This window comes from Vibrio sp. 1CM24A, from assembly GCF_023161725.1.
Taxonomy (GTDB): Bacteria; Pseudomonadota; Gammaproteobacteria; order Enterobacterales; family Vibrionaceae; genus Vibrio; species Vibrio coralliirubri.
Map to the genome: position 1 here is coordinate 57,672 of NZ_JALNTS010000011.1, position 57,671 is coordinate 115,342.

Annotated in this window: 52 protein-coding genes (2 of these 52 cut by a window edge); 27 read left to right on the top strand and 25 right to left on the bottom strand. The window is 46.4% G+C overall.

Annotated features, from left to right (window positions below):
- From MSG38_RS21165 to glnA, 5 genes are all read right to left on the bottom strand, one after another.
- Positions 1-963, bottom strand: the start of a protein-coding gene (locus MSG38_RS21165) for a GGDEF and EAL domain-containing protein (protein ID WP_248402531.1). 1,620 nt of this gene lie to the left of the window's left edge; the window shows 963 of its 2,583 coding nt (coding positions 1-963); it begins with the start codon at positions 961-963; the stop codon falls past the left edge of the window.
- A 108-nt stretch (positions 964-1,071) separates the two neighbouring features.
- Entirely contained in the window at positions 1,072-2,475 is a 1,404-nt protein-coding gene (gene glnG, locus MSG38_RS21170) for a nitrogen regulation protein NR(I) (RefSeq protein ID WP_248402532.1), read from the bottom strand.
- 121 nt (positions 2,476-2,596) lie between these two features.
- Entirely contained in the window at positions 2,597-3,673 is a 1,077-nt protein-coding gene (gene glnL / locus MSG38_RS21175; RefSeq protein WP_019826501.1) for a nitrogen regulation protein NR(II), read from the bottom strand.
- Between the two features lie 168 nt (positions 3,674-3,841).
- Positions 3,842-4,405, bottom strand: coding sequence for a DUF4124 domain-containing protein (locus tag MSG38_RS21180; RefSeq protein WP_248402533.1), 564 nt, complete (start codon positions 4,403-4,405; stop codon positions 3,842-3,844).
- 226 nt (positions 4,406-4,631) lie between these two features.
- Positions 4,632-6,041 (bottom strand): glutamate--ammonia ligase, encoded by a 1,410-nt coding sequence (gene glnA / locus MSG38_RS21185; protein WP_017059221.1) that lies wholly within the window; start codon positions 6,039-6,041, stop codon positions 4,632-4,634.
- A 562-nt stretch (positions 6,042-6,603) separates the two neighbouring features.
- Between glnA and typA the strand changes: the two genes are divergently transcribed.
- Both typA and MSG38_RS21195 read left to right on the top strand, forming a co-directional pair.
- Positions 6,604-8,439, top strand: a complete 1,836-nt coding sequence (gene typA, locus MSG38_RS21190; RefSeq protein WP_017059220.1) for a translational GTPase TypA — start codon at positions 6,604-6,606, stop codon at positions 8,437-8,439.
- A 354-nt stretch (positions 8,440-8,793) separates the two neighbouring features.
- Complete coding sequence (locus MSG38_RS21195; protein WP_248402534.1) at positions 8,794-9,819, top strand: IS110 family transposase; 1,026 nt, start codon at positions 8,794-8,796, stop codon at positions 9,817-9,819.
- Positions 9,820-10,203: 384 nt separating this feature from the next.
- Here MSG38_RS21195 and MSG38_RS21200 read toward each other — a convergent pair whose 3' ends face one another.
- Complete coding sequence (locus MSG38_RS21200; RefSeq protein ID WP_248402535.1) at positions 10,204-10,734, bottom strand: AAA family ATPase; 531 nt, start codon at positions 10,732-10,734, stop codon at positions 10,204-10,206.
- A gap of 20 nt (positions 10,735-10,754) precedes the next feature.
- Positions 10,755-11,396, bottom strand: coding sequence for a DUF2959 domain-containing protein (locus MSG38_RS21205; RefSeq protein WP_248373603.1), 642 nt, complete (start codon positions 11,394-11,396; stop codon positions 10,755-10,757).
- Between the two features lie 42 nt (positions 11,397-11,438).
- Between MSG38_RS21205 and MSG38_RS21210 the strand changes: the two genes are divergently transcribed.
- From MSG38_RS21210 to MSG38_RS21220, 3 genes are read left to right on the top strand one after another with little or no spacing between them, the layout of a single operon-like run.
- On the top strand, positions 11,439-12,380 hold the full coding sequence (locus MSG38_RS21210) for a virulence factor BrkB family protein (protein WP_248402536.1): 942 nt from the start codon (positions 11,439-11,441) through the stop codon (positions 12,378-12,380).
- Positions 12,352-12,786 carry a D-aminoacyl-tRNA deacylase gene (dtd, locus tag MSG38_RS21215; protein WP_004735590.1) on the top strand — a complete coding sequence of 145 codons (435 nt, stop codon included), beginning with the start codon at positions 12,352-12,354 and terminating at the stop codon, positions 12,784-12,786. The genes MSG38_RS21210 and dtd overlap by 29 nt, the downstream gene beginning before the upstream one ends.
- Positions 12,787-12,802: 16 nt before the next feature.
- Positions 12,803-13,738: a bifunctional GNAT family N-acetyltransferase/hotdog fold thioesterase gene (locus MSG38_RS21220; RefSeq protein WP_248402537.1), complete on the top strand. Its 936-nt coding sequence runs from the start codon at positions 12,803-12,805 to the stop codon at positions 13,736-13,738.
- A gap of 44 nt (positions 13,739-13,782) precedes the next feature.
- Here the strand turns inward: MSG38_RS21220 and MSG38_RS21225 are convergent, their stop codons facing one another.
- The 4 genes from MSG38_RS21225 to hslR all read right to left on the bottom strand — a co-directional run bounded on the left by MSG38_RS21225 (position 13,783) and on the right by hslR (position 19,169).
- Positions 13,783-15,753, bottom strand: coding sequence for an AsmA family protein (locus MSG38_RS21225; protein WP_248402538.1), 1,971 nt, complete (start codon positions 15,751-15,753; stop codon positions 13,783-13,785).
- Between the two features lie 154 nt (positions 15,754-15,907).
- Positions 15,908-17,533 (bottom strand): phosphoenolpyruvate carboxykinase (ATP), encoded by a 1,626-nt coding sequence (gene pckA, locus MSG38_RS21230; protein WP_248402539.1) that lies wholly within the window; start codon positions 17,531-17,533, stop codon positions 15,908-15,910.
- Between the two features lie 337 nt (positions 17,534-17,870).
- Entirely contained in the window at positions 17,871-18,764 is an 894-nt protein-coding gene (hslO, locus tag MSG38_RS21235; RefSeq protein ID WP_019826486.1) for an Hsp33 family molecular chaperone HslO, read from the bottom strand.
- A gap of 18 nt (positions 18,765-18,782) precedes the next feature.
- Positions 18,783-19,169: a ribosome-associated heat shock protein Hsp15 gene (gene hslR / locus MSG38_RS21240; RefSeq protein WP_248402540.1), complete on the bottom strand. Its 387-nt coding sequence runs from the start codon at positions 19,167-19,169 to the stop codon at positions 18,783-18,785.
- A gap of 331 nt (positions 19,170-19,500) precedes the next feature.
- On the opposite strand from hslR, the gene gspC reads away from it, so the two are divergent.
- The 12 genes from gspC to MSG38_RS21300 all read left to right on the top strand — a co-directional run bounded on the left by gspC (position 19,501) and on the right by MSG38_RS21300 (position 31,037).
- Positions 19,501-20,382: a type II secretion system protein GspC gene (gspC, locus tag MSG38_RS21245; protein WP_059021855.1), complete on the top strand. Its 882-nt coding sequence runs from the start codon at positions 19,501-19,503 to the stop codon at positions 20,380-20,382.
- Positions 20,383-20,423: 41 nt separating this feature from the next.
- On the top strand, positions 20,424-22,448 hold the full coding sequence (gene gspD, locus MSG38_RS21250; RefSeq protein ID WP_048607616.1) for a type II secretion system secretin GspD: 2,025 nt from the start codon (positions 20,424-20,426) through the stop codon (positions 22,446-22,448).
- Positions 22,448-23,950, top strand: coding sequence for a type II secretion system ATPase GspE (gspE, locus tag MSG38_RS21255; RefSeq protein WP_248368845.1), 1,503 nt, complete (start codon positions 22,448-22,450; stop codon positions 23,948-23,950). The genes gspD and gspE overlap by 1 nt, the downstream gene beginning before the upstream one ends.
- Position 23,951: 1 nt before the next feature.
- Positions 23,952-25,172, top strand: a complete 1,221-nt coding sequence (gene gspF / locus MSG38_RS21260) for a type II secretion system inner membrane protein GspF (protein ID WP_017062486.1) — start codon at positions 23,952-23,954, stop codon at positions 25,170-25,172.
- Between the two features lie 88 nt (positions 25,173-25,260).
- Positions 25,261-25,704, top strand: coding sequence for a type II secretion system major pseudopilin GspG (gspG, locus tag MSG38_RS21265; protein WP_017062485.1), 444 nt, complete (start codon positions 25,261-25,263; stop codon positions 25,702-25,704).
- A 64-nt stretch (positions 25,705-25,768) separates the two neighbouring features.
- A complete protein-coding gene (gene gspH, locus MSG38_RS21270) occupies positions 25,769-26,362 on the top strand; it encodes a type II secretion system minor pseudopilin GspH (protein ID WP_050652108.1) in 594 nt (197 codons plus the stop codon).
- Positions 26,349-26,744, top strand: coding sequence for a type II secretion system minor pseudopilin GspI (gene gspI / locus MSG38_RS21275; protein ID WP_048607624.1), 396 nt, complete (start codon positions 26,349-26,351; stop codon positions 26,742-26,744). Before gspH ends, gspI begins: the two co-directional genes overlap by 14 nt.
- Positions 26,731-27,498 (top strand): type II secretion system minor pseudopilin GspJ, encoded by a 768-nt coding sequence (gene gspJ, locus MSG38_RS21280; protein WP_065675965.1) that lies wholly within the window; start codon positions 26,731-26,733, stop codon positions 27,496-27,498. Before gspI ends, gspJ begins: the two co-directional genes overlap by 14 nt.
- Positions 27,482-28,531: a type II secretion system minor pseudopilin GspK gene (gspK, locus tag MSG38_RS21285; protein WP_248402541.1), complete on the top strand. Its 1,050-nt coding sequence runs from the start codon at positions 27,482-27,484 to the stop codon at positions 28,529-28,531. Before gspJ ends, gspK begins: the two co-directional genes overlap by 17 nt.
- A complete protein-coding gene (gene gspL / locus MSG38_RS21290; protein WP_248402542.1) occupies positions 28,500-29,747 on the top strand; it encodes a type II secretion system protein GspL in 1,248 nt (415 codons plus the stop codon). Before gspK ends, gspL begins: the two co-directional genes overlap by 32 nt.
- Positions 29,748-29,767: 20 nt before the next feature.
- The gene (locus MSG38_RS21295; protein WP_019826466.1) at positions 29,768-30,256 is read left to right on the top strand and encodes a type II secretion system protein M; all 489 of its coding nucleotides are present in this window, start codon (positions 29,768-29,770) and stop codon (positions 30,254-30,256) included.
- Between the two features lies 1 nt (position 30,257).
- The gene (locus MSG38_RS21300; RefSeq protein WP_050619720.1) at positions 30,258-31,037 is read left to right on the top strand and encodes a type II secretion system protein N; all 780 of its coding nucleotides are present in this window, start codon (positions 30,258-30,260) and stop codon (positions 31,035-31,037) included.
- A 103-nt stretch (positions 31,038-31,140) separates the two neighbouring features.
- On the opposite strand, the gene cysQ is transcribed toward MSG38_RS21300, so the two are convergent.
- From cysQ to MSG38_RS24040, 4 genes are all read right to left on the bottom strand, one after another.
- Positions 31,141-31,968 carry a 3'(2'),5'-bisphosphate nucleotidase CysQ gene (cysQ, locus tag MSG38_RS21305; RefSeq protein WP_048612454.1) on the bottom strand — a complete coding sequence of 276 codons (828 nt, stop codon included), beginning with the start codon at positions 31,966-31,968 and terminating at the stop codon, positions 31,141-31,143.
- Between the two features lie 36 nt (positions 31,969-32,004).
- Entirely contained in the window at positions 32,005-32,556 is a 552-nt protein-coding gene (gene nudE / locus MSG38_RS21310) for an ADP compounds hydrolase NudE (protein WP_019826462.1), read from the bottom strand.
- 288 nt (positions 32,557-32,844) lie between these two features.
- Positions 32,845-33,429, bottom strand: coding sequence for a Fe-S biogenesis protein NfuA (nfuA, locus tag MSG38_RS21315; protein ID WP_029405734.1), 585 nt, complete (start codon positions 33,427-33,429; stop codon positions 32,845-32,847).
- Between the two features lie 109 nt (positions 33,430-33,538).
- A complete protein-coding gene (locus MSG38_RS24040) occupies positions 33,539-34,252 on the bottom strand; it encodes a ComF family protein (RefSeq protein ID WP_348983508.1) in 714 nt (237 codons plus the stop codon).
- 93 nt (positions 34,253-34,345) lie between these two features.
- Between MSG38_RS24040 and bioH the strand changes: the two genes are divergently transcribed.
- Together bioH and MSG38_RS21330 are read left to right on the top strand one after the other, a co-directional pair.
- Complete coding sequence (gene bioH, locus MSG38_RS21325) at positions 34,346-35,122, top strand: pimeloyl-ACP methyl ester esterase BioH (RefSeq protein WP_248402544.1); 777 nt, start codon at positions 34,346-34,348, stop codon at positions 35,120-35,122.
- A gap of 337 nt (positions 35,123-35,459) precedes the next feature.
- Positions 35,460-35,933 (top strand): hypothetical protein, encoded by a 474-nt coding sequence (locus MSG38_RS21330; protein WP_048618565.1) that lies wholly within the window; start codon positions 35,460-35,462, stop codon positions 35,931-35,933.
- A 249-nt stretch (positions 35,934-36,182) separates the two neighbouring features.
- Here the strand turns inward: MSG38_RS21330 and MSG38_RS21335 are convergent, their stop codons facing one another.
- Positions 36,183-38,513: a Tex family protein gene (locus tag MSG38_RS21335; RefSeq protein WP_248402545.1), complete on the bottom strand. Its 2,331-nt coding sequence runs from the start codon at positions 38,511-38,513 to the stop codon at positions 36,183-36,185.
- 664 nt (positions 38,514-39,177) lie between these two features.
- On the bottom strand, positions 39,178-39,660 hold the full coding sequence (gene greB, locus MSG38_RS21340; protein WP_248402546.1) for a transcription elongation factor GreB: 483 nt from the start codon (positions 39,658-39,660) through the stop codon (positions 39,178-39,180).
- Positions 39,661-39,838: 178 nt separating this feature from the next.
- Here greB and ompR point away from each other — a divergent pair, with 178 nt between their 5' ends.
- Positions 39,839-40,558: a two-component system response regulator OmpR gene (gene ompR / locus MSG38_RS21345; protein ID WP_008218409.1), complete on the top strand. Its 720-nt coding sequence runs from the start codon at positions 39,839-39,841 to the stop codon at positions 40,556-40,558.
- A gap of 161 nt (positions 40,559-40,719) precedes the next feature.
- Complete coding sequence (gene envZ, locus MSG38_RS21350; RefSeq protein ID WP_048612456.1) at positions 40,720-42,015, top strand: two-component system sensor histidine kinase EnvZ; 1,296 nt, start codon at positions 40,720-40,722, stop codon at positions 42,013-42,015.
- A 260-nt stretch (positions 42,016-42,275) separates the two neighbouring features.
- Here envZ and recG read toward each other — a convergent pair whose 3' ends face one another.
- From recG to gmk, 4 genes are all read right to left on the bottom strand, one after another.
- Positions 42,276-44,354, bottom strand: a complete 2,079-nt coding sequence (recG, locus tag MSG38_RS21355; RefSeq protein WP_248402547.1) for an ATP-dependent DNA helicase RecG — start codon at positions 44,352-44,354, stop codon at positions 42,276-42,278.
- 422 nt (positions 44,355-44,776) lie between these two features.
- Positions 44,777-46,903 (bottom strand): bifunctional GTP diphosphokinase/guanosine-3',5'-bis pyrophosphate 3'-pyrophosphohydrolase, encoded by a 2,127-nt coding sequence (gene spoT, locus MSG38_RS21360; RefSeq protein WP_048612458.1) that lies wholly within the window; start codon positions 46,901-46,903, stop codon positions 44,777-44,779.
- A 39-nt stretch (positions 46,904-46,942) separates the two neighbouring features.
- Entirely contained in the window at positions 46,943-47,215 is a 273-nt protein-coding gene (gene rpoZ, locus MSG38_RS21365) for a DNA-directed RNA polymerase subunit omega (RefSeq protein ID WP_009848003.1), read from the bottom strand.
- 116 nt (positions 47,216-47,331) lie between these two features.
- A complete protein-coding gene (gmk, locus tag MSG38_RS21370; protein WP_017062466.1) occupies positions 47,332-47,955 on the bottom strand; it encodes a guanylate kinase in 624 nt (207 codons plus the stop codon).
- Positions 47,956-48,697: 742 nt separating this feature from the next.
- On the opposite strand from gmk, the gene MSG38_RS21375 reads away from it, so the two are divergent.
- From MSG38_RS21375 to MSG38_RS21385, 3 genes are all read left to right on the top strand, one after another.
- Positions 48,698-50,068 (top strand): NCS2 family permease, encoded by a 1,371-nt coding sequence (locus MSG38_RS21375; protein ID WP_017062465.1) that lies wholly within the window; start codon positions 48,698-48,700, stop codon positions 50,066-50,068.
- Between the two features lie 211 nt (positions 50,069-50,279).
- The gene (locus MSG38_RS21380; RefSeq protein ID WP_050652097.1) at positions 50,280-50,705 is read left to right on the top strand and encodes a phosphate-starvation-inducible PsiE family protein; all 426 of its coding nucleotides are present in this window, start codon (positions 50,280-50,282) and stop codon (positions 50,703-50,705) included.
- Between the two features lie 311 nt (positions 50,706-51,016).
- Positions 51,017-51,229: a cold-shock protein gene (locus MSG38_RS21385; RefSeq protein WP_017071067.1), complete on the top strand. Its 213-nt coding sequence runs from the start codon at positions 51,017-51,019 to the stop codon at positions 51,227-51,229.
- Positions 51,230-51,579: 350 nt separating this feature from the next.
- Here MSG38_RS21385 and MSG38_RS21390 read toward each other — a convergent pair whose 3' ends face one another.
- Entirely contained in the window at positions 51,580-52,446 is an 867-nt protein-coding gene (locus tag MSG38_RS21390) for a YicC/YloC family endoribonuclease (RefSeq protein WP_050644489.1), read from the bottom strand.
- 248 nt (positions 52,447-52,694) lie between these two features.
- On the opposite strand from MSG38_RS21390, the gene rph reads away from it, so the two are divergent.
- Together rph and pyrE are read left to right on the top strand one after the other, a co-directional pair.
- Positions 52,695-53,411: a ribonuclease PH gene (gene rph, locus MSG38_RS21395; RefSeq protein ID WP_019826449.1), complete on the top strand. Its 717-nt coding sequence runs from the start codon at positions 52,695-52,697 to the stop codon at positions 53,409-53,411.
- A 106-nt stretch (positions 53,412-53,517) separates the two neighbouring features.
- Positions 53,518-54,159, top strand: coding sequence for an orotate phosphoribosyltransferase (gene pyrE, locus MSG38_RS21400; RefSeq protein WP_017059267.1), 642 nt, complete (start codon positions 53,518-53,520; stop codon positions 54,157-54,159).
- A gap of 77 nt (positions 54,160-54,236) precedes the next feature.
- On the opposite strand, the gene lpxL is transcribed toward pyrE, so the two are convergent.
- From lpxL to coaBC, 3 genes are all read right to left on the bottom strand, one after another.
- Complete coding sequence (gene lpxL, locus MSG38_RS21405) at positions 54,237-55,217, bottom strand: LpxL/LpxP family Kdo(2)-lipid IV(A) lauroyl/palmitoleoyl acyltransferase (protein ID WP_050652095.1); 981 nt, start codon at positions 55,215-55,217, stop codon at positions 54,237-54,239.
- A 39-nt stretch (positions 55,218-55,256) separates the two neighbouring features.
- The gene (gene slmA / locus MSG38_RS21410; RefSeq protein WP_004741428.1) at positions 55,257-55,847 is read right to left on the bottom strand and encodes a nucleoid occlusion factor SlmA; all 591 of its coding nucleotides are present in this window, start codon (positions 55,845-55,847) and stop codon (positions 55,257-55,259) included.
- 139 nt (positions 55,848-55,986) lie between these two features.
- Positions 55,987-57,228 carry a bifunctional phosphopantothenoylcysteine decarboxylase/phosphopantothenate--cysteine ligase CoaBC gene (gene coaBC / locus MSG38_RS21415; RefSeq protein WP_050652094.1) on the bottom strand — a complete coding sequence of 414 codons (1,242 nt, stop codon included), beginning with the start codon at positions 57,226-57,228 and terminating at the stop codon, positions 55,987-55,989.
- Positions 57,229-57,452: 224 nt separating this feature from the next.
- Between coaBC and radC the strand changes: the two genes are divergently transcribed.
- A protein-coding gene (gene radC / locus MSG38_RS21420; protein WP_050619728.1) for a DNA repair protein RadC crosses the window boundary here: on the top strand, positions 57,453-57,671 show its 5' end (the start). 456 nt of this gene lie beyond the right edge of the window; 219 of the gene's 675 nt are visible here — the first part of the coding sequence; its start codon is at positions 57,453-57,455; its stop codon lies off the right edge, out of view.

The window sequence follows — 57,671 nt, forward strand, 5'->3', positions numbered from 1 at the left end:
GTGTTCATCTTCGTAAGGGGTGATTTGGTTAAAGTAGCGTTCGTTGTCTAGGCTAAAGCTAAAGCGCTGCTCTCCCAAATTATCGATTAGGTGGAATTGGTCTACGTAACTGGCGCTTTCACGTATTACGGGGTTAGCACTCTCTGTTGCAAGTAAGCGTTGGCCTTTGTTAGTTTTTCCTGTTCCCCACGAAACGACACTGCCTCCGCCTGAGTGCGCGACCAAGCGTTGCTGTTTATCGATGATGTAAACAGAGGCATCCGTTCTATCTTTGAGTTTTCTGAGAAACGCATTGAAGGTATTGATCTTGATGTCGCTGACGACGACGGCTTTGAATTCGTTATCATCATAGATAGGTGCGAGAGCCGATAAGGTGATTTCTTGGCGTTCGTCAGCATTGGCATAAATTGGTGACCACAACGGTTTTTTCTGTGTAGCAACGGGTGTGTACCAAGGACGGATTCTTGGGTCGTAACCTGAAATTACCGATCGAATGTCTTCACTAATCTTGCTGCCACGGTAAATGACCAACTGATCATTGGTGCGTTCGTCTTGCACCATCAAGGTGTAGCCTTTGTTGGCTTCTTTGCGGAAACCGACGTAGTTACCATCTTCAGAGCCAAAGCCGATCACATCGAGTTGAGGTACAGCCGTGTAATGGTCTGAAAACGTATAAAAAATATAGTCTTGAACCTTGCTGAGATTACCCGCTTGATAAAGGTGGTGGTAGCCGATGTTATGGCTGAGCGAGAGGTTCGCGTGAAATGGCTTTTCTAAAAAATTAGACAGGCTTTGATGAACATTGTCAGTCAGTGATGTTAGTTGGCGTGCACTAACATCACTCACCATCTCTTTGTAGCTTAGCTTTTGAGTGAAAACCATTACGCCCATAGTGAACAGAAAAATCATCACGAATGGCAGAACCACTGCGGTTCTCAAAGTAATTTGTGTTTTCAAAGACATCTTTAGCTACAACTTTGGTGAATAGTGTACTGTAATTGTACCGACACTATTCAAACCAAGCGACACTTTTTTGGTTAAAAAGTAGCTGCATCGAGAGTCATATAAGGTCTAGTACAGTTCTTTGAGTTTACGAGTTAGGGTGTTTCTTCCCCATCCCAAAACCTTAGCTGCATCCTGTTTATGACCATTAGTATGGTGGAGTGCAGCCTCTAGCAGTATACGTTCAAACTCTGGCAGAGCATAAGTCAGCAGCTCTTTTTCTCCTGAATCAAGCGCACACTTTGCCCAATTAGCGAGCAGTTGTTGCCAGTTATCTCCAGTTCCTGAGGTTGTCACCACTTTTTCTTCCAACAGCTCTGGTGGCAGGTCCGAAGGAAGAATTTCGCTGCCGCTCGCCATCACGGTGAGCCAACGACAAATGTTTTCAAGCTGACGCACGTTACCCGGCCAATTGAGCTGGTTGAGCTTCAAAATGGTCTCAGGGTGCAGTGTCTTGACTTCAACACCAAGCTCTTCGGCGGCGGATGCTAGGAAGTGATGAGTCAGTTTTTCAATGTCTTGTTTACGTTCGCGCAGTGCCGGGATATGGATTCGGATAACGTTGAGTCGGTGGAAAAGGTCTTCACGGAAGTCGCCTTCATGCACTAAGCGCTCAAGGTCTTGGTGGGTTGCGGCAACGATACGAACGTCAACCTTAACCGCAGAGTGTCCACCCACACGATAAAATTGGCCATCAGAAAGTACACGTAGCAAGCGAGTCTGAATATCGAGTGGCATGTCGCCGATCTCATCAAGAAACAGGGTGCCACCGTTGGCTTGTTCGAAGCGTCCTTGGCGAACGCTGTTAGCACCGGTAAAGGCACCTTTTTCGTGGCCAAACAGTTCAGACTCGATTAGATCTTTGGGGATAGCAGCCATGTTCAAGGCAATGAAGGGTTTCTTGGCTCTTGGGCTGTGACGATGCAGAGCGTGAGCGACCAATTCTTTACCGGTACCCGATTCACCATTGATCAGCACGGATATGGATGAACGAGACAAACGGCCAATCGCTCGGAAAACCTCTTGCATTGCCGGTGCTTCACCGATGATTTCAGGCGCGTTGGTGTCTTCAGCGACTTCACTGGCTTGTTCGCGTTTCTGTTCTTGGCTGTGCGCGATTGCTCGCTCGACTAGAGTCAGTGTTTCATCAATATCGAACGGCTTTGGAAGATATTCAAAGGCGCCTTTTTGATAAGCATTCACCGCTGCATCAAGGTCTGAGTGCGCGGTCATAATGATCACGGGCAGGTTGGGAGAGCGCTGGTGAACTTGGTTTAACAGCTCAATTCCGTCAATGCCAGGCATGCGAATATCAGACACCAAAACGTCTGGCGTTTCTCGTTCAAGCGCAAGTAACACGCTCTCAGCATCAGCAAATGTTTCACACTTAATATCCGCAGATGAAAGTGTTTTCTCTACTACCCAGCGGATAGAGCTGTCGTCATCGACGACCCAAACGTATCCCTTACTCATAATTCAATTCCTTTGCAGCCAAATCTATTGTGATAATCATTGTTGTTTTTATGATGTCTTAATTTTTGTGTTACCGAGTTAAGCCTTTCATCTCGCTGTCCAATCACGAGGTTCTTGTGACCTAAATCGGTAGGTAAATCGTGAATGTGGTGTTGCCCGGCCAGCTTTCAACATCAATTTTCCCATTGTGTTGATCGATCAGGTTTTGAGAAATCGATAGCCCCAGACCTGTTCCACCTTCTCGTCCACTGACCATTGGGTAAAACAAGGTGTCTTTTAAATCATCGGGGATACCCGGACCGTTATCGCTGATCTCAATACGAGCCGCGAGTTTGTGTCGCTGCCCGTGAATATTTGCTTGATGCACCGTTCTGGTGCGAATGGTGATTTTTCCAGAATCCTGAGTCTTTAGAATCTGTGCCGCATTGCTCACGATATTGAGCATCGCTTGTTCAACCTGTGCCGAATCCATCAAGATGTCCGGCAAGCTAGGGTCGTAATCCCTTTCGATGGCGAGCGTTGAACCCGATTCGAGCTCTACGAGCTGCCTAACTTTCTCAAGTATCTGGTGAAGGTTCTCTTCTGATTTAGTCCCCGGCTTCTGAGGGCCAAGCAGGCGATCGACCAATGCTCTTAGGCGGTCGGCTTGCTCAATAATGATCTGCGTATATTCATTAAGAGACTGATCAGGAAGCATTTTACCAAGTAACTGCGCTGCACCTCTTAAGCCACCTAGTGGGTTTTTGATTTCATGTGCTAACCCGCGTACCAGCAACTTAGCCGCTTGTTGTTGTGCGTGTTGGTTGAGCTCTTGGCTAAGGCGTCTTTGCTGGTCTATTTTGCGCATCTCAACCAATAACAGCGTCTCTCGCTGCCAAGATATTGGGCTAACCGTGACTTCAAGCATCAGTGGGCGGTTATCAACAACGAAGGTAACGTCACTGTCGGTAATGCTCTGGCCACTTTGTAGTGGTTGCGTCAGAAGCGCCAAATCAAGTGAGGCGTGTTGGATAAGTTGGCTCAGTGGATGATCAACGATGCGTCGTGCGCTCTGTGAAAAGAGCTGCTCAGCCGCTGGATTGGCGTATCGGACATACAACTGCTCATCGAGCATCAATGTCGAAGTCACCATATTGTCGAGAATGGCGCTGGAAAGATGATGTGTATCTATGCTGTCGCTTTTGGCTGATCGATTCACTATTTCGTCCTTGAACTGGTGTTTTTCTCACTGCACCAAATTGGTGCGTAGCTAAGTTCAAGTATGGCGCATATCAACCAGAAGCTAAAGATAATTCATTAGAGTCGCTGAAAGCTGCTTCGATTAGGTGAAAAGTAGAGGTTATTTGACCTCTTTTAACACATTGGCCTACTTGAGCGTCGCTCGATGTAAATACACGGTGACTGGACTAGTAGATGCAATAAGCTTGCCGCTTCTATGTGCTTGAATTGCAATGGTGTGAGTACCTCGGTCGATACCTTTTAATTCCCAAATAGGTTGGGTCTGCGGGGCGCCATAACGACGGCCATCAAGCATCAATTGTAATTGCTCCCCAATACCAAGTTTTCGGTTGAGCTCTATCTGAATCGGGATTAAGCCGCGGTTGTTGCGAATGGTTTGATCATGAACTGGAGTCAGCATGGTGAGGGCTAATTGAGTGGGAACCTCGCGCTCTGTGGTTTCGGTTTCTGCCTGGGTTTTAGCTGGCGTTTTAGTTGTAGAGGAAGCAGCGGCGTCAACCGGAGTCGAGGCCTCAAATTTAGGGGCGGGTGCTGAAGCTTGCACATCTGGCAGGCGAAGAGCCTCGGCATCTTGAGCGCTAGGATTATCACTAAAGTGGAGCACGCCATCTTCATCTACCCAGGTATACACCGTTTGAGCAGAGCACGAGAGCGCGACTGTTAACCCGATCAGGAACAGTATGTTTTTCATATCTTTAGCCTCTTTTCACCGCTAGGTGATTTCACGTTTGGCGTTAGTTTTGTTATTGATTTTATTGTATTTATAGCAGCAGCCTCTGAGGGCTTTTGTCTAAGGTATGGTACGAGGAAGCAGGGGGAGGGAGAATATAAAAAAGGCCCGCCTGCGAGGCGAGCCTAATATTTAGTCAGCGATTCTTACAAGGTTGCAGTAAGAAGTAGCTTATCTCTACAGGAGATTAAACTGAGTAGTACAGTTCAAACTCAAGTGGGTGTGTAGCCATGTTCACACGTTGTACGTCGTCAGACTTCAGAGTGATGTAAGAATCGATGAAATCGTCAGAGAATACGCCGCCAGCTGTTAGGAACTCACGGTCTTCGCTAAGCGCTGCTAGAGCTTCTTGTAGAGATTCTGCAACTGTTGGGATTTCAGCTGCTTCTTCTGCAGGAAGGTCGTATAGATCTTTATCCATAGCTTCGCCTGGGTGAATCTTGTTCTTGATACCGTCAAGGCCAGCCATAAGCATTGCTGAGTAGCATAGGTATGGGTTAGCTGCTGGGTCACCAAAACGTAGCTCGATACGACGTGCTTTAGGGCTTGGTACTACTGGGATACGGATAGAAGCAGAACGGTTACGTGCTGAGTAAGCAAGCATTACAGGTGCTTCGAAACCAGGTACAAGACGCTTGTACGAGTTAGTAGATGGGTTAGCAAACGCGTTGATTGCACGAGCGTGCTTGATTACACCACCGATGTAGTAAAGAGCCATTTCAGATAGGCCGCCGTACTTATCACCAGCAAACAGGTTAACGCCGTCTTTTGCTAGAGATTGGTGAACGTGCATACCAGAACCGTTGTCACCAACTAGTGGCTTAGGCATGAATGTCGCTGTTTTACCAAATGCGTGAGCAACGTTGTGTACAACGTACTTGTAGATTTGAGTTTCATCAGCTTTCGCTGTTAGCGTGTTGAAGCGAGTTGCGATTTCGTTTTGACCTGCAGTTGCTACTTCGTGGTGGTGAGCTTCAACTACTAGGCCCATCTCTTCCATTACTAGACACATTGCTGAACGGATGTCTTGAGATGAATCTACTGGAGCTACTGGGAAGTAACCGCCTTTAACGCCAGGACGGTGACCTTTGTTACCGCCTTCGAAGTCAGAACCTGTGTTCCAAGCTGCTTCTACGTCATCGATCTTGAAGAAAGAACCAGACATGTCGTTTGAGAACTTAACGTCATCAAATAGGAAGAACTCTGGCTCTGGACCAACTAGAACTGTGTCTGCGATACCTGTAGAACGTAGGTACTCTTCAGAACGTTTAGCGATAGAGCGTGGGTCACGGTCGTAGCCTTGCATTGTTGCAGGCTCTAGGATGTCACAACGGATGTTTAGCGTTGCGTCTTCTGTGAATGGGTCCAGTACAGCAGATGCTGCGTCTGGCATCATTACCATGTCAGATTCGTTAATGCCTTTCCAACCAGCTACTGAAGAGCCGTCAAACATTTTGCCTTCTTCGAAGAAGTCTGCATCAACTTGGTGAGAAGGAATAGAGATATGCTGCTCTTTACCTTTTGTATCAGTAAAACGTAAGTCGATAAATTTAACTTCGTTCTCTTGGATCAGGGATAGTACATTTTCTACTGACATCTTGGATAACCTCCAGTGTTATTAATTCGGTATTAGCTCGATTCGGTTGAAACTAGCATTGATTAATGTCTATAAGTGCATTAATCGATGCTGATTTATCTGTTGCCAAAAACGTGCCAAAAAAATTATTCCATTAATTTCAATGATTTACTTGTTTTGTAATTTTGCTCAATCTGGTTTTTGCACCAAAATGATCTCCGCTTGCACCTTGTTGGTGCAATCGTTTGTCTGTGCACCAATATGAGACATAAGCGAGCACCATTCAGCAATGAATTGCCTAAGTTGTCAATCCACTTTTGTTATTTTGCGGGAGATTTGGCTCGCCACTCGCAGGTGATACTTTTTTAGAGTCCTACGAATTTGGCTGCTCAACACTGTACTGAATCAAAGTTAAGCGGATATGAATCGCTAATAAAGAAAAAAGCCTTGGTTCAGATCACATATTTCTGGGTTTTTGTCTAGAATCTGGTATATTATTGACCGTTTTTTAAATCAAGCTAGCGGTTATTATCCAAACTTTTGAGATAAGTGACGGCTACTTTTATGAGTGAATCGAGAATCCATGTCTACTCCACAGATTGATAAGTTAAGAAATATCGCGATCATCGCGCACGTTGACCACGGTAAAACGACTTTGGTTGATAAACTGCTACAACAGTCAGGCACTCTTGAGTCTCGTGGTGAAGCTGAAGAGCGTGTCATGGATTCGAATGACATCGAAAAAGAGCGTGGCATTACCATTCTTGCTAAGAACACAGCAATCAACTGGAATGATTACCGCATCAACATCGTAGATACTCCGGGACACGCGGACTTCGGTGGTGAAGTTGAGCGTATCATGTCTATGGTTGACTCTGTTCTGCTTATCGTTGACGCAGTTGATGGCCCAATGCCTCAAACTCGTTTCGTAACGCAAAAAGCATTCGCACACGGTCTTAAGCCAATCGTTGTAATCAACAAGATTGACCGCCCAGGCGCTCGTCCTGATTGGGTTATGGATCAAGTATTCGACCTTTTCGACAACCTAGGTGCTACTGATGAGCAACTAGACTTCACAGTTGTTTACGCTTCAGCTCTAAACGGTTGGGCAACAATGACTGAAGGCGAAACTGGCGAGAACATGGAACCATTGTTCCAAGCTGTTGTTGATACAGTAGACGCGCCTGCAGTTGACCTTGACGGTCCACTACAAATGCAAATTTCGCAACTTGATTACAGCTCTTACGTAGGTGTTATCGGTGTTGCTCGTGTTACTCGTGGTTCTGTTAAACCAAACCAACAAGTAACTATCGTAAATGCAGAAGGCAAAAAACGTAACGGTAAAGTAGGTACAGTTCTTGGTTACCTAGGTCTTGACCGTCACGAAGTTGAGCAAGCTAACGCTGGCGACATCATTGCAATCACTGGTCTTGGTGAGCTGAAAATTTCAGACACTATCTGTGACGTAAACAATGTTGAAGCAATGACTCCGCTTTCTGTTGATGAACCAACAGTAACAATGACGTTCCAAGTAAACACTTCTCCGTTCGCGGGTAAAGAAGGTAAGTTCGTTACTTCTCGTAACATCCTTGAGCGTCTAGAGAAAGAACTAGTACACAACGTTGCACTACGTGTTGAAGAAACTGATAACCCAGATCGTTTCCGTGTTTCAGGTCGTGGTGAGCTTCACCTATCTATCCTGATCGAAAACATGCGTCGTGAAGGCTTCGAGCTAGCTGTATCTCGTCCAGAAGTTATCATCAAGAAAGACGAAGATGGCAACCTAACTGAACCGTTTGAAACTGTGACTATCGACGTGCTTGAAGAGCACCAAGGTGGCATCATGGAAAACATCGGTCTACGTAAAGGTGAGCTAACTGATATGTCTCCAGATGGCAAAGGCCGTGTTCGCATGGACTTCATGATGCCTTCTCGTGGTCTTATCGGTTTCCAAACTGAGTTCCTAACTCTAACGTCTGGTTCTGGTCTTCTTTACCACTCATTTGATCACTACGGTCCTCACAAAGGCGGCGTAATCGGTCAACGTAACAACGGTGTTCTAATCTCGAACGCAACTGGTAAAGCTCTGACTTACGCACTATTCAACCTACAAGAACGTGGTCGTCTATTTGCTGAGCACGCAGACGAAGTATACGAAGGTCAAATCATTGGTATTCATAACCGTTCAAACGACCTAACAGTAAACTGTCTGAAAGGTAAGCAGCTAACGAACGTTCGTGCATCTGGTACTGATGAAGCACAGGTTCTTTCGCCACCTATCCGTCACACTCTAGAGCAAGCTCTTGAGTTCATCGACGAAGACGAACTAGTAGAAGTAACGCCAGTAAGCATTCGTATCCGTAAGAAGCTTCTTACTGAAAACGAACGTAAGCGTGCAGCACGTCCAGCTAAGGCTTAATTGCCAGCTGACTAGCTTCTAGCTAAGTAGATAAGAAAGCCCCGAGTAGCCTAGCTGCTCGGGGTTTTTGTTTTTTAGTTTGTTTAGATTCGAGTAAACGAGATGCGGGATACGAATAGCGTGTTTAGATTGGATATAGCCAGATACTAAGAGGGTGAGATCTTCGATACCTGTTCTCTTTCATCCATTTCTACTCATCGAATCGTCATTCCAGAATCGAGGGATGAGATATCTGGAACCTTTCTTTTACGGCATCCAAGAGATTCCCTATCACGCTCAATGGTATGGACTCCCCACCTCAACTGACAGCGTCAGCTAAAGTTACAGGTGCGAACCAAAACAGGAGCCCATACCATGAATAAATCTAACACAATCTCAATTGATTTAGCCAAATCCGTCTTTCAAGTCGCGGTATTTAACCGCCATGGCAAGCGTAAGTTGAACCAAGCTATGTCTAAAAAGAAAATGCTAACGGTCATCAGCCAACACCCTGGCGTGACCATTTGCATAGAGGCCTGTTCGGCATCTCATTATTGGGGACGAACGTTTCAAAGCCGTGGTCATACCGTCAAAATGATACCTCCCCAAAAAGTGAAGCCATATCGCTGTGGTAATAAGAACGATGCTAATGATGCTATCGCGATTTACGAAGCTTCCTTACGCTCCGATATTCATTCTGTACCAGTAAAAACACCGGAGCAACAAGATATCGCTATGCTGCTGAGTCTAAGACAAAGCTATATAAAGCAACGTACGGCAGTGAGTCTACGGATCCGTGGCTATGCAGCGGAATGTGGCATTTCCTTCCCACAAGGAGCCAATAAACTGCGAGAACTGCTCCCTTTCGTTATCGAAGATGCAGAGAATGAATTAACACCGACAACTCGATTCGTTCTCCGAGAATTACATGCTCAGCTACTAAATCTTGATGAGCCTATCGAGAGAGTTGAATCGCAACTTATAGACTTTGCAAAGCAAATACCCGCTTGCCAGTTATTAATCACTTTACGAGGTGTACGTTGGGTGATTGCAAGTGCCATTTTTTCCCGTCTAGGTGACGCTTCGGCCTATAGAAATGGTCGAGGGGCTAGTGCGAGCTTAGGTTTAGTTCCGGCTCATACTGGCAGTGGTGGTAAGAACAAAAACCACGGAATAAGTAAATCAGGTGATAAAACCTTACGCTCTCTTGTCGTTCATGGAGCAAGAGCGGTGGTAGCGAATATCCGAGATAAAGAAGATCGCTTAAGTTGCTGGATACGAAACCTGTTAGAAAGAAAGTCGTTTAACCAAGTGGTTGTCGCCCTTGCTAACAAAACGATCAGAATGGCTTGTGCCATGCTGAAGAGCAATCAATCTTATAATGAGACGTTAATCGCTTAACAGTTGATTTATAAGGTTAAGGGAGACATCAATCCCCACATGTAAGCAAGTAAATTATGGTAAAGAGTAAGCATAGCAAGCAAGAGAAACTCTGAGAGGTACGAAGGTGATAATACACCACACGCTCGATAAGAACTTTTGCTGAGTGGATTAAGCCATAGAGGTTCGGGGTAGCTCCCCATAAAGAAACCGAATATACGTGCACTTGCGTACCTTTACTCGTTTCCTTGCAATACTAGGGGAGTCCATATACGTTCCTCACTGTAGGGAATGACGGTAGTTTGTTTAGAGGCGGGTAAACGAGATACGAGATTCGAAGAGCGTGTTTCATCTCTATTCATCGAGTCGTCATCCTCAAGAGGGAGGAGCGATTGAGTTGGGGATCTAGCTTTTGATACCAAGGTGGCTTTTAACAAATAGAGCCCGTTCTTCGACTGACATAAATGGCACCTCGATAATCTCATACCCAAGCTCTTGATAGATTCTAACTAACGCGTGGTGAATCTCTAATGCCTCTTCAAGCGGATAAGGCCTCACATCATCTTGTACGTAAATAGATGCCTCAGGGCGACAGAACAAGGCTTGTGAGTGATAGCCTTGGCTAGCTTCTCGGTAGATTTCGTCAATCTCAAGGTTCGCCTGAGTCAAGTAACCGCAGATATCTGGAATGGCGCGATCGAGAAACGCAACCGGATGCTTGTTGGCCTGTTCCTTTTGTTCATTCATGACAGTGAGACACAGGCGAGCAAAGCCCGGTAGGTCTAACCAAGGTAAGATACCGTTCTCAAGTTGGCTCTGCTGTTCTATCAACTGGCGAGAGGACTCAGCGAAGGTTGGGTAACCCATGTCACCCAAGGCATTAATCAGTGTTGTCTTCCCGGCTCCGGGGCCGCCAGTAATAATGATCGGTTGCATCGTGTTCTTTATCTGTAGGGCTACTTCTGGTTCAGTTGAGCTAGGAACTTATCCGATTCTGCTATTGCAGCATTCATCTGTTCTATCGCGTAGGCGATGTCTTTTTCTAAGCTCATAAATTCGCCCTGCAACGAACCGACAGCGCTCGCATTGAGGTTATGTTTTAAGTAAAGCGTGTTGTCGCGAAGGGTATTGAGTACCGGATCCATTTTCTTCTCGGCACGCTTCATTGCTGACAGCATCGTTTGGTAAGACGATTTAGTTTCACGAAGCTTTTGCTCGCTCGAGCGGCGCAGTGAATCACTGGTGTAGAGGTCTAACTCACCTTGCCACTCTTCAAATAGCGCATCCGACACATCTTCAATCGCAGCAATGCGGTCACTGACATTTTGCGCGGCTTTCTCGCTGTCTTGGTATTTATCGTTGATTTGGTTGTACATGTCTTCAAGGTCGCCGCCACTGAAATTAGTCAGGCTACTTAAGGCTTCAAGTGCGCTAGTAAACTCTTCCTGAGCATCCTGCTGCGACTCTTTAGCGTCTTCCACTCTATCGACCATAATGTCACGCTTGTGGTAACCCACTTGCTCCATTGCGGAGTAATAAGCTGATTGGCATCCAGTAAGAGTAAAAATAGAGAGGACTATAACTATTAAATAAGGCATCCTAGTTTCCTATAGTTAAATAAAGGAATATTAATTAGGACTATGAACGAGTTACAAGGGAGTTACAAGTTGAAGATAAAAAAGGTCGCCACACTCAGTATTCAGTTTTCTCGCTATCTTTTGGCGCGGATGACGCACGATAGAGTCAATGTGAATGCGGGCTACTTGGCATACATTACCTTGCTCTCGATCGTTCCGATGCTGACAGTTTTGCTCTCTATCTTGTCGTCATTTTCCATCTTTGCTGATGTTGGTATCGTGATTCAAAACTTCGTTATTACCAACTTTGTTCCTGCGTCTGGGGATGCTGTACACGGTGCCTTGTTAGAGTTCGTTGCCAATACCGGAAAAATGACGGCGGTGGGTAGTGTGTTCTTATTCATTGCAGCATTGATGCTGATCTCCAACATCGATAAGAACCTTAACTACATCTGGCGAGTAACAGAAAAGCGTCGGGCTGTGTTGTCCTTTTCAATGTACTGGATGGTGCTCACGCTTGGACCTATTTTGATTGGGGCGAGCATTGCTGCAACGTCGTATGTGACATCATTGAACTTGTTACAAAACGAAGTCGTATCGAGTGCCTTTAATACCGTGATTCGCAAGCTCCCTTTGATTACCTCATTCTTTGCGTTTTTCGGTCTGTATCTGTTGGTTCCCAACAAAAAGATACACTTTTCTCATGCGGCAGCGGGCTCTCTGGTTGCGGCTCTGTTGTTCGAACTCAGTAAGAAAGGCTTCGCGGCTTACATTACTCAATTCCCTTCTTACCAATTGATTTATGGCGCATTAGCGGCGATTCCCATTCTTTTTGTCTGGGTGTATTTGTGCTGGTTGATTGTGTTGGTGGGTGCTGAGGTGACGGCTGCATTGGGTGAGCAGGAACAGTGGAGTGACTCGAAAGAAATGGTACACTCGTCGGATAAATACAAAATCACAGAGCAAGGAAACAACAGTGATAGCACTGATCCAGAGAGTAAGTGAAGCTGCCGTCCGTGTTGATGGCGAAGTAGTTGGCGAGATAGAGCAAGGCTTATTGGTTCTGTTAGGTGTTGAAAAAGGTGATGACGAAGCCAAAGCCAAACGTTTAATGGAACGAGTGACCACTTATCGTGTCTTTGGAGATGAAGACGATAAAATGAACCTCAACGTGAAGCAGGTAGAAGGTAAGGTATTAGTGGTGTCTCAATTCACTCTGCCAGCCGATACCAAGAAAGGAACACGAGCAGGGTTCTCTCGTGGTGCTCACCCAGAAGATGCTGAGCGTCTTTACAACTATTTCTCTGACCAGTGTGAATCAGTGTTGCCAACGGAACGTGGCCGATTCGCTGCCGACATGAAAGTGTCTTTGGTTAATGATGGCCCAGTGACATTCTGGCTGCAGGTTTAGGCTTAAAGGAATAAGCATGTTTAAACTCATAACACCAACCACCGAAAATCAGCTAAACAAGTATTACCATTTTCGTTGGCAGATGCTCCGTGAACCTTGGCGAATGCCGGTAGGTTCTGAGCGCGATGAATATGACCCAATGAGTCACCATCGTATGATTGTTGATGGCCGTGGTCGCCCGATGGCGATTGGTCGTCTGTATATCACCCCAGATCTAGAAGGTCAGATCCGCTACATGGCGGTGAAGAACTCTCGCCGAAGCAAAGGCATGGGCTCACTGATCTTGGTTGCGCTAGAGTCATTAGCGCGTCAAGAGGGCGCTAAGCGCTTGGTGTGTAATGCACGTGAAGATGCGATCTCATTCTATGAGAAGAATGAATTTGAACGTCGCGGTGAGATTAACGACCAACGTGGCCCAGTGCGTCACCAACAAATGGTTAAGCACCTTGACCCAATGGCGGATGTACTGCGCAAACCTGAATGGTGTAATGAGCTGCAGCAGCGCTGGGAGCATCAGATCCCGATCAGTGACAAGATGGGCATCAAGATTAACCAATATACAGGTTACCAATTTGAGTGTAGTGCTCAACTGAATCCTAATTTGAACCCGCATAACACCATGTTTGCAGGCTCCGCCTTTACGCTTGCGACTTTAACGGGTTGGGGTATGACGTGGTTACTGATGAAAGAGCGTGGCCTGACCGGTGATATCGTATTGGCAGACAGTAATATTCGTTATCGTCATCCGGTTGAGCAAAACCCTGTTGCCTCTACTTCGTTAGACGGTATCAGTGGTGATTTAGACCGCCTCGCGTCAGGCAGAAAGGCACGTATCATCATTCACGTGACCATTCACAGCGGCGATGTGGAAGCGGTAGAGTTTACCGGTACCTATATGCTGATCCCTGATTATAAGAAAATACTATCGACGGATAGTAAGACGAGTGAATAACTTCACGCTCGCTTGATGATAGATAGAATTATTGATTGAAAGCGCTACTCCTGAGGAGTGGCGCTTTTTTGTTGGCAGTCGTTAATCTCCGAATACTCCGCTTGGGTGAGCTTGCCTGAGATTTGATGGCATGTGTCCGATAGGGTAATCGATAGGGTGTGTTGCTCGGCTTTAAGCAAGTCGAGCTCTCCAGAAACCTCACCATTGAGCGTTTGAATCCTTTGTTCGCCTTGCTCTGCTGCCGATGCACCAATAATGTGCATCGGTTCGAGAGTGAAGCGTCCACGGTCAAAATTGGCATTGAGCTCTGGGATCTCGAATACGTTATCGGTTGAAGTTTCAGAAAGCCTGTCGTTAAAGGTCATCACGCCTTGGCGAACGCTACCAGTGAGTTGACCTGTGGTCGAATAGCCCAGCATCAGTGAGTCGCCATATAAACCTGAAGCTTGAAGTTCGAATTCGCCATAACCGGTTGCATCGAGTGGCAATTCGAGTCGCTGCAGCATAGGCGCAATAGGTAACCCATCGGCAGAAATATCTAAGCTCCATGGCTTGCTGATTTGGTTAAAGCCGAGTGTCGCATTGGCTTCAATGTAGCCATTTCTGAGAGGTGCAAACAGACGTGTCAGCGTCCATTTCCCTTGTTCGCTATTCATTTCCATCACTGGCTGAGCGCTTACAATGTTTTGGTAGCTGGCATCATTGGCGCTCGCCATTAGCTTTCCTTGCCACAAACCTAGTTTTCTATCTTGCAGCAATTGAACTTGATGCCCCTCAACATGTAACCCTGAGACCTGCCAGTAAGGTTGTTGTGCGAGTTGGATGAGTTGACTGCGTTCTATGTTAAGTCGGCTAACCTCGATGCTCTGGAGTTGTGTGAGCCAAGGGATTAGGCGAGTAGCAGGGAGGTTTTTATATTGGCTTTCAGTAATCCATTTTATGCCTTGCAGGTCGAGTTGCGCTAATTCAATGCTGCTAGGTGTTATTTCGCCATTGAGTTGCACAGTGCCCTGCAGGAATTGAGTATAGAAATCCTCAATCAGAATCTGGTTTGCTTCTAGGTTGAGCTTGAGGCTTGGCCCGATGAACATGTCATCATCAATGGTCACTCCTTCAGCTTGCAGAGAGAAAATGGCTTTCTGCTGCTTCCAGATTTCAAAAGGTAGTTGGATATTTTCTAGTGAGGCATCAAAGGCTGCGAGGTGGCCATCTTGCCACTCTACGTCGCTACGTAGAATATCTAAGCTATTGATGTGATTGATCTGAATACCTGCCACATCCCATTCTTTGCCTAGTAGGCTTTGGGTCTGTTTCTGATTGAGTCGTAAGCCATCGACGGTCACGTTCACCAACGACCAATCTTGTTGATACTGCTCTGCTTGTCCGGAAATCTTGGCGCCACGCCAGTCAAACGAAGCACCATAAAGGGTGCTGTCACTCGGCTTGAGGTCTAGATCAATCAACAGATTATCGAATGCTTCACCTTGCCAATACAGTTGTGAGGCAGAGAGTTGGGTTTTTCCATAAGGTAACAGTGAGCTGTCGTTGTTCCATTTTGGGTCGGAGATCTGCAGGTCGATGCCTCGCGCATTAAACTCTGGCGTTGAAAAGTCGAGATTGTTGATGGCCAGTTGGTGGAGCTTGATGTTTGGTTGGCTAAAGAAAGATGTCAATGTTCTTAGATCGTCTGCTTCTAATTGCAGGCCACTGATCAAAACAGAGTCAAAGACCAGTTTGGCTTCTGTCATCGAGCTGGGGCTGAACCAAAGATCGATCTTGTCGATATACAGAGGTGTCTGCTTTTCGGGTTGGCTTTGGGTAATGCCCATTAAGGTGATGTGATAAGGCGCCTGATACTCAACATCTTCAATGAGTACAGGTTGTTCAATCGTGTGTTTGATAAAAAAGTTAGCAACATCCGCACGGTATTGGGTCTGCAGGCTTAATAGCAGCGCTGCGATAGTTGCAACGGCGATAGCCAACACAATGCCGAACACCATGAATACCTTTTTCATTCCCTGAAAGCCTTAAATTTCAATAGTCTCAAAACAGAGTGGAACAAAAAGGGGCAAGCAGCAACAAAAAAGCCCCTCAAAAGAGGGGCTTGCTACAAAAATATCACTTTAAATTGGGCGTTCGCTTTTGGCTAAGCCCGAGCAGATGATTGGGTTAGTCCAGTTGAGGGCCAGCCGCAACCAGTGATTTACCTTCAGCGTTGTCAGTGTACTTATCAAAGTTGTTGATGAAGCGCTCTGCTAGATCTTTCGCTTTGCTTTCCCATTGTAGAGGGTCAGTGTACGTATCGCGTGGGTCAAGGATCGCTGGGTCAACATCGTGTAGCGCTAGCGGAACTTCTAGGTTAAACATAGGGATAACCTTAGTTTCAGCGTTGTCGATTGAGCCATCTAGGATAGCGTCGATGATGCCGCGAGTATCTTGGATAGAGATACGTTTACCAGTACCGTTCCAACCTGTGTTCACTAGGTAAGCTTCAGCGCCAGCCGCTTCCATACGCTTCACAAGCACTTCAGCGTACTGAGTTGGGTGAAGAGTTAAGAATGCCGCACCAAATGCCGCAGAGAACGTTGGTGTTGGTTCAGTAATACCACGCTCAGTGCCCGCTAGTTTCGCAGTGAAGCCAGATAGGAAGTGGTACTTCGTTTGCTCTGGAGTCAGTTTAGAAACGGGTGGTAGTACACCGAATGCATCAGCAGTCAGGAAGATAACCTTTTGAGCGTGACCGGCTTTTGATACTGGCTTAACGATGTTGTCGATGTGGTGAATCGGGTAAGAAACACGAGTGTTCTCAGTTTTTGAACCGTCATCAAAATCGATAGAACCATCACCACGAACCGTTACGTTCTCTAGTAGTGCATCACGACGGATTGCATTGTAGATTTCAGGTTCTGCTTCTTTAGATAGACGAATAGTCTTCGCGTAACAACCACCCTCGAAGTTGAAGATGCCATCGTCGTCCCAACCGTGCTCATCATCACCGATTAGCTCACGCTTAGGGTCGGTTGAAAGCGTTGTTTTACCTGTACCAGATAGGCCGAAGAAGATGGCTACATCGTCTTTCTCGCCGACGTTTGCACTACAGTGCATTGAAGCAATGCCTTGTAGAGGAAGTAGGTAGTTCATCATTGCGAACATGCCTTTCTTCATCTCACCGCCGTACCAAGTACCACCGATGATTTGAACGCGCTCTGTTAGGTTGAAAGCAACGAAGTTTTCAGAGTTTAGTCCCTGCTTTTCCCAGTTAGGGTTAGTTGTTTTAGCACCGTTCATTACCACGAAATCAGGTTCGAACGTTGCTAGCTCTTCGTCAGTTGGACGAATGAACATGTTCTTAACGAAGTGCGCTTGCCACGCTACTTCAGTGATAATACGTACACTTAAGCGCGTATCAGGGTTAGCACCACAATAACCGTCGATGACAAACAGGCGCTTGCCAGATAGCTGAGTTGTCACAAGCTCTTTCAGCTCATTCCATACTTCAGTTGTAATCGGTTTGTTGTCATTTTTGCCTTGATCTGACCACCACATGGTATCGCGGGTCGTGTCATCTTTAACAATGTACTTATCTTTTGGTGAGCGGCCAGTAAAGATACCAGTGTCTACCGCAACAGAGCCTAGTTCCGTTACTACGCCTTTTTCGTAGCCTTCCAAACCTGGCAGTGTTTCTTCAACGAATAACTGCTCGTAGCTAGGATTACGAAGAACTTCAGTAACGCCAGTCAGTCCGTGCTTAGTTAGATCAATTTGTGCAGCCTTTGTATGTTCCATAACGGTCATAGGTGCTCCTTGTAGGATATTTTGTAGGGATTTTGTATTAATTTTTTATTGTTATCTGCTCACCATGCTAGCAACGAGACTCGGGGGAAACAGGGATACAGCTCAAAAAATATCCATATTAACCATGGGGTTTTAAGCGTCTCGTCACATATTGGCCCAACTAGTCTATCCTGTACGCAAACCTTTGCGCTAGGGGCGAGAACATTATTAATTGATTAAAATTAAGCGGTGATTTTATTACGAGATGTTACGGAGTTTGCGCTATTTTGATCACAAAAAAGGCCAGCTGAGTGCTGACCTTTTTGGGGTAAATTACGTGTTTTTGGTACGCCGTAAATTAATGAACCGTATTGCTGCCTTTATCTGCTGCTTCTGCGTACAGTGCATCAACATCATTCTTGTCGAACGAGTAGTTTGTGCCACAGTAATCGCAGTGTAGACCAACGCTTCCTTCGGTGCTTAGGATGTCGTAGATCTCTTCTTGAGCAACAGTAATGATTGCTGCTGCACTTCGATCACGTGAACAGCCACAGAAGAACTCAACCGGTTGTGGTGTGAATAGCTGTACTTTCTCTTGGTTGTACAAACGGTAAAGCAGTTCGTTCGCTTCTAGAGTGAATAGCTCTTCGTTTTTCACTGTATCTGTTAGTTGCTCTAGATGCTCGAAGTCGTCTGGAGTACCAGTACCATCAGGCATTACTTGTAGCAACATACCTGCAGCGTGTGCTTTGCCTTCATGCTCACCAGTGCGCAGCCATAGACGAGTCTTAAGCTGTTCAGAGTTAGCGAAGTAGCCTTCAAGCACTTGTGCAAGCGTGTCACCTTCAAGACCAACGATACCTTGGTAACGCTCACCTTTCTTAGGATCAATGGTGATCACTAGGTGACCTTTACCCATTAGGTCGTGTAGACCTGCGTCGTCTGCGATATCGCCTTCAAAGCGAGCAACACCACGGATCTTCTGATCGTGATCGCCATTGATAACTGCTAGAGATACTGGGCCGTCACCTTGCAGTTGCATCGTGATAGAGCCTTCAAACTTTAGGGTCGCCGTTAGTAGCGTCGTTGAAACCAGTAGCTCACCCAACAGCTTTTGTACTGGAGCTGGGTATTCCTTGCTAGAAATAATCTGTTGGTACGCTTCGTCCATCTGTACCAATTCACCACGTACTGATAGGTCTTCAAATAGGTAGCGATTTAAAACATTACTTGTAGACATTGGGTCTGCCATTTGGCTATTCCTTCTAGCTTATTGAGTCTTGAACTTGATGATGTCACGACGTTGCTTTTTATCTGGGCGACGTTCTGGTGCTGGGCTATGAGCATTTAGCTTGCGCTGTTGTGCAAACTCTTCTCTTTTTGCCAAGCTTTCGGTGGTTTCTTCATAGAGGGTTTGAGCGATCGGGGCTCCACCACGATGGGTTGAGATTTTCTCGATCGTTACCGTCTTTTCTTCATTACCTTGGCGCAGTGTAATCACAGCCCCAAGTTCGACAATCTTACTTGGCTTGCTGCGCTGACCATTATAGTGGACTTTGCCACCATCGACCATGTTGCGAGCAATAGACCGGGTTTTGTAAAAACGAGCTGCCCACAACCATTTATCGAGTCTGACAGCTTCATTAGCAGTTTTCATATAGGGCTGTGCCTTATTAAGTGAGAAATGAATGCGGTTTAACTGTAATGAACAGTGCGCAACATGTTTTTGATGATGCTTATCACATTAAGTAGAAGCTTAAAGTGGAGGCGGTTAGCATTTTTTTCAAGTCATAATACAAAATAGCCATGTTATGCCGATTTATCGATTTGCTATGATATAGTTCAGGATCTTATTGCTTAAATAAGCTTGGTATCGAACGAATGAATAAAAAAGCTGAAAGTTTAATGATTTGCAGCGTTTGTCGTCATGAAAAGGGACTAGGAAAGTGAACTTTTTAGAGCTCAAAAATCGCGTGGGGAGTTCTCCTATGTTGAGCCGCTTATTAGAGAATGGATTTGTACTTCAGCAGAAACTAAGCTTAGCGACCTGTTGTGTATTGATTGCAGCTTCCGCATGGATTTTAGGACAGCTTGCATGGTTTATCGAACCTGCTGAGCAAACTGTCGCGCCTTGGGCAGCAACCGCTTCATCATCTTCAGCACCTCAATCGACCCTTGATATCTCTTCTTTGCAGCAGAGCAACATGTTTGGTGCTTACAACCCAAGCACGCCCGCTGTGGTTGAACAGCAAGTTATCCAAGATGCGCCTAAGACGCGATTAAATCTCGTTTTAGTGGGTGCAGTAGCGAGCTCGAATCCAAAACTGAGCTTAGCGGTGATCGCCAATCGCGGCACGCAAGCGACCTATGGTATTAATGAAGAGATTGAAGGCACTCGAGCCAAGCTAAAAGCGGTATTAATCGATCGCGTGATCATTGATAACTCAGGACGAGACGAAACCTTGATGCTTGAAGGCATTGAGTACAAGCGCTTAGCGGTATCAGCGCCTGCAGCACCTCGTAGCTCTTCTTCAGTTCGTGGTAATAACCCGGCTTCTGCAGAAGAGAAGCTTGATGAAATTAAAGCGAAGATAATGAAAGATCCGCAACAAATCTTCCAATATGTTCGACTGTCTCAGGTGAAGCGCGATGATAGCGTTATTGGTTATCGTGTGAGCCCTGGCAAAGATTCAGAACTTTTTAACTCAGTAGGGCTCCAAAACGGAGATATTGCTACTCAGTTAAATGGTCAAGACCTGACTGACCCCGCCGCTATGGGCAACATATTCCGTTCTATCTCAGAGCTGACAGAGCTAAACCTCGTCGTCGAGAGAGATGGTCAACAACATGAAGTGTTTATTGAATTTTAAAACTTTGCGTCTAACGAAGGACGAAAGTGTAGGAGAAGTACGTGAAGCATTGGTTTAAGAAAAGTGCATGGTTATTGGCAGGAAGCTTAATCTGCACACCCGCAGCCATCGCGAGTGATTTTAGTGCCAGCTTTAAAGGCACTGATATTCAAGAGTTTATTAATATTGTTGGTCGTAACCTAGAGAAGACCATCATCGTTGATCCATCGGTGCGCGGAAAAATCGATGTACGCAGCTACGACGTATTGAATGAAGAGCAATATTACAGCTTCTTCTTAAATGTATTAGAGGTGTATGGCTACGCGGTCGTCGAAATGGACTCGGGTGTTCTTAAGATCATCAAAGCCAAAGATTCGAAAACTTCGGCAATTCCAGTCGTCGGTGACCGTGATTCGATCACTGGCGACAGTGTAGTTACCCGTGTTGTGACGGTACGTAATGTCTCGGTTCGTGAACTTTCTCCTCTGCTTCGTCAACTGAACGACAATGCTGGCGCGGGTAACGTTGTGCACTACGACCCAGCCAATATCATCCTCATTACAGGCCGAGCGGCGGTCGTAAACCGTTTAGCTGAAATCATCAAGCGTGTTGACCAAGCAGGTGATAAAGAGATTGAAGTTGTTGAGCTAAAGAACGCTTCAGCGGCAGAGATGGTGCGCATTGTTGACGCTCTAAGCAAAACCACAGATGCGAAGAATACGCCTGCATTTCTACAGCCTAAATTGGTTGCGGATGAGCGTACCAATGCGATTCTGATTTCAGGTGACCCTAAGGTTCGTAGCCGATTAAGAAAGCTTATCGAGCAGCTTGATGTCGAAATGGCAACTAAGGGTAACAACCAAGTAATCTACCTTAAATACGCAAAAGCAGAAGATCTTGTTGATGTGCTGAAAGGCGTGTCGGACAACCTACAATCAGAGAAGCAGTCATCAACCAAAGGCAGCTCATCGCAACGCAACCAAGTAATGATCTCAGCTCACAGTGATACCAACTCTTTGGTTATTACTGCACAGCCAGACATCATGAATGCCCTGCAAGATGTGATCGCTCAACTCGATATCCGTCGTGCTCAGGTATTGATCGAAGCCTTGATTGTCGAAATGGCAGAAGGTGACGGCGTTAATCTTGGTGTGCAGTGGGGTAACTTAGAAACGGGTGCAATGATCCAGTACAGCAACACTGGTGCGTCGATTGGTGGCGTGATGGTTGGCCTAGAAGAAGCAAAAGATTCTACGACAACCACCGCTGTTTATGACTCTGACGGAAAATTCCTACGAAATGAAACTACCACTGAAGAAGGTGACTATTCAACCTTAGCTTCTGCACTTTCAGGTGTTAATGGTGCAGCCATGAGCGTGGTGATGGGGGACTGGACAGCTTTGATCAGTGCGGTAGCCACCGATTCAAATTCCAACATCCTATCTTCTCCGAGTATCACGGTAATGGACAACGGCGAAGCGTCATTCATTGTGGGTGAAGAGGTTCCCGTTCTGACAGGCTCGACGGCGGGTTCAAGTAACGATAACCCATTCCAAACGGTTGAACGTAAAGAAGTGGGCATCAAACTGAAAGTGGTCCCACAAATCAATGAAGGCGATTCTGTTCAGCTGAATATTGAACAAGAAGTATCGAACGTATTAGGCGCAAACGGTGCGGTTGATGTGCGTTTTGCTAAACGTCAATTGAATACGTCGGTGATTGTTCAAGATGGCCAAATGTTGGTGCTTGGTGGCTTGATTGACGAGCGTGCATTAGAGAGTGAGTCTAAAGTACCATTCTTGGGTGATATCCCAGTGCTAGGGCACTTATTCAAATCTACCAGCACTCAGGTTGAGAAAAAGAACCTAATGGTATTCATTAAGCCAACCATCATTCGTGATGGCATGACGGCGGATGGTATCACTCAGCGTAAATACAACTTCATCCGAGCTGAGCAGTTGTACAAGGCAGAGCAAGGTCTGAAACTGTTGGATGACGATAACATCCCGGTATTGCCTAAATTTGGTGCCGATATGAATCACCCGGCTGAAATCCAAGCCTTCATCGATCAAATGGAAACAGAATAATGGCTGAATTGGTAGGGGCGGCACGTACTTATCAGCGCTTGCCGTTTAGCTTTGCGAATCGCTACAAGATGGTGTTGGAATATCAGCACCCAGAGCGTGCGCCGGTACTTTATTACGTGGAGCCTCTAAAATCGGCGGCGATCATTGAAGTAAGCCGTGTGGTGAAAAATGGCTTCACGCCACAAGCGATCAGCGCAGACGAATTTGATAAAAAATTAACCGATGCGTATCAGCGTGACTCGTCGGAAGCTCGTCAGCTAATGGAAGACATTGGTGCCGACAACGACGATTTCTTCTCATTAGCAGAAGAGTTGCCACAAGATGAAGACTTGCTCGAATCGGAAGACGATGCGCCAATCATCAAGTTAATCAATGCGATGTTGGGTGAGGCGATTAAAGAAGGCGCTTCGGATATTCATATCGAAACCTTCGAGAAGTCACTGTCTATCCGTTTCCGTATTGATGGTGTGTTACGTGATGTGTTAGCGCCAAGTCGTAAATTGGCTCCGCTGTTAGTTTCGCGTGTGAAGGTTATGGCTAAATTGGATATTGCGGAAAAACGCGTGCCACAGGATGGTCGTATTTCTCTGCGTATCGGTGGCCGAGCGGTCGATGTTCGTGTATCAACCATGCCGTCTTCGCACGGTGAGCGTGTGGTAATGCGTCTGTTGGATAAGAACGCTACTCGTCTAGACTTGCACAGTTTAGGCATGACGGCCGAGAACCACGAAAACTTCCGTAAGCTTATTCAGCGCCCACACGGTATTATCTTGGTTACCGGCCCTACAGGTTCTGGTAAATCAACGACTTTGTATGCTGGCCTGCAAGAGCTCAACAGCAACGAGCGAAATATTCTAACCGTTGAAGACCCAATCGAATTCGATATCGATGGTATTGGCCAAACACAAGTGAACCCTAAGGTTGATATGACCTTTGCGCGTGGTTTACGTGCCATTCTTCGTCAAGACCCGGATGTGGTAATGATTGGTGAGATACGTGACTTAGAGACTGCAGAGATCGCTGTTCAAGCCTCTTTGACCGGTCACTTAGTAATGTCGACTCTGCATACCAATACGGCAATCGGTGCGATTACGCGTCTACGTGATATGGGCATCGAACCCTTCTTGATCTCTTCTTCACTGCTGGGTGTTTTGGCTCAGCGCTTGGTTCGCACCCTGTGTAACGACTGTAAAGAACCTTATGAAGCGGATAAAGAGCAGAAAAAACTGTTTGGGTTGAAGAAGAAAGACAGCCTGACGCTTTACCATGCCAAAGGGTGTGAAAGCTGCAGCCACAAAGGCTATCGAGGCCGTACCGGTATTCATGAGCTATTGATGATTGACGATTCGGTACAAGAGCTGATTCACAGTGAAGCTGGTGAACAGGCAATTGAGAAAGCAATTCGTGGCACAACACCAAGTATTCGAGATGATGGCTTGAGCAAAGTTCTGAAAGGGGTAACGTCCCTAGAAGAAGTGATGCGCGTGACCAAGGAAGTCTAGTATGGCGGCATTTGAATACAAAGCACTGGATGCCAAGGGTAAAAGTAAAAAGGGCTCGATTGAAGCGGATAACGCTCGTCAAGCTCGCCAGCGCTTAAAAGAACAAGGCTTGATGCCGGTTGAGATGACCGAAGCTAAAGCTAAAACAGCGAAAGGTGCTCAGCCTTCGACCAGCTTTAAGCGTGGTATCAGCACGCCAGACCTTGCTTTGATTACTCGCCAAATTTCCACCTTGGTGCAATCAGGCATGCCGCTAGAAGAGTGCTTGAAAGCCGTTGCCGAACAGTCTGAAAAACCTCGTATTCGAACCATGTTACTGGCGGTTCGTTCGAAGGTGACGGAAGGTTATTCGCTAGCGGATAGCTTGGCTGATTACCCTCACATCTTTGATGAACTGTTTAGAGCTATGGTCGCAGCTGGTGAGAAATCGGGTCACTTAGATGCGGTATTGGAGCGACTGGCCGATTACGCAGAAAACCGTCAGAAGATGCGCTCTAAGTTGCTGCAAGCGATGATCTACCCTGTGGTGCTGGTGGTGTTTGCGGTGACGATTGTTTCGTTCCTGCTGGCAACCGTGGTACCTAAGATCGTTGAGCCTATTATCCAAATGGGCCAAGAACTTCCTCAATCGACGCAATTTTTATTGGCATCGAGTGAATTTATCCAGAATTGGGGCATCCAATTACTGTTGTTGATCATCGGTGTGATTGTATTGATTAAGACCGCGCTGAAAAAGCCGGGTGTTCGCATGAGTTGGGATCGCAAGCTATTAAGCATTCCACTAATCGGCAAAATCGCGAAAGGGATTAATACCTCTCGTTTTGCACGAACACTCTCTATCTGTACTTCGAGTGCGATTCCTATTCTTGAAGGGATGAAAGTAGCGGTCGATGTGATGTCGAATCACCATGTTAAACAGCAAGTAACACAGGCGTCAGATAGCGTTAGAGAAGGGGCGAGCCTGCGTAAAGCACTCGATCAAACCAAACTCTTCCCTCCAATGATGCTGCATATGATCGCCAGTGGTGAGCAGAGTGGTCAGTTAGAGCAAATGCTGACAAGAGCGGCGGACAACCAAGACCAAAGCTTTGAATCGACCGTGAATATCGCGTTAGGTATCTTTACACCAGCACTTATCGCTTTGATGGCAGGCCTAGTGCTGTTCATTGTGATGGCGACCTTAATGCCGATGCTTGAAATGAATAATTTAATGAGCGGCTAAATGACTGCTCAAAAGACGTTAGTTTTTGGATTATCGAGAAGAAGGACACTATTACCTTCAACTCGCTGTCTGTAATTTGGAGAAAATAATGAAAAACAGAATGAAGAAACAATCAGGCTTTACTCTACTCGAGGTGATGGTTGTTGTGGTTATCCTTGGCGTATTGGCGAGCTTTGTTGTACCTAACCTATTGGGTAACAAAGAGAAGGCCGATCAACAAAAAGCCATCACTGATATCGTGGCGTTAGAGAACGCGCTAGATATGTACAAACTGGATAACAGCGTTTACCCAACAACGGATCAAGGTCTTGATGCATTGGTTTCTAAGCCAAGCAGCCCAGAGCCTCGCAACTACCGTGACGGTGGCTACATCAAGCGTCTGCCAAACGACCCATGGGGTAACGAGTACCAATACCTAAGCCCTGGTGATAACGGCACTATCGATATTTTCACTCTTGGTGCTGATGGCCAAGAAGGTGGTGAAGGTATTGCTGCGGATATCGGCAACTGGAACATGCAAGACTTTCAATAGGCTTCTGCTTATTGTTGCTTGATACGTTATTGATGGTAGGACGTAAACAGATGGAGTCTACAAGGTGAAAACTAAGCAAATACAGCCAGGTTTCACCTTGATTGAGATTCTTTTGGTGTTGGTATTACTGTCAGTAACGGCGGTTGCGGTGATCGCGACCATTCCTACCAATAGCAAAGATGTTGCTAAAAAATACGCTCAAAGCTTTTATCAGCGAGTTCAATTACTCAATGAAGAGGCTATTTTGAGCGGTTTAGATTTTGGCGTTCGAGTTGATGAAAAGAAATCGACCTATGTACTGATGGCGCTTAAATCTGAAGGCTGGCAAGAAGTCGATTTTGAAAAAATCCCCTCTTTAACTGAACTACCGGAAGAACTCGCATTGTCACTGACCCTAGGTGGTGGCGCATGGGAAGACGATGATCGGTTGTTCAATCCAGGAAGCTTGTTTGATGAAGATATGTTTGCTGATCTTGAAGAGGAAAAGAAGCCGAAACCACCACAGATCTACATCTTGTCGAGTGCTGAAATGACGCCATTTGTATTGTCGTTTTATCCAAATACCGGAGACACCATACAAGATGGTTGGCGTATTCGAGTATTGGACAATGGTGTGATTCGACTGCTAGAACCGGGAGAAGAAGATGAAGAGGAATAACCGTTCTCCTTATCGTTCTCGTGGTATGCCCCTTGGTTCTCGAGGAATGACGCTGCTTGAGGTATTGGTTGCACTCGCTATCTTTGCGACTGCGGCGATCAGTGTGATTCGTGCTGTCACTCAGCACATCAATACCCTCAGTTATCTAGAAGAAAAAACCTTCGCTGCGATGGTCGTTGATAATCAAATGGCTTTGGTGATGCTGCATCCTGAGAAGCTAAAAAAAGCGCAGGGCACACAAGAGTTGGCCGAGAGAGAGTGGTTTTGGAAGGTCACGCCAATCGATACTAGCGATGATTTATTAAAGGCGTTTGATGTGAGTGTGGCAACCAGTAAACAAGCTTCTCCAGTGGTCACGGTGCGCAGTTATGTGGTTAATTAAAAGCGTGTCGTTAGCTCAGAGCAAGTCGCTAAGTAAGAGCATGTCCGCCAATAAACGTGTGCCTCGTAAACAAGGACTATCTTCGAAAGGGAGAGGCTTTACCTTAATTGAGGTTTTGGTCTCGATCGCTATCTTTGCCACGTTAAGCATGGCGGCTTATCAGGTAGTAAATCAGGTTCAGCGCAGCAACGAGCTTTCAATCGAGCGCAGTGCTCGTTTAAATCAACTGCAACGTAGCTTAGTCATTTTAGATAATGATTTTCGCCAGATGGCGGTACGACAATTTCGCACCAACGGTGAAGAAGCATCATCTAAGCTGATCTTAATTAAAGAGTATTTACTGGATTCCGACAGCGTTGGCATCATGTTTACTCGCCTTGGCTGGCATAACCCACAACAGCAGTTTCCTCGCGGAGAAGTCACCAAAGTGGGTTACCGCATTAAAGAAGAAACGCTTGAGCGTGTGTGGTGGCGTTACCCCGATACCCCTGCAGGTCAAGAAGGTGTGATTACGCCTTTGCTTGATGATGTTGAAAGCTTGGAATTCGAGTTTTATGACGGAAGCCGCTGGGGTAAAGAGTGGCAAACCGACAAATCTCTACCGAAAGCGGTAAGGTTAAAGCTAACCTTGAAAGATTATGGCGAGATAGAGCGTATTTATCTCACCCCTGGTGGCACGCTAGATCAGGCCGATGATTCTTCAAACAGTGACTCTTCAAGTAGTAATGAGGGGAATAATGACTCATCGAACTAATAAGCTTGTACTGACAAGATCTGCCATGGGGCGCAAGCAGAGTGGTGTCGCGCTGATCATTATCCTGATGCTATTGGCGATCATGGCAACTATCGCTGGCAGTATGTCGGAACGTCTGTTTACGCAATTCAAGCGCGTTGGTAATCAACTGAATTACCAACAGGCTTATTGGTACAGCATTGGCGTAGAAGCGCTGGTGCAAGACGGCATTAGGCAAAGCTACAAAGACAGTGATACCGTCAACTTGAGTCAACCATGGGCGTTAGAAGAACAGGTATACCCATTGGATTATGGTCAAGTTAAAGGCCGTATCGTTGATGCTCAGGCGTGTTTTAATCTCAATGCGTTGGCTGGTGTGACGACGACTTCAAGTAACCAAACGCCTTATTTAATTACGGTTTGGCAAACCTTGTTGGAAAACCAAGACGTTGAGCCTTATCAGGCCGAGGTTATCGCACATTCAAGCTGGGAATTTGTTGATAGTGATACCCGAACCACCTCTTCAGCAGGTGTCGAAGACAGTACTTATGAGGCGATGAAGCCATCTTATTTGGCAGCGAATGGCTTAATGGCGGATGAGTCCGAGCTACGAGCGGTTTATCAAGTCACGGGAGAGGTGATGAATAAGGTTCGCCCCTTTGTTTGTGCTCTGCCGAGCGATGATTTCCGTTTGAATGTGAATACTCTTACGGAAAAGCAGGCGCCGTTATTGGAAGCGATGTTTGCCCCCGGCTTAAGTGAATCGGATGCCAAACAGCTGATAGACAAACGCCCATTCGATGGCTGGGATACGGTGGATGCGTTTATGGCTGAACCTGCCATTGTGGGTGTGAGTGCCGAAGTCAGCAAAAAAGCGAAAGCATATTTAACTGTAGATAGCGCCTATTTTGAGCTAGATGCAGAGGTATTAGTTGAGCAGTCACGTGTACGTATACGGACGCTTTTCTATAGTAGTAATCGAGAAACAGTGACGGTAGTACGCCGTCGTTTTGGAGGAATCAGTGAGCGAGTTTCTGACCGTTCGACTGAGTAGCGAACCACAAAGCCCTGTGCAGTGGTTAGTTTGGTCGACAAGCCAACAAGAAGTGATAGCAAGTGGCGAACTGTCTAGCTGGGAGCAGCTTGATGAGTTAACGCCTTACGCTGAAAAGCGCAGCTGTATCGCTTTATTGCCGGGAAATGAATGCTTAATTAAGCGTGTTGAGATCCCGAAAGGTGCTGCTCGCCAGTTCGATTCTATGCTGCCGTTTTTATTAGAAGACGAAGTCGCACAAGATATCGAAGACTTACACCTGACGATTTTAGATAAAGACGCAACGCACGCGACAGTGTGTGGTGTCGATCGTGAATGGTTAAAGCAAGCGTTAGACCTGTTTCGCGAAGCCAATATTATCTTCCGTAAGGTTTTGCCAGATACACTGGCCGTGCCTTTTGAAGAGCAAGGCATCAGTGCATTGCAGATCGACCAGCATTGGCTATTACGCCAGGGTAACTCTCAACATCAAGGTAACTATCAAGCCGTATCGATCAGCGAAGCATGGTTACCGATGTTTTTGCAAAGTGATTGGGTTGTTGCTGATGACGAAGAGCAAGCGACGACTATCTTCAGCTACACCGCAATGCCGAGCGATGACGTTCAACAGCAAAGCGGTGCGAATTGGCAAGCAAAGCCTGCGGAATTAGTGATGTCTTTGCTGAGCCAGCAAGCGATCACAAGCGGCGTAAATTTACTGACTGGCACTTTTAAAACCAAATCTTCATTCAGTAAATATTGGCGCGTTTGGCAGAAAGTGGCGATTGCTGCTTGTTTGCTGGTGGCTGTGATTGTGACTCAACAAGTGTTGAAGGTTCAACAATACGAAGCTCAAGCACAAGCTTACCGCATGGAGAGTGAACGTATTTTCAGAGCAGTGCTCCCAGGTAAACAACGTATCCCAACAGTGAGCTATCTTAAGCGTCAGATGAACGATGAAGCCAAGAAATATGGCGGTTCAGACGAGGGTGACTCCTTACTAGGCTGGCTAGCGTTATTGCCAGAAACGCTAGGTCAGGTGAAATCAATTGAAGTCGAAAGCATTCGCTACGATGGCAATCGTTCTGAGATTCGACTACAGGCGAAAAGTTCTGACTTCCAACATTTTGAGACCGCAAGAGTGAAGCTCGAAGAGAAATTTACCGTCGAACAAGGTCCGTTAAACCGTAATGGCGATGCCGTATTTGGCAGCTTTACTCTTAAACCCCATCAATAACCTGCGTAAGGAGATCAGTGATGAGAAATATGATTGAGCCACTCCAAGCGTGGTGGACTTCAATAAGTCAAAGAGAGCAACGATTAGTTATTGGTTGCTCAATTCTATTGGTGGTCGGTGTCGTTTATTGGGGGCTAATCCAGCCACTCAGTCAGCGAGCTGAACTCGCGCAGACTCGTATTCAAAGCGAGAAGCAACTACTGGCTTGGGTAACCAATAAAGCCAATGAAGTGGTTGAACTACGAGGCAGTGGTGGCATTAGTGCCAGTCAACCTCTGAACCAATCTGTGCCTGCTTCTATGCGTCGCTTTAATATCGAGCTGATACGTGTGCAACCACGGGGCGAGATGCTGCAAGTGTGGGTAAAACCAGTGCCTTTTAATAAGTTCGTTGACTGGCTAACATATCTGAAAGAAAAACAGGGTGTTGAGGTCGAGTTTATGGATATTGATCGCTCTGATAACCCTGGGGTTATTGACGTCAACCGACTACAGTTTAAACGAGGTTAATGTGAAACGCGGTTTATCTTTTAAGTATGGCCTGCTCTTCAGTGGCATCTTTATCGTCTTTTTCTCGGTTAGCTTGTTGCTGCACTTGCCGGCTTCTTTTGCTCTAAAGCAGGCACCTGCTGTGCGCGGTTTGAGTATCGAAGGCGTAGAGGGCACCGTTTGGCAAGGCAGCGCTAACAATATCGTGTGGCAGCGCATCAATTACGGTTCAGTGCAGTGGGACTTCCAGTTTTCTAAGCTATTCCAAGCTAAAGCAGAACTGGCGGTTCGTTTTGGTCGTAACAGCGACATGAACTTGTCAGGTAAAGGGCGTGTCGGGTACAGCATGAGCGGCGCATATGCAGAGAACTTAGTGGCTTCAATGCCTGCTATGAACGTGATGAAATACGCTCCAGCCATTCCAGTACCGGTTTCTATTGGTGGGCAAGTTGAACTGACGATTAAGCATGCGGTTCACGCTCAGCCTTGGTGTCAATCTGGCGAAGGTACATTGGCTTGGTCTGGTGCCGCAGTCGACTCTCCTGTTGGTTCGTTAGACCTTGGCCCTGTGATTGCGGACATAACCTGTGAAGACAGCACAATTGCAGCGAAAGGCACTCAGAAGAGCGATCAGGTAGACAGTGAGTTCTCAGCGAGCGTAACACCTAACCAACGCTATACGTCGGCAGCATGGTTTAAGCCGGGTTCGGAATTCCCGCCAGCGATGCAGAGTCAGCTGAAGTGGTTGGGCAACCCTGATAGCCAAGGTAAGTACCAGTTTACTTATCAAGGGCGTTTTTAGCTAAACAGCTAAGGGTTACTAAATTACGAGATATAAAAAACGGGCACCTCATTGAGGTGCCCGTTTTGTTTGAATCATTAGAGCTACAGCGAAGCAAATTCGCCTAGTCTTTGCCTTGTAAGATCTCTGCCCACGGTAAATCTGCATCACCGAGTACAATGAAGTTCGGGTTTTCTAGCGTTTCTCTTTCATTGTACGAAAGCGGCTCTAGCTGAGTACTTAAGATACGTCCGCCAGCTTCTTCAACAATGCACTGGGTTGCGGCGGTATCCCACTCCCCGGTTGGTCCAAGGCGCAGATAACAATCCACAGCCCCTTCTGCCACTAAACATGCCTTAAGCGCTGCTGAGCCTAGAGGAACCAAATCATAATTCCATGCTGAGCTCATACGGCTAGTGATGCGATTGATGTCTTGGCGACGGCTGATCGCCATGGCGATTGACTGGTTTGGCAGCTCGTGACGATGCGTTTTGATTTTCACGCTGTCATTAAGGTCTGGGATCTTCCAAGCGCCTTTGCCACTGTAAGCGTAATAGCTCACACCAGAAACGGGTGCGTATACCACGCCCATTACTGGCTTGTTATGTTCGATTAGGGCGATAATTGTCGCGAAATCACCACTTCGTGCGATGAACTCCTGGGTACCATCCAGTGGGTCAACCAACCAGTAGCGATCCCACTGAGAACGTTGCTCTAGGCTGATGTCCGCGGCTTCTTCAGACAACACTGGAATGTCAGGCGTGAGCTCACTGAGTTTTTTCGAGATCAGCTTATGCGCTGCTAGATCGGCACTGGTGACAGGTGTGTCGTCACTCTTGGTGAACTCTTCGTAATCTTTTTTCTCGTAGATCTCTAAGATGAGTTGGCCAGCAGAGCGAGCAATCTCAATGACAGAGGGTAGGAGGTGAGACAAATCTTTTGTTATTGGCATAAATGTTCTCTTACTCTTAGAGCGAGCCTGAATGTTCTAGTTATTGTTTAATACACGAAGGCTTAAAAGCAGGGCTGTAATACTACGAGCCTCACAGAAATCGAGATGTGTTAACAGTTCTTCGGCTTGAGCAAGTGGCCAGCGCACAATGTCGAGTGGCTCTGGCTCATCACCTTCTAGCTTTTCTGGGTAGAGGTCTTCTGCGATAAACAGCGTCATTTTGCTAGAGAAGTAAGAGGGTGCAAGGATCACTTCCTTCAGCGGAGTCAGCTTGTTGGCACCGAAGCCAATCTCTTCTTTGAGTTCGCGAACGGCGGCTTCGTTTGGCTGCTCACCTGGGTCGATAAGCCCTTTAGGAAAACCCAGTTCATAGCGTTCTGTGCCCGCTGCATATTCACGTACCAACAGAATATCGCCTTGTTCAGTAATCGGAACCATCATTACTGCGTTGCGGCCGCTAGGCTTCATGCGTTCGTAAGTGCGCTGTTCGCCGTTTGAAAAGCGTAAATCGAGAGACTCGATAGAGAATAGTTTTGATTGAGCGACAGTTTGCTGAGCCAAAATCTCTGGCTTGGTCCTTTTTGTCATTGCGCTCGCTCCTTAGCTCATTGGAATTCTTTCTTATAAAGTCATTCTAATATAGGGGAAATGACGTTGAGTTCCTAGATCCGAGTTTTCATATCCTAGAATTATTAGAGCAGGAACCGATTGCGATCACTTGAATACCTTACTCAAGATGGTAACCAACCGAGAATTCTGGTTATTTCGTTCAGGAATACAAGAGCATAGGGGGAGCGTATCCACTTAGCCCTAAAACAAAAAAGGTTGATGCTTGCGCATCAACCTTTTAATCAGCGATTCATACTAACTGAGTAATTAGTAGTAAGAGTGCTCACCACGATCGTGCTCAGTTGCATCACGAACAGCAGTCAGTTCACCTTCGAATTGTTGAAGAAGTTCTTTCTCGATGCCTTCTTTTAGCGTTACATCAACCATAGAACAACCGTTACAGCCGCCACCGAATGCAACGATAGCAGCGCCGTCTTCAGTGATTTCAACCAAGCTAACGTGACCACCGTGACCAGCAAGCTGTGGGTTAACCTGTGTTTGGATTGCGTATTCAACGCGTTCTACAAGTGGTGCATCATCAGATACTTTACGCATTTTAGCGTTTGGTGCTTTAAGCGTTAATTGAGAGCCCATTTTATCAGTCACGAAGTCAATCTCAGCTTCGTCTAGGAATGGTAGGCTTAGCTCATCTACGTATGCAGAGAATGCTTCGAAAGAAAGCTTTGTATCAGACGCTTCGATAGCATCTGTTGGGCAGTAAGAAACACCACACTCAGCGTTTTGTGTGCCTGGATTTACCACGAACACACGAATGTTTGTACCTTCAGGCTGCTGTGACAGCAGATTGGCAAAGTGAGTTTGAGCTGTTTCTGTAATAGTAATATTTGACACGACGAATACCTGAGTAGATTTGTAGGTTATTAGCGCCATTCTACTCCTGTCAGATTTGTAATTCAGCCCTTTTTTGTTGGATTGCTGTACAAGTAGTGATTCACAGCTTTTATCCAGAGGGCTCAGGAGTGCGGCAGATGCAGTAAATATCAATCCTTTTAACGCCCACTTCAAGTAGTAATTGGCATAATTGATACACAGTACTGCCGGTGGTTACAACATCATCAATTATCGCGACGTGAGAGGGGATAGTTCCTTGAAAGTCTTGTTTTCGCAGCGCAAAAGCGCTCTTTAGATTGTGTAATCGTGCGGATTTAGTCAGCCCCTGCTGGGAAGCCGTTGAGCGAATTCGACGAAATAACACATCACTTTTAACGCCAAGCTCTTGAGCCGTGTAGTTGGCTAGCAGCTGACTTTGATTAAAGCCGCGATGAGTGTATCGGCGCCAATGCAGCGGCACGCTGGTGATCAGCGGAGCAGGATGCTCGATACGTGAAGCCAATAGCTTAGATAGATCACGTGCAAACCAAAACTTTTCGGCGTACTTCATTTGTTGAATGTAACCTGCTGTTGGGAAGGTGTAGTCCCCAACGCAATAGAGACGATGCCACGGCGGTGGTTTTGATAAGCACTCGCCACATTGTTCGACAGTGGTGACTACTTTTAAGCCACATCGCTGACAGCGTGGCACTGGCTCAAAGAGTTTGAGACAAGAATTGCACCATCGAGGATGTGTATCACTGGGCAGTTTATCGAGTTTGCACAGGTGGCATTGAGGTGTGACCAGACGTGGTGTGTGTTTTTGTAGCCAATCGGATAACATAGCTCGCGATGCTTTTGGGTTATGGTGTTCCTTTTGCTAACCATACTGAAAAGCGCGGATTATCGCTGATGGAAAAAGTAGGGAATATTGAGAATGAGTGACGCGTTATATTGGCATGTTTCTGGGCAAGGGCCTGATTTAGTACTGGTTCACGGCTGGGGAATGAACGGTGCGGTATGGCAGCAAACCGTAAATGCATTACAAGCTAATTTTCGAGTGCATGTTGTCGATTTGCCAGGGTATGGACACAGCGCGCACTGCCACGCTCAAGATCTTGAAGAGATTGCTCAGCAACTGTTGGCCGAAGCACCAAAGCAAGCGATTTGGGTAGGTTGGTCACTTGGAGGTTTGGTCGCAACGCACATGGCTCTCCATCACTCAGATTACGTAAGCAAGTTGGTGACTGTCGCCAGCTCTCCGAAATTCGCGGCTGCAAAAGAGCCCGTGTTATGGCGAGGCATTCAGCCCAACGTATTAAGCGCATTCACCGAACAGCTAGTTGAAGATTTCCAAACCACCATCGAACGCTTTATGGCATTGCAAGCCATGGGTAGCCCTTCAGCAAGGCAAGATGTAAAACAGCTCAAGCAAGCGGTGCTGTCTCGCCCGTTGCCGAACCCTGAATCATTATTGGCAGGATTAAAGATGTTGTCGGATGTCGATCTGCGTGAACAACTGCCTGAGATTTCAGTGCCAATGCTGCGCTTGTATGGTCGATTAGATGGATTGGTGCCAATCAAGGTTGCAAAAGACTTGGGGAATGCTCTGCCTCATACTGAGCAATACATTTTCACTCAGTCTTCGCATGCACCGTTTATGACCGAAGCCGATGCCTTTTGCAGTGAGCTTGTCAGCTTCGCACAAAAATAATTGCTAAATATATATCCGGCTTGGTCGATATATAACCTAATACCAATCAAAGTAAGTAAGTGTTCAAAAATAGCGTAGGAAAAAGGCTTGAGAACAAGGCAGAGCTTTTTGATAAGTAGTTATTCTACAATCAAAAGCTCTAACGCCGTTATCGAGCATTTTAACAAGCTAGGATGAGCAGTTATTTACTACGATTGGTATAACACCAACGTGTTGCATGATACTCAGACCTAACTCTCTCCAGAGTTGATTGCGCTAAGTTGGGCTATGCCTGTTGTGCGTTCTCGGTACAACAGTGTTATGGCAATAGTGATGGGCGATTCTTGAGGAGTTCGCGATGATTGTGTCACCTGCAACTGCAGTGAGTGTGCCACTTATCGCCCCGTCCGTTAATGTGCAAACAGAGCAAGTTGCGCGTGATAATAGAGTTCGAGAGCCTGTTGCTCCCGCAGTAGCGTTGGCGAAAACCAATGCAGAGCGAAAGGTAAAATCGGACGATAAGCGAAGGCAGCAGTCGGCTTGGGATCCTTCAGACCATCCGGGTTATGAAATGGAGAACGAGTCAGAGGCCAATTCGATTAGCCAAGAAGAGCCACAAGATCCTTTTGATAGGTTGTTCAGCTTGTTGGCACTGAGAACTTACAGTGCTGACCAAGGAAAGGGCTATACCATGCGTTTTCGCCTGCCAAAGCATGTTTTAGATGCGGCGATTCAGGAGGGACAGATGGAGAAACGACGTAAGGTCATAAAATATCATTATGGTCATGCTGTTGCGCCTCATGCTCCATCAGAGATGCTGGTCGTGTTGTAATTATACTCTTCATACTTGAAGCCGCAGCGTTGTTAACTGCGTAAGTTCACCCTAATCACATAGAACCCCTATGCTCATAGGGCTGAACTTACTTGTTGCCTAGCTGCAACTCCAATTATTTTGAGTATAAGCACGAAGAGTACAACCAAGCTTCGATGTCTTTTTTGAACACATAATAAAAACCTGCATACCCTAAGGGATGCAGGTTTTTTGTTTTAGGCGAATCCGTTTTTTAGATGAGCTAACGGATTATTTTTTCGCTTTAGCAAATGCAGCAGCGAACGCACCACCCATCGCTGCGTTTTGTTGCGGCTCCTCACGACGGCGTTGTCCACCTTGTGAATTTTGGTTCGGGCGGTTTTGCGTGCGAGGTGCACTTGAACGTTGCGCGCGGTTGTCTTGGCCTGGTTCATCTTTCATACGCATGCTTAGCGCAATACGCTTACGCTGAACATCGACTTCCATTACCTTCACCTTGACGATGTCACCGGCTTTCACCACTTCACGTGGGTCAGAGACAAAGCGATCGGTGAGCGCTGAAATATGCACTAAACCATCTTGGTGAACACCAATATCAACGAAGGCACCAAAGTTAGCCACGTTCGATACCACACCTTCTAAGATCATGCCCGGTTCTAGATCTGAAACACTGTTAACGCCATCGGCGAAGGTTGCAGTTTTAAATTCAGGGCGAGGGTCACGGCCCGGTTTATCGAGCTCTTTGATGATGTCGGTTATCGTAGGAACACCGAAGTTCTCATTGGTGTAATCAACCGCATGTAAACCACGTAAGAAGTCTGTATTACCCACCAGAGACTTAATGTCTTTGTGGTTTTTCTCGGCGATGGCTTTCACTAATGGGTAAGCTTCTGGGTGAACCGATGATGCATCGAGAGGGTTTTTGCCGTCCATGATACGTAGGAAACCAGCACACTGTTCAAAGGCTTTTGGCCCCAAGCGAGCGACTTTTTTCAGTGTAGTACGTGCTTCAAAACGACCATTTTCATCACGGAAGTCCACGATGTTCTGAGCGATGGTGCTAGACAGGCCAGCAACACGAGTCAGTAGCGCAGCCGAAGCGGTATTCACATCAACACCAACCGCGTTTACACAGTCTTCGACAATCGCATCGAGGCGCTTAGCGAGCATGGTTTGGCTCACATCGTGTTGGTATTGGCCTACACCGATCGATTTAGGGTCAATCTTCACTAGCTCTGCCAGTGGATCTTGTAGACGACGAGCAATAGACACCGCACCACGGATTGATACATCCATGTTCGGGAACTCTTTTGCTGCTAGTTCAGACGCAGAATACACCGATGCGCCCGCTTCGCTAACAATGATCTTTTGCGCTTTTAGGTTGCCACGCTTAATTACATCAGCCACAAAGCTGTCGGTTTCGCGTGAAGCCGTGCCGTTACCAATCGCAATCAAATCAACATTGTATTGACGAACCATCTGCTCAACCACGTGTGCAGATTTATCGTATTGCTTTTGCGGTGGGTGAGGGTAAATCGTTTCTGTTGCCAGAACCTTACCGGTTGAATCCACGACAGCGATTTTCGAACCGGTACGTAAACCCGGGTCCAAGCCTAAGGTTGCTCGAGGGCCAGCAGGCGCCGCCATCAGCAGGTCTTTCAGGTTGGTTGCGAATACTTCAATCGCTTCGATCTCTGCACGCTCTTTCATCGCGCCCATCAATTCAGTTTCCATGTGCATAGAAACCTTGATGCGCCATGCCCAGCTAATCACTTGCTTACGCCAAGCATCCGCAGGTGCGCTGCTTAGGGTAATGCCGTAGTGATCAGAGATGATGTTTTCGCAGTATGAACCACGTACACCTTCTTCTTGCTCTGGGTCTGCGTTCATTGCCAGTGTTAGGAAGCCTTCATTTCGGCCACGCAACATGGCAAGTGCACGGTGAGACGGTACTTTGCTCAGAGCTTCGTTATGCTCGAAGTAGTCTTTGAACTTCTCACCTTCGTTCTCTTTGCCAGCCACAACACGAGCACCAAGCTCTGCATTGCGGTTTAGGTGTTGGCGAATCTTTTCAAGCAGGTTTGCGTCTTCCGCAATGCGCTCCATGATGATCGCACGTGCGCCATCCAGTGCAGCTTTTGTATCGGCAATGCCTTTATCGTTGCTGATGAAGTTAGCGGCTTCCGTTTCCGGATCGTGCTGTGGTTCATTCCATAACCTATCGGCGAGTGGCTCTAAGCCCGCTTCAATTGCGATCTGACCTTTGGTACGGCGCTTTGGTTTGTATGGCAGGTATAAATCTTCTAGGCGAGTCTTGCTGTCTGCTTGAGTGATATCACGCTCGAGTTCTGGCGTGAGTTTTCCTTGGTCTTGAATCGACTTAAGAATCGTTTGGCGACGATCGTCTAGCTCGCGAAGATAAGAAAGGCGGCTATCAAGGTTACGTAGTTGGGTATCGTCTAAGCCACCCGTAACTTCTTTACGGTAGCGGGCAATAAAGGGAACGGTGTTACCGTCGTCAATTAGGTTTACTGCGGCAGTGACTTGCTCAGAACGGACATTCAGTTCTTCAGCGATCAGTCGACAGATAGCTTGGCTCATCCGATGAATCTCTTATTTAATATCATGACAAATACATGGGGGTGAGCGTACGCTTTTTCTAGCTTTGGCTGTGTAATTATCCTGTCAGAAGTCGAATTTCCGTTTCTGATACCTGCTTTGTGCGAGATCTCTTACAAGTGATGTGAGACTAAGTCGCTTTAAACCGATGATATCGTCCTAAAATGACCGTAAGTGACTGATTTTATTTGATTGTGTGTTTATGGGCGTATTTCCTACCTGAAATGTTTTTTGCGACTATCTAGGAAACTCGCTCAATTACCGTAATATTTAACTTGTCGACAGGGAGTTGGCAGGAACAGGAAAAAGCCTAATGGACTAGGTATCTTCAGGATGAAGATTTGATTACTTAGGATGAGTGGTCAGCAAGGAAGTGATAATCTCTGGATGAGATTCGCCAGTCAGGATGACAGGCTAGAATGGACACCGCTAGGATGGCGATGAACAAAAAGGAAATTGGTTAAAGGATTTAGCCACTATCAAGGAAAGATGCAGGGAGCACCTTATCTCGAAGAGATAAACAGTAGCCGGATTGCTGCGATAGAGACTTAACCCCGCTAGGCGAAAGCCTTGCGGGGTTTTCTTTTATCTGGAGTTTGAGTTTGCTTGAACACTCAGCTCATCGCTAAGTGTCTATTAAGCTTGGTTATTCGTTGTCTGCGTAGCTGATCGAGTTAATGAACCACTCTTTGTCGCCTTCCGGTGTTTTTACCGTAAACTCATCATCCACTTCTTTCTTGAGCAGAGCTCTAGCCATTGGTGAGTCGATAGAGATATAGCCTTTAGCATCGCCGTAGATCTCTTCTGGGCCGACAATTCGAAACTTCTTAAATTCCCCATCATCATTCTCAATTTCGACCCAAGCACCGAAAAATACCTTACCTTCTTGTTGTGGTGAGTAATCCACGATCGTGACATCAGGTAGGAACTTTCTTAAGAAACGCACTCGGCGATCAATTTGTCGAAGCAAACGCTTATTGAAGGTGTAATCTGCGTTTTCTGAACGATCTCCTAGGCTTGCAGCCCAAGTGACTATTTTGGTGATTTCTGGACGCTTCTCATGCCATAAGTGGTCATGTTCTGCTTTGAGTTTGTTATAACCTTCTCGGGTGATAAGTTTGGTTTTCATAAATCTGACTTAATGAAATGATGATCTAAGATAGAATATATAGAAAGGCAACATACGTTAACAATTATTTAGGCGACTTTTTCTCCAATAATGTTACATTTTTAATGTCTTATACCAATATACAATTTACCAAGAATGCTTAACCTTAGGTTTAAGCTTTAATAGGTGGAACCATTACATGCAAGAAAACTACAAAATTTTAGTGGTCGATGACGATGCTCGTTTACGTGCTTTGTTAGAGCGCTATCTGTCAGAGCAAGGCTTTCAAGTGCGTAGCGTGGCAAACAGTGAGCAGATGGACCGCCTGTTAACCCGTGAAAACTTTCACTTGATGGTATTGGACTTAATGTTGCCGGGCGAAGATGGTCTTTCGATTTGTCGTCGTCTAAGAAACGCAAACAACTCGCTACCGATCCTGATGCTGACGGCAAAGGGTGACGAAGTGGATCGTATTGTGGGCTTGGAAGTGGGTGCTGATGATTACCTACCAAAACCATTCAACCCACGTGAACTGCTTGCTCGTATTAAAGCAGTACTGCGTCGCCAAGTCATTGAAGCACCGGGCGCACCAAGCACAGAAGAGTCTGTGGTTGAATTTGGTGAGTTCCGCTTGAACCTAGGTACGCGTGAAATGTTCCGCGGTGAAGAGCCAATGCCTCTTACTTCGGGTGAATTTGCGGTACTTAAGTCATTGGTAACGAATGCTCGTGAGCCAATGTCTCGCGATAAGCTGATGAACATGGCTCGTGGCCGTGAGTATTCAGCAATGGAACGTTCTATCGATGTGCAGATTTCACGTCTGCGTCGTCTAGTTGAAGAAGATCCAAGCAAACCTCGCTACATCCAAACGGTGTGGGGCTTAGGTTATGTATTCGTTCCAGATGGCAAAGCTGTGTAATCCAGTTTTATAAGCTCAAAAGCAGCTTTATCGATTCTGTGAATCAGAATTCTTTATTTACGGGTCATCTCATTAATATGTGATGGCCCGTTTTGTATTCAGCACAAGGGTTTAGGGTTATAGTCATATAACACTTTATCACCCCTAACTTTAGGTCTTCTATGCGCATACGTAGCTCCTTTACTCAGTCGATAGTGCTCTTTTTAACCCTGTTGGTGGCCAGCCAAATTTTTTCTTATTACGCGGTGTTTAACTATGCGTTGATGCCGAGTTTGCAGCAGTTTAATAAGATTCTGGCTCACGAGTTAAATCTGGTATTGGACCAAGGCAGTGATATCGAGATTGATGCGCCACTGCGTCAACGTGTGCTTGAGCAGCTTGGGGTAACCGTTCACGCCAAGGACAGCGAAGCGGCGGGTGAGTATTACCATGCGGTCGCAATCGACTTGATGAGTGAGGAGATGACCAAAGAGCTGGGGTCTGAAACCGAAGTGCGGCTGATCTTGGGTAATGAAAGCTATGTGTTGTGGATGGACATTGCGCAGCTGCCTAACTCTTTGATTCGTATTCCGCTGTCTGAGCTGCAAGAAGAAGATTTTGCACCGCTATTCCGTAACAGCCTGATCATGGCGTTGTTGATTGTCGCGGGTGGTTGGTTGTTTATTCGTTTGCAAAACCGGCCGTTGATAGCGCTAGAGAAAGCGGCGCAAGGTGTCGGGCGAGGTGATATTCCACCACCATTGCCAGTTCAAGGCGCACAAGAGATTCGCTCGGTAACTCGAGCCTTTAACCAGATGTCGAAAGGCATCCAAGAGCTAGAAGAAGACCGCGCCTTGTTGATGGCGGGTATCAGCCATGATTTGCGTACTCCGTTAACGCGTATTCGCTTAGCGACTGAGATGATGTCACCAGAGGATGCCTACTTAGCGGAAGGGATCATCAGTGATACCGAAGAGTGTAATGAGATCATCAGCCAGTTCATGGATTACCTAAAGCCGGTCGACCGAGATTCATTCCAAGCGGTGTTCGTCGATGATATTGCTCGTGAGGTATCGAGCTCTGAGGGTGGTTACGAGGTTCAGATTGAAACCGATATTCCAGAGTCAATGAAGCCAGCACTGGGCAACCCAATTGCGATGAAGCGCGCGGTGAGTAACTTGGTGGTGAATGCGCTGCGTTACGGCAATGGCTGGGTTAAGGTATCAACTGGTATGACAGCGGATAACAAGCTTGCTTGGGTGACAGTCGAAGATAATGGCCCGGGTATTCCACAAGACCAAATTGGTAAGTTGTTTGAACCTTTCACGCGTGGTGACACGGCTCGTGGCAGCGAAGGTACGGGCTTAGGCTTGGCAATTGTTAAGCGTATTGTCAGCCAGCACCAAGGTGCCGTTGTGGTCAATAACCGCAGTGAAGGTGGCTTAAAAGCGCAGATCAGTTTCCCTGTTAAGCCCTAGTTATTATCGGTCCGTATGATGACGATAAGTTCGGTTTAGGGAGCTGTTAAGAGATCCCCCTACTCGGTCATTCTTCCCTCTCGGGGATGACGAATTGCTAACTATGGACCTTGATGACGGAAGTTTATTTTGATCGTCATTCCCTATCGTGAGGAACGAACGAGTAGGGAATCTCGCTCTTGATTGATGAAAGTAACGCGCATGAAAAAGGCTTCCAGATGGAAGTCTTTTTGCGTTTTAAGCAGGAATATGAGGGCTAACTAAGCCTTCGAATAAACATCGCGTTCACCCAGCCAGCGGTTGATGATCGCCTTGGCGTTGTCTGGGTAGCTATCATGAATATGACGCGCAATACGCTGAACTTCAGGGATTAAACGTTGGTCTCGTACCAAGTCGGCAATCTTGAAATCCGCCAAGCCTGTTTGCTTGGTGCCAAGTAGTTCGCCGGGGCCACGAATCTCTAAGTCACGCTGTGCAATCACAAAGCCATCGTTACTTTCACGAAGTACACCTAAACGTTTCTGAGCGGTTTTAGATAGCGGTGAGTGATACAGCAATACACAATGACTTGCGACCGAGCCACGGCCAACACGGCCTCGTAATTGGTGTAGTTGCGCTAGGCCAAGACGTTCTGGGTTCTCGATGATCATTAAACTCGAATTCGGAACATCCACACCCACTTCAATCACGGTAGTCGCAACCAACAGATGAAGCTTGTTCTCTTTGAACTCTCGCATTACCGCTTGTTTCTCTGCGGGCTTCATTCGGCCGTGCACCAAGCCAATTTTTACATCTGGTAGTTTACGTTGCAGCTCTTCTGCGGTGTCTGCGGCGGCTTGTGCTTCTAATACTTCGGACTCATCAATCAGCGTACATACCCAATAGGCTTGTTTACCCTCATTGAGACACGCATTACGCACCCGTTCGACAATATCATCACGTTTAGTATCAGGGATCGCTACGGTTTGAATCGGTGTTCGTCCCGGTGGTAGCTCATCAATGATTGAGGTTTCGAGATCGGCATAGGCTGTCATGGCGAGTGTTCGCGGAATCGGTGTTGCGGTCATCACCAACTGATGTGGGTAATAGCCTTGTTTGGCGCCTTTCTCACGCAGCTCTAATCGCTGGTGGACACCAAATCGGTGTTGCTCATCAATGATCACTAGACCAAGGTTTTTGAACTCGACATGCTCTTGGAACAGGGCATGAGTACCGACCACCATTTGCGCTTCGCCACTGGCAATACGGGCTAGTTCGGTTTCACGAGCTTTGCCTTTGAGTTTACCTGCTAGCCACCCAACTTGAATGCCCATCGCCTCAAACCAGTTAGCAAAGTTGATTGCGTGCTGTTCTGCGAGTAGCTCAGTCGGTGCCATCAGTGCTACTTGCTGACCGTGTTCGAGTGCCCGAACAGCTGCGAGTGCAGCAACTAAGGTTTTACCTGAGCCCACATCACCCTGCACTAAACGCATCATAGGGTGCGGCTTCTCAAGGTCAGCTTCGATCTCTTTAGTCACTCGTGCTTGAGCATTGGTTGGAGAAAACGGCAGCTGAGCCAACAGCTTATCTTTCAGAGTATTCACTGGAGGAAAAGGCATCGCCTTGTCTTGCTGTCCTTTGCTTCGAACAGACAACATCGACAGGTTTTGAGCCAGCAGCTCTTCCATAATCAGGCGCAGCTGCGCAGGGTGTTTACCTTCATCAAACAGCTCTAGGTCAATGCCCGGAGGTGGTCTGTGAATGGTATGCAGTGCTTGTGCAAGGGTGATTTGGTGGTCGTATAAACCTGATGGGAGAAGCTCGTTAACGGCCGCTTTGTCTATCAGGTCGAGCGCTTGATCAGTGAGGTTGCGCAGTGTGACTTGTCTTAGCCCTTCGGTGGTTGGGTACACCGGAGTTAGGTTCGCTTCCACATCTGGTTGCTGCCTTGGTGCAAAGAACTTGTAGTCAGGGTGAACAATCTCAAGCCCCATATTACCGCGCTTGATCTCACCGTAGGCATGTACTTGTTTGCCTTCGGTAAAGTTATTCTTCATTCCTGCCGTAAAGTTGAAAAAGCGCAGCGTGATAGTGCCGTTACCATCGCTGATTTTTACTGCGAGCATCTTACGTTTACCGAAAATAGTATCGACGTGCATCACCTTGCCTTGCACTGCAGCCCATAAGCCTGCGTGCAGTTTTACGATCGGATAGATGCGTGTTCTATCTTCGTAGCGTAAAGGAAGGTGAAACAGTAAGTCTTGTACGTTGTTAAGCCCAACCTTCTCCAGTTTCTCTGCGACTTTTGCGCCGACTCCAGATAAAGAGTTGAGAGGGATAGCAGATAAAAGCTGTGACATAACAAGGCTCATAAACGTAAGAGAGATAATCTATTCAAGCATTTTACTGGATTTTTGTACAGGATAAAGCGTAAGAGCAGATTAGGAGCAGATGCGGGATGCGGGTAAACGAGATTCGAAGGGATGAAGAGCAGATGCGGGGTACGGGTAAACGAGATGCGAAAAGATTAAGAGCGGATACGGGGTGCGAGTAAACGAGATACGAAAAGAACAGGGTGGTATAAAAATTAAAGCAGACTCGAAATACGAAGAGTTGAGTGGTGAAAAGCTTTTGCTCTTCGCATCTCGAGACTCGTATCTCTCATCTGCTTTATCTATCGATATTCAAAAAAACTAAAAGCAGATATGGAGCCAAGATGGTGAGTCACGAAGTCTTTTGCTCTTCGCATCTAGCCATCTCGAATCCCTCATCTTTATTTTGATCAGTTCTTACGACGTCTTACTTTCAGCGCGTGTGGCATCACACGTAGCTTCTTCATAATACTTGCAAGGTGAACACGATCTTTGGTGGTCAGCAAGATTGTCACTGTGTACAGGCGCCCGTCACGTTCTTCGGTTGAAATACCGTGAATGTTAGAGCCTGTTTTCGAGATAACGTTAGTTAACTCAGCCAGTGCACCTTGGTGGTTCTGCAGATCAACCTGAAGCTCAGCTGTGAACTCTTGGTCGTAATCGTCAGACCATTCAACCGCCATGTATTTGTCTGGTTCTTTCTGGTAACCACGAACGTTTGGACACGTTTCACGGTGAACCACAAGGCCACGACCTGGAGATACATGAGCAATGATGTGATCATCTGGAATCGGGTGACAGCAGTTAGCGAACGTCAGTAGTAGACCTTCAGCACCACGGATTGGAAGTTTCTTCCTCGGTGTGTCGCTGTTGTTTTCTACTTCAGTCAATTCGTCAGCATCACCAAGCAGGCGACGAGCAATAACGATACTCATCAGCTCACCAAGACCAATCGACGCCAGTAAGTCTTCAACGCTTTCTAGGCGTAAGTCAGACAATACATGTTCTAGATTCTCTTGGCCGATATCGGCAATAGAGTGTTCGCCAAGTGCATGATTCAGTAAACGACGGCCTAGCGTGATCGACTCTTCACGACGCATGGTTTTCAGAACCTGACGGATCTTAGTACGTGCGCGTGAGGTCACCACGTAGTTGAGCCATGCTGCATTCGGACGTGCGCCCGGAGCACTGATGATCTCAATCGTTTGACCGTTCTTCAGCGATTTGCTGAGTGGGTAAGGGTTCATGTCTACACGAGCACCTACACACATGTTGCCGACGTCGGTATGCACCGCGTAAGCAAAATCGACCGCTGTTGCGCCTGCAGGAAGTTCGACAATGCGACCCTTCGGCGTGAACACGAAGATCTCATCTGGGAACAGATCAGACTTAACGTTTTCAATGAATTCGAATGAGTTACCCGCGCTTTGTTGCAGCTCAAGTAAGCTCTGCATCCAACGTTGTGCTTTAACCTGTGCGGTTGTGCCATTACTGCTGCGTGAGCCATTGCCTTTGTAAGACCAGTGCGCTGCGACACCTTTGTCTGCCATTTGATCCATATCTTCAGTACGGATCTGAACCTCAACTGGCACCCCGTGAGGGCCGATCATTGACGTGTGCAGAGATTGGTAGCCGTTGGCTTTTGGTACCGCAATGTAATCTTTCATGCGGCCAGGGCGAGGCTTGTACAGGCTGTGAGCCTGACCAAGTACGCGATAACAAGTATCTGGTGTATCAACCACTACGCGGAAAGCGTAGATGTCCATAATGGTGTGGAAGCGCTGCTCTTTGGTTTTCATCTTGTTATAGATGGAGAACAGGTTCTTTTCACGACCAAGTACGCGAGCAGGTAAACCTACCTCTTCAAGGCGGCCTTCAATTTCGCTATGGATACGTTGGATCATTTCCTTACGGTTACCACGCGCAGCTTTCACTACGTTTTTAAGTACGCGATAACGGTTAGGATAGAGGGCTTCAAAGCCCAGCTCTTCTAGCTCGGTCTTGATGTTATGAATACCAAGACGGTGAGCTAGTGGAGAATAAATCTCTAGGGTTTCACGAGCAATACGACGCTTTTTGTCAGGACGAAGTGCCCCAAGCGTGCGCATGTTGTGAGTACGGTCAGCTAATTTGATCAAGATAACGCGGATGTCTTGCACCATGGCGAGAACCATCTTGCGGAAGTTCTCTGCTTGCGCTTCTTTGCGATCACGAAATTTAAGCTTATCCAGCTTAGATACACCATCAACCAATTCAGCAACGGTATTGCCAAATTTTTCCTCTAGATCTTCTTTAGTGACATCACAGTCTTCAATCACGTCATGAAGTAGAGCAGCTTGCAGGGTTTCGATATCCAGACGCATTTCTGCCAGGATTCTTGAAACAGCTACAGGGTGGATAATGTATGGTTCACCGCTTGAGCGGGTTTGCCCTTCATGGGCGTCTCTCGCTACCACATAAGATTGACGCAGAGCCTCAATTTGAGGCTCTGTTAGGTATTCTTGGGCAACGTCTTTGAGGCTATCGAATAGATACAAATTAAAGGCCCGGAAGGTTAATTAGTTCGAATGACGTTCTTAACGAGTGTGAGCGATACTGCTTACTGCTGCAAGTTCAGCCGCTTCTTGCTCTTGTTGCTCTTGACGTTCACGAGCATCTAGTACGTCTTTAGTGATAAGACCTTCTTCGATTTCGCGAAGAGCGATAACCGTTGGCTTATCGTTTTCTTCAGGCACTAGTGAATCTTTGCCGCCAGTTTGCATTTGACGTGCGCGGCGAGCCGCAATAAGAACTAGGTCGAAACGGTTGCCAACTTTTTCAACAGCGTCTTGAACAGTTACGCGTGCCATGAGGACTCCAAATAGTAATTAACTAATAAATTTTTGATGACGAGAAAGTATACAAGTTTAACTAGAGACTTTCTAGATCACCGTATACTTATCTCAATGGAAAATCTAGTTCTAGATTATTCCGCCAGTAGTGCTGTAAGCATGCCGCTGTATTTCGCTGCTTGCTTATCTTCTTTTAAGCGCTCCGCACGAATGATAGCTCTGAAGTCCATTAGGGCTGCATCAAAGTCGTCATTCACGATCACATAATCATATTCTGCATAGTGAGAAATCTCTGATTTTGCTTCGCTCATGCGTTTCGCAATAACTTCGTCGCTGTCTTGACCGCGAACATTCAAACGACGCTCTAGTTCACCATTTGATGGTGGAAGAATGAAGACACTCTTCGCTTGAGGCATTTGTTCACGGATCTGACGAGCACCTTGCCAGTCGATATCTAGGAATACATCGATACCGCGGTTTAGGTTTTCTTCAATCCAAACGCGTGAAGTACCGTAGTAGTTGCCGAACACTTCAGCGTACTCTAGGAATTCACCTTTAGTAATAAGGTCTTCAAAATGATGCTTCTCTACGAAGTGGTAGTGAACACCATTTTCTTCACCAGGGCGCATACCGCGAGTGGTGTGTGAAACAGATACCTTCATTGCGTAGGTTGGATTGGTTTCTAGCATTGCTGAGATCAAGCTCGACTTACCTGCGCCACTAGGTGCAGATACGATGTAAAGAGTACCTTTGCCCATCTGTATATTTCCACTGTTGGTTGGATTGAGTGAAGGCAATAAACCTACACTATAAAAGATAGCACTGACTCTAATTGTTGTTCCGTTGGTTACGTCTATTAAGAGATAACGAGTAAAACTAATAGAAGCAACTGGTGAAAATTAGGCCAGAAAAATGGAGGCGAAGAGTAGCATATTTAGATGATTGAGAACAACTGGCTTGATCGTTATTTATTAGCAAATGATCTTCTCAAGGATCTTTGCATAAATGTAATGACTCATCATCGGTACTTTTTTATGTGATCTGGACAAAATTTGTTGAAGTTTTAATCTCAATCCTTACAATCCGCGCAAACGATTAAATGCTGTATATATCTAGGGTCTGTTGACCTTTCGCGATGGAGTTTTGTTCGAGAAAAAATCGTTTTAGGCGCGGCAAGGAGTTTGTAACCTAGCATTCTAAGTAAAGACTCCTTAACAAAGCATAAAACGATTTTAGCCGAACCCTTCGGGCAGCGTTTGTTGGTGATTTCTACTGCGTTATCGACTTCTTATGTAGGCTAGCTACACTTCAAAGTCTCTGCCTTGTCGAAATCCCCAACAACTCGCTGCAAAAATCATCTCGAAGGGCCAACAGACCCTACTAGACTAGATGTTTCTACTACCGAGCCTACCTCGGTGACTACAGTTTTTAGTGTAGAGACCTCTCTATTCTCACAGCATTTGAATCACCAAATTCTTAATTTATTGCAAAGGTTTTGTTGTGAGTACCGATTCCACCCTGAAAGCCCAGAACACCTCTGGCTCGCTTGATTCGATGTTTAAAATCACTGAAAGAAAAACCACGATTGGCACTGAGCTGTACGCGGGTTTCATTACTTTCTTGGCGATGAGTTACATTCTGGCGGTTAACCCAGCAATTTTGGGTGATATTCCAGGCATGGACAAAGGTGCCGTGTTTACTGCAACGGCTCTGTCTGCGGCAATCGCAACCCTAATTATGGGCATTTGGGGCAACTACCCAGTGATGCTTGCGCCGGGCATGAGCATGAACGGCTTCTTCAAAGGCTTACTATTAAGTGGTTCAGTCGCAGTACTTTGGAATGAGGCGCTGTTCGGCATCTTCCTGTCAGGTATCCTGTACCTCGCGTTCTCGTTAACTAATATTCGTAAATCGATGATTGAATCGATTCCTGAAGATTTGAAGTTGGCGATTACCGTGTCTCTCGGACTGTTCATCGCTTTCTTAGGTCTTAAGAATGCGGGCATCATCGTTTCTAACCCATTCGTATTGGTTGGCTTAGGCGACATTTCCGATCCAAAAGTGATCATTGCTTACGTGAGTATCTTTATCGCATTGGGTTGTATGGTTCGTGACATCAAGCTAGCAACGTTCATCTCGTTCGTTTCAGCTATTGTGTTGACGATTCTTGCTGACGTCTTCATGGGCACTTCAAACGCACCAATCCCAGAACAGTTTATTGCTATGCCACCAAGCATGGCTGGCAGCTTTGGCGCTATCTTTGATTTCTCAGCTTTCACGCCAGAGAAAATGTTCGACCTACTGTTCATCGTACTTATCTTCCTGATTGTCGATTTCTTTGATGGCTTGAGCACGATTGTTGGCGTTGGCCGTGATGCGGGTATCATCGATAAAGACGGTAAGGTGCCAAACGCGAAATCGGCTCTAGTGGCAGATGCGGGCGGTACGGTGATTGGTTCAATTCTTGGTACCACATCGATCACTGCTTTCTCTGAGTCTGGCATTGCGTCTTCTCAAGGTGCGAAAACGGGCTTAGCGGCGGTGATGGTTGCAGGTTTGTTCCTAATCTCGCTATTCCTATACCCAATCTTCTCTATCTTCTCCGCAGCTATGGTTGCGCCTGCGATGGTCGTGGTGGGCATCTACATGGTAGGTCGTCTTGGTCAGATCAACTGGGAGAAGAAAGAATCACGCATTGCAGCTTTCTTCACTATCATGTTCACAGTACTAAGCTTCTCACCAGCGAACGGTATGGCGATGGGTTTCATCAGCTACGCATTCACTATGGTTGTCGCGGGCAAGCGCAAAGAAGTTCACCCACTTATCTACGGACTGTGTGTGGTGTTCTTAACTTATCTGATTCTGCTATAAGGCTGATCGGTAAGTAGCGTTTGTTAAGTAACAGGCGTTAAGTAAAAGACTCATAGGTGGCTCTGCATTGAATGTAGGGCCATTTTTGTATTTGCCGTCCCTAGACATGTAACTGGTGGCGTTATCCTAAAGTCGATGCTTTGAGAGTACGCGACTTATATTGATGCATGCTATTGTAGAGACTGGATTAATTATTTTTTGAAGAGTGACTATGCCTTCTAACTTACCTAGATCTTTTAGTAAGCCGTTTTTAAAAGTATTCCACATTATGGAAGCGGTATTGCTGGTGGCGATCACGCTCGCGACCTTGTTTGCGATGGTCGAAGAGTTCATGCATGTCTTCGCTGAACGCCGAGTGCAATTGACCGACATTCTGCTGATGTTTATCTATCTAGAAGTGTTGGCGATGGTTCAGCAGTTTGTGATGAACGGTAAGATTCCAGTGCGATACCCGATTTATATCGCGATGATGGCGATTGCTCGTTACATCACTTTGGGCATGAAAGAGCTCGATGCTGTATTGATCGTTTGGTTATCTTTAGCTGCATTTATCTTGGCCGCAGCAACATTGTTGATTCGTGTTGGACATCATTATTGGCCGTATGTAGACCTCAGAACTAAGCAGCCAGATGAGTAACACTTTGAAGGTTAAAGTTTTATAAATGAAGCCCAACGATATCGTTGGGCTTTTAATTTAAGCCAGTTGAACAAAAAAACATCAAATTGTCCAAATAACGCTTTACAAGCAGGCTCAGATCACCAAGAATGGCGTCGCTCTGTTCTCAGGGTTATTAAATGAAACATCCAGTTGTAAAGTAAAACCCTTAGTATTGCTTCATTGTTATTCTCAGTGTTTCCCTTAGCTTCATAGATACATTAAATAATTCAAGCTTTCAGCGCATCGCACTTTTGGCGATTAATTTTTTATTTTTATATAAGGGACACATCATGTCTAACAAAGTAAACGGCGTAGTAAAATGGTTTAACGAAGAGAAAGGCTTCGGTTTCCTAACTCAAGACAACGGCGGCGCTGACGTATTCGTACACTTCCGTGCAATCGCTTCTGAAGGTTTCAAGACTCTTAAAGAAGGCCAACAAGTGTCTTTCGAAGTAGAGCAAGGCCAAAAAGGTCTTCAAGCTGCAAACGTTGTAGCTCTATAAGATTTTAAGTCGGCGCAGGTTGCATTAGCAACTTGCGTCACTTTCTCTCTCAAATCTGTTTCCCCCTCAGCTTTACCGTAATACTCTCCTTCACTTGCAATACCCTCTCTAAATATTCAAAAATTCTGTCTTACGTCCGTTATCTCGTTCTATCTATCGCTGTATCTATCTTTTGTGCTAAGTACATCTCCTAAGTAATAACCTGCTCACTTAGTCATCCTGATAGTCATTACTGTATCCATAAAAAAAGCCCCTAAAAAACTAGGAGCTCATTTTGATCTAATCAACACTGTTAGTTAATCAACACAGATTAGGCTGATTACTCTCTATCGTGTTTAGCTTACAGACTGTTACTCAATGTTTTGAATTTGCTCACGCATCTGTTCGATAAGAACCTTAAGCTCTACGCCTGATGCAGTGATGTCTGTGCTGATAGACTTAGACGCTAGCGTGTTTGACTCACGGTTGAACTCTTGCATCATGAAGTCTAGCTTACGGCCACAAGCGCCACCTTTTTTCAGTACTGCATTCGCTTCTTTCACGTGAGAGTCTAGACGGTCTAGCTCTTCTGCTACGTCTGACTTCTGCGCAAGTAGGATAAGCTCTTGCTCAACACGAGAACCTTCAAGTTCGATTTTCGCATCTTCAAATTTGGTAAGAAGACGCTCACGTTGCCATTCTAGGATTTCAGGCATACGCGCACGAACTTTCACTACTTCTTCAGTGATTGCATCTAAGCGCTGTACGATTAGCGCCTTCATGTTCTCACCTTCACGAGCACGAGCATCAATGAACTCTGCGATAGCATCGTTGAATGCGTCTAGCAGGTCTTTGTTGATAGCATCCATGTCTTGTTCTGGCGTTTCCATCACACCAGGCCAGTTCATGACTTGGAATGGGTTCAAACGGCTCTCTTCGCCTGTCATCGTCATTACTTGGTTCGCCGCATTGATTACTTGCTGAGCCAAACCTTCGTTAATGCTTAGCTCGCCCTTTGCAGCAGGGTTTGCTTCAAAGCGTAGGTTACATTCAACCTTACCGCGCGCTAGACGCTTACGGAAACGCTCACGCAAGATTGGCTCTAAACCACGGAACTGTTCAGGCATACGGAAGTAAGTTTCTAGGTAGCGTTGGTTTACACTACGGATTTCCCATACTGCGCTGCCCCAATCGCCTTTTACTTCTTTGCGTGCGTACGCGGTCATACTATAAATCATCGAATTTTCCTGTCTTTTATCATTCTGAAAATAACGCGCACGCATAGTATCACGATATGGTGTGCTCTCGAAGCCTGTCGCTTTTCACTATAAATAGCCTTTCGTGATAAATAGCTTTGAACGGTAAATAGATTTGCACGGTAAACTGCTATATAATCTTGCCCCAATCAAAACTGTCTCACCCCTTTCTTAGGTGATGCACTCTTTCGATAGTAAATCACTTCAGACTGTTAATAAGGTAGATACCAATGCGTCCAAATGACCGCGCTGTAGATCAAATTCGTCCAATTAAAATTACTCGTAACTACACAGCTTATGCTGAAGGTTCTGTATTAGTTGAGTTCGGCAACACTAAAGTTCTATGTAATGCGACGGTAGAAGAAAATGTACCGCGTTGGTTAAAAGGCCAAGGAAAGGGTTGGGTAACCGCTGAATACGGCATGCTGCCACGTGCAACGCACACTCGTAACCGTCGTGAAGCGGCGAGCGGCAAGCAAGGTGGTCGTACGATGGAAATCCAACGTCTAATCGCTCGTAGCCTACGTGCTGTTGTTGATCTGAAAGTAATGGGTGAAATCATGATCACTGTCGATTGTGATGTTATCCAAGCAGACGGCGGTACTCGTACTGCGTCTATCTCAGGTGCAAGCGTTGCAATGGCTGATGCTATCAATAGCCTACTAGCAAGCGGCAAACTTAAAAAGAACCCAATGAAAGGCCACGTAGCGGCAGTTTCAGTGGGCATCGTTGGTGCACAAGCACTGTGTGACCTTGAGTACGTTGAAGACTCAGCAGCCGATACCGATATGAACGTTGTAATGACGGAAGACGGTAAGATGATTGAGATTCAAGGCACAGCAGAAGGCGAACCGTTCAGCCACGAAGAGCTGATGCAGCTTTTAGCCCTGGCGAATAAGGGTATTGCTGATATTGTTGAAGCGCAGAAGTCGGCGTTAGCAGAATAATTATTAGATAGCTCCTTTTTTAAGGGGCTATTTTTTTGTCTGTAAAACTCGAAAGAGTAGTGCAGAGCGTAAGTTAAGTTTTATTGAATAAACGTAGAGGAAAAACATGAAAGCATATCAACGTGAATTTATTGAATTTGCACTAGAGAAAGAAGTACTTAAGTTTGGTGAGTTTACTTTAAAGTCTGGCCGTAAGAGCCCTTACTTCTTCAATGCTGGATTGTTTAATACAGGTCGTGACCTAGCACGCTTAGGTCGCTTCTACGCAGCAGCATTGGCTGATTCTGGCATTGAGTTCGATGTACTATTTGGCCCAGCATACAAGGGTATCCCAATTGCAACGACAACAGCCGTAGCACTAGCAGATCACCACGATGTGGACACGCCATACTGCTTTAACCGTAAAGAAGCGAAAAACCACGGTGAAGGCGGCAACCTTGTCGGTAGCGCACTGGAAGGTCGCATCATGCTAGTAGATGACGTGATCACTGCAGGTACTGCGATTCGTGAGTCGATGGAAATCATCCAAGCAAACGGTGCTGATTTAGCGGGCGTGCTTGTTGCCATCGACCGTCAAGAGAAGGGTAAAGGCGAGCTGTCTGCGATTCAAGAAGTTGAGCGTGACTTCGGTTGTGCAATCATCTCAATTGTTAGCCTGACTGACTTGGTGACTTTCCTTGAAGAGAAAGGCACAGACGCAGCACACCTAGAGTCAGTAAAAGCGTACCGCGCTCAATACGGCATCTAATACTACTCGTAATTAGACTATAGAATGCACAAGGGGCTGATGATTCATCAGCCCCTTTTCTTTTGGTTCAGTATTCATTATTTATAACGAATGCCGCGCTCCACTTCTGGGTCTTCCATGGTCTTAAAGCGCTTGTGTAGCCACATCCACTGTTCTGGTGCTCTTAAGATAATCTTCTCAAGGTAGCTGTTCATGTAGGCAGCGGCGGCTTTCTCATCTTTTTGTGGATAGTTATCTTCAATTGACTCATCGGCCATGATCTCATACTTGCCATCGGCATTTCTAAAACCAGACCCCGGAACAAGTGCACATCGGCTAGTGTAAGCCAGAATACTGGTGCCTGTTGTGGTACATGCATCTTCTACCGCGAAGAAAGGCACAAACACAGACTTGTTACGACCGTAGTCATGATCCGGTAGGTAGAAAAGGATCTCACCCTGACGCAGGATTCGAATCATACGCTTCACGTCTTTACGGTGAATCAGGCGGTTGCCGTTCTGAGTACGACCACGGTATTGAATGAACTCGTAAGCTGGGTTGTTGTGCGGGCGATAAACACCTAAACCAGAAATACCAAGAACGGCCATTGCTCGTGCAGTGATCTCTAGGTTTAAGGCATGCACACAGCACAACAAAACACCTTTACCGTTAGCTTTGTGCGTACGCAGTGTTTGGGTGTCTTTATCTACTAGGATTCGCTTGAAACGCCACGTTGGCCAAAACCAGGTAATACCCGTTTCGATGAGTGCCATACCGGTGTTCTTGAAGTTCTCACTGACCATAGCCGCGACTTCATCTGCAGGCTTATCTGGGAAGGCGAGTTCCAAGTTACGTGTTGCGACCGCGACGCGCTTTTTACCATAGCGAGCACCCAAAGAGCCTAACGATCGGCCTAACAGCAGTAAGAGGCGATAAGGGAGAACATTAACGATAAGCGCCAATAACCCAAAACCGAACCATACTCCCCAGTATTTAGGGTGGAGTAATGCCAGAGTAAAAGGTGGCTTAGTAATAACGTGTTGTGCAGTGCTGTTTGTCGGAGAAGTTTTCGTCGTCATAACCATCACTTAAGATTTGATTGCTGCTTAATTTGATTGTTACTTAATCTGAGCGCTTAGCAGAGCCCAATAAGCATCAAAGTTTTCTGTCGGTTGATATTTGAAATCTGAACGAACAAATCGATTCAAGCTGCCTTCAACTTGACCGAGCAGTTGAGCGGCTAAGATTTTTTCATCAACCGGGAATGACTTCCCTTCACGAAGCTTTCTTTCACGCAGGATCTGGCGAAGTTGCGTCTCAATGCGTTCGAAAAGTTGGTTGATGCGATCACGCAGACGTTCATTTTCAAACATTAGAGCATGACCAGACAAAATTCGAGTCAGGCCTGGGTTACGTTCTGAGAAAACTAAGATAAGTTGTAGCACTAGGCGTATGCGCTCTAGCGTGTCTTTCTCTTCATCCAGAATGCGGTTGATTCGAGACATCAACGCTTCTTCAATGAACTCGATCAGGCCTTCAAACATGCGGGCTTTGCTTGGGAAGTGGCGGTATAACGCAGCTTCAGAAACACCAACTTGCTTGGCCAACTTTACCGTTGTGATACGAGAAGCACCTTCGGTCGATTCCAACATTTGTGCGAGAGCTTGTAGGATTTCTTCACGACGGTTTGATTTTCGAGTACCAGCCATCTATTTACTTCCTTTCCTAAAGATGAGGATTGAGTGAAGAAGGATTATAAACACCATTCAATTCTGTTTCCTAGTTTTGTGAGCCCTAGGTCAACAGAATCGAGAGGTGTCAGCAGATTGTCAGAGCAAATTTGTGCGTTTATGCATCAATAAGCTGTTGGATCTGAGCGAGGATCTGGAAACCAAGTGTGTCTTTGCTTTCCAGTGGCAGAGATTTATCGCCGCCTTTCCAATAAAGGTGCAGCTCATTGCTGCTGCTATTGAAGCCTTGCCCTTCGACTGAGACGTCGTTGGCGCAGATCATATCGAGGTTCTTTCTTTCCAGTTTACCGCGTGCGTACTTCTCAACATCTTGAGTTTCTGCTGCGAAGCCGACAGTAAATGGGCGTCCTTCCGTCATCGAAGCGACAGAAGCGACGATATCTGGGTTTTTAACCATTTGAATGGTCATGTCGTCTTTACCGTCGACCTTTTTAAGCTTTTGGTCTGCAATGGTCTCAGGGCGGTAATCGGCAACCGCGGCGCAGCTGATGAAAATATCGTGTTGAGAAGCGCTTGCTGCAACCGCATCAAACATCTGTTGAGCGCTGTCGACATCAATACGAGTCACTTGGCTTGGTGTCGCGAGTGATACAGGGCCGCTGACTAGAGTGACTGTTGCGCCTTGTCTAGCGGCTGCTTCAGCCAGTGCGTAGCCCATCTTGCCCGAGCTGTGGTTGGTAATGTAACGCACAGGGTCAATCGCTTCACGAGTCGGGCCTGCAGTAATAAGCACAGAACGGCCAGTAAGCGGCTTAGGTTGGAAGAAGTCTTCACAGCGATGCACGAGCTGCATAGGTTCTAACATTCGACCCATACCGACATCACCACACGCTTGCTCGCCAGCTGCTGGCCCCCAAATTTCACAACCACGACGCTTTAGAGTTGCGATGTTCTCTTGAGTGGCAGGGTGGCTGTACATTTGCTGGTTCATTGCTGGAGATACCGCAACTGGCGCATCGGTTGCTAAAACCAAAGTGGTCAGTAGGTCGTTACCCATGCCTGCTGTCATGCGAGCAATTAGATCTGCGGTTGCTGGTGCTAGTAATACCAAGTCAGCCCACTTTGCGAGCTCGATGTGCCCCATGGAAGCCTCAGCAGCAGGATCAAGCAAACTATCAGACACTGGCCTTCCAGAGACGGCTTGCATGGTGAGAGGAGTGATGAACTCCTTGGCTGCATTTGTCATCACGACTTGTACTTGTGCTCCACGTTCAATTAAGCGTCGAGTCAGTTCGGCACATTTATACGCAGCGATACCACCACTAATGCCAAGTAGGATTTTTTTCCCAGCTAGGCCTTGTAGGTCAGCGTTATCCAGTTGATTAACCAATGTTTGCATGATTCTGTTCCTTAATTTCTCTGGGACTTACGATATCAGAACAAAGGATTAGTGCCTAGAAGCAGAATTAGAACAGATTTGACGCTCATCAAGTTGGTGTTATCAAACTTATCAATTACACGGTTTTGCTAGTGACTCGTTTCCTTTTATCTCTATCGAAGGATCTCTGATTACGATCTCATTAAGGTGGTGGGTCGTGTTCATGACTAGTGATTAGCTTTTATATGCCAATAGATAAAATGCCTGCCGAATCGATGCCGAGAGAAAAGTTATTGAGTCGAGGGCCTGATTCTTTGAGTGATGCGGAACTGCTCGCGATATTTCTGCGAACAGGGACACAAGGAATGAACGTGTTGGAACTCGCTGACAAGTTGATCAAAGACTTTGGCTCACTCCGTCACCTTTTTTCAGCAACGCAGGAAGAGTTTTGTGCCCATAAAGGG

Bases quoted from the DNA above. Each gene is read 5' to 3' on its own strand.
- gspF (WP_017062486.1), top strand. From the start codon at position 23,952: ATGGCGGCATTTGAATACAAAGCACTGGATGCCAAGGGTAAAAGTAAA.
- MSG38_RS21195 (WP_248402534.1), top strand. From the start codon at position 8,794: ATGAATAAATCTAACACAATCTCAATTGATTTAGCCAAATCCGTCTTT.
- envZ (WP_048612456.1), top strand. From the start codon at position 40,720: ATGCGCATACGTAGCTCCTTTACTCAGTCGATAGTGCTCTTTTTAACC.
- glnG (WP_248402532.1), bottom strand. From the start codon at position 2,475: ATGAGTAAGGGATACGTTTGGGTCGTCGATGACGACAGCTCTATCCGC.
- hslR (WP_248402540.1), bottom strand. From the start codon at position 19,169: ATGAAAACTGCTAATGAAGCTGTCAGACTCGATAAATGGTTGTGGGCA.
- glnA (WP_017059221.1), bottom strand. From the start codon at position 6,041: ATGTCAGTAGAAAATGTACTATCCCTGATCCAAGAGAACGAAGTTAAA.
- gspG (WP_017062485.1), top strand. From the start codon at position 25,261: ATGAAAAACAGAATGAAGAAACAATCAGGCTTTACTCTACTCGAGGTG.
- nudE (WP_019826462.1), bottom strand. From the start codon at position 32,556: ATGACAAAAAGGACCAAGCCAGAGATTTTGGCTCAGCAAACTGTCGCT.
- gspC (WP_059021855.1), top strand. From the start codon at position 19,501: ATGTTGAGCCGCTTATTAGAGAATGGATTTGTACTTCAGCAGAAACTA.
- gspJ (WP_065675965.1), top strand. From the start codon at position 26,731: ATGTGGTTAATTAAAAGCGTGTCGTTAGCTCAGAGCAAGTCGCTAAGT.
- MSG38_RS21220 (WP_248402537.1), top strand. From the start codon at position 12,803: ATGTTTAAACTCATAACACCAACCACCGAAAATCAGCTAAACAAGTAT.
- MSG38_RS21180 (WP_248402533.1), bottom strand. From the start codon at position 4,405: ATGAAAAACATACTGTTCCTGATCGGGTTAACAGTCGCGCTCTCGTGC.
- gmk (WP_017062466.1), bottom strand. From the start codon at position 47,955: ATGGGCAAAGGTACTCTTTACATCGTATCTGCACCTAGTGGCGCAGGT.
- gspI (WP_048607624.1), top strand. From the start codon at position 26,349: ATGAAGAGGAATAACCGTTCTCCTTATCGTTCTCGTGGTATGCCCCTT.
- lpxL (WP_050652095.1), bottom strand. From the start codon at position 55,217: ATGACGACGAAAACTTCTCCGACAAACAGCACTGCACAACACGTTATT.
- greB (WP_248402546.1), bottom strand. From the start codon at position 39,660: ATGAAAACCAAACTTATCACCCGAGAAGGTTATAACAAACTCAAAGCA.
- MSG38_RS21390 (WP_050644489.1), bottom strand. From the start codon at position 52,446: ATGATTTATAGTATGACCGCGTACGCACGCAAAGAAGTAAAAGGCGAT.
- MSG38_RS21225 (WP_248402538.1), bottom strand. From the start codon at position 15,753: ATGAAAAAGGTATTCATGGTGTTCGGCATTGTGTTGGCTATCGCCGTT.
- pyrE (WP_017059267.1), top strand. From the start codon at position 53,518: ATGAAAGCATATCAACGTGAATTTATTGAATTTGCACTAGAGAAAGAA.
- MSG38_RS21330 (WP_048618565.1), top strand. From the start codon at position 35,460: ATGATTGTGTCACCTGCAACTGCAGTGAGTGTGCCACTTATCGCCCCG.
- gspK (WP_248402541.1), top strand. From the start codon at position 27,482: ATGACTCATCGAACTAATAAGCTTGTACTGACAAGATCTGCCATGGGG.
- MSG38_RS21205 (WP_248373603.1), bottom strand. From the start codon at position 11,396: ATGCCTTATTTAATAGTTATAGTCCTCTCTATTTTTACTCTTACTGGA.
- MSG38_RS24040 (WP_348983508.1), bottom strand. From the start codon at position 34,252: ATGTTATCCGATTGGCTACAAAAACACACACCACGTCTGGTCACACCT.
- MSG38_RS21335 (WP_248402545.1), bottom strand. From the start codon at position 38,513: ATGAGCCAAGCTATCTGTCGACTGATCGCTGAAGAACTGAATGTCCGT.
- gspE (WP_248368845.1), top strand. From the start codon at position 22,448: ATGGCTGAATTGGTAGGGGCGGCACGTACTTATCAGCGCTTGCCGTTT.
- MSG38_RS21295 (WP_019826466.1), top strand. From the start codon at position 29,768: ATGAGAAATATGATTGAGCCACTCCAAGCGTGGTGGACTTCAATAAGT.
- ompR (WP_008218409.1), top strand. From the start codon at position 39,839: ATGCAAGAAAACTACAAAATTTTAGTGGTCGATGACGATGCTCGTTTA.
- pckA (WP_248402539.1), bottom strand. From the start codon at position 17,533: ATGACCGTTATGGAACATACAAAGGCTGCACAAATTGATCTAACTAAG.
- bioH (WP_248402544.1), top strand. From the start codon at position 34,346: ATGAGTGACGCGTTATATTGGCATGTTTCTGGGCAAGGGCCTGATTTA.
- hslO (WP_019826486.1), bottom strand. From the start codon at position 18,764: ATGGCAGACCCAATGTCTACAAGTAATGTTTTAAATCGCTACCTATTT.
- MSG38_RS21380 (WP_050652097.1), top strand. From the start codon at position 50,280: ATGCCTTCTAACTTACCTAGATCTTTTAGTAAGCCGTTTTTAAAAGTA.
- slmA (WP_004741428.1), bottom strand. From the start codon at position 55,847: ATGGCTGGTACTCGAAAATCAAACCGTCGTGAAGAAATCCTACAAGCT.
- MSG38_RS21210 (WP_248402536.1), top strand. From the start codon at position 11,439: ATGAACGAGTTACAAGGGAGTTACAAGTTGAAGATAAAAAAGGTCGCC.
- MSG38_RS21385 (WP_017071067.1), top strand. From the start codon at position 51,017: ATGTCTAACAAAGTAAACGGCGTAGTAAAATGGTTTAACGAAGAGAAA.
- typA (WP_017059220.1), top strand. From the start codon at position 6,604: ATGTCTACTCCACAGATTGATAAGTTAAGAAATATCGCGATCATCGCG.
- recG (WP_248402547.1), bottom strand. From the start codon at position 44,354: ATGTCACAGCTTTTATCTGCTATCCCTCTCAACTCTTTATCTGGAGTC.
- rph (WP_019826449.1), top strand. From the start codon at position 52,695: ATGCGTCCAAATGACCGCGCTGTAGATCAAATTCGTCCAATTAAAATT.
- rpoZ (WP_009848003.1), bottom strand. From the start codon at position 47,215: ATGGCACGCGTAACTGTTCAAGACGCTGTTGAAAAAGTTGGCAACCGT.
- coaBC (WP_050652094.1), bottom strand. From the start codon at position 57,228: ATGCAAACATTGGTTAATCAACTGGATAACGCTGACCTACAAGGCCTA.
- cysQ (WP_048612454.1), bottom strand. From the start codon at position 31,968: ATGCCAATAACAAAAGATTTGTCTCACCTCCTACCCTCTGTCATTGAG.
- MSG38_RS21200 (WP_248402535.1), bottom strand. From the start codon at position 10,734: ATGCAACCGATCATTATTACTGGCGGCCCCGGAGCCGGGAAGACAACA.